Source organism: Noviherbaspirillum sp. FW303-A3 (genome assembly GCF_058788695.1).
This window is the reverse complement of record NZ_JBYTAZ010000001.1, coordinates 2,658,929-2,715,787: the sequence shown is the minus strand read 5'-3', so window position 1 is coordinate 2,715,787 and position 56,859 is coordinate 2,658,929. Positions and strand designations below refer to the sequence as shown.

50 protein-coding genes and 1 tRNA gene (2 of these 51 only partly in view) are annotated in these 56,859 nt (G+C 64.1%); 23 read left to right on the top strand and 28 right to left on the bottom strand.

Annotated features, from left to right (window positions below; translation table 11 throughout):
- The 3 genes from AC3WOY_RS13105 to AC3WOY_RS13095 all read right to left on the bottom strand — a co-directional run.
- Positions 1-282: the 5' portion of a TSUP family transporter gene (locus tag AC3WOY_RS13105; protein ID WP_492424417.1), read on the bottom strand. The gene continues 492 nt to the left of window position 1, outside the view; 282 of the gene's 774 nt are visible here — the first part of the coding sequence; its start codon is at positions 280-282; the stop codon falls past the left edge of the window.
- A 125-nt stretch (positions 283-407) separates the two neighbouring features.
- Positions 408-1,271, bottom strand: a complete 864-nt coding sequence (locus AC3WOY_RS13100) for an acyl-CoA thioesterase (protein WP_492424415.1) — start codon at positions 1,269-1,271, stop codon at positions 408-410.
- Between the two features lie 17 nt (positions 1,272-1,288).
- Positions 1,289-2,845 (bottom strand): class I adenylate-forming enzyme family protein, encoded by a 1,557-nt coding sequence (locus AC3WOY_RS13095; RefSeq protein WP_492424413.1) that lies wholly within the window; start codon positions 2,843-2,845, stop codon positions 1,289-1,291.
- 185 nt (positions 2,846-3,030) lie between these two features.
- Here AC3WOY_RS13095 and sorT point away from each other — a divergent pair, with 185 nt between their 5' ends.
- From sorT to AC3WOY_RS13070, 5 genes are all read left to right on the top strand, one after another.
- A complete protein-coding gene (gene sorT, locus AC3WOY_RS13090) occupies positions 3,031-4,263 on the top strand; it encodes a SorT family sulfite dehydrogenase catalytic subunit (RefSeq protein ID WP_492424411.1) in 1,233 nt (410 codons plus the stop codon).
- 145 nt (positions 4,264-4,408) lie between these two features.
- Positions 4,409-4,570, top strand: a complete 162-nt coding sequence (locus tag AC3WOY_RS13085; RefSeq protein ID WP_492424409.1) for a c-type cytochrome — start codon at positions 4,409-4,411, stop codon at positions 4,568-4,570.
- Between the two features lie 84 nt (positions 4,571-4,654).
- On the top strand, positions 4,655-5,284 hold the full coding sequence (locus tag AC3WOY_RS13080) for a carbonic anhydrase (RefSeq protein WP_492424407.1): 630 nt from the start codon (positions 4,655-4,657) through the stop codon (positions 5,282-5,284).
- Between the two features lie 7 nt (positions 5,285-5,291).
- On the top strand, positions 5,292-5,561 hold the full coding sequence (locus AC3WOY_RS13075; protein WP_492424405.1) for a MoaD/ThiS family protein: 270 nt from the start codon (positions 5,292-5,294) through the stop codon (positions 5,559-5,561).
- Between the two features lie 2 nt (positions 5,562-5,563).
- Positions 5,564-6,658 carry a WD40/YVTN/BNR-like repeat-containing protein gene (locus AC3WOY_RS13070; protein ID WP_492424403.1) on the top strand — a complete coding sequence of 365 codons (1,095 nt, stop codon included), beginning with the start codon at positions 5,564-5,566 and terminating at the stop codon, positions 6,656-6,658.
- Here the strand turns inward: AC3WOY_RS13070 and AC3WOY_RS13065 are convergent.
- Positions 6,652-7,089, bottom strand: a complete 438-nt coding sequence (locus AC3WOY_RS13065; protein ID WP_492424401.1) for a hypothetical protein — start codon at positions 7,087-7,089, stop codon at positions 6,652-6,654. The two genes, AC3WOY_RS13070 and AC3WOY_RS13065, sit on opposite strands and share 7 nt — an antisense overlap.
- Between AC3WOY_RS13065 and AC3WOY_RS13060 the strand changes: the two genes are divergently transcribed.
- A tRNA-OTHER gene (locus AC3WOY_RS13060) sits at positions 7,075-7,220 on the top strand. The genes AC3WOY_RS13065 and AC3WOY_RS13060 overlap by 15 nt on opposite strands.
- Before the next feature lie 305 nt (positions 7,221-7,525).
- On the opposite strand, the gene AC3WOY_RS13055 is transcribed toward AC3WOY_RS13060, so the two are convergent.
- The 5 genes from AC3WOY_RS13055 to AC3WOY_RS13035 form a co-directional block, all read right to left on the bottom strand.
- A complete protein-coding gene (locus tag AC3WOY_RS13055) occupies positions 7,526-8,170 on the bottom strand; it encodes an ANTAR domain-containing response regulator (RefSeq protein WP_492424399.1) in 645 nt (214 codons plus the stop codon).
- Between the two features lie 89 nt (positions 8,171-8,259).
- A complete protein-coding gene (locus AC3WOY_RS13050) occupies positions 8,260-9,936 on the bottom strand; it encodes a diguanylate cyclase (protein ID WP_492424397.1) in 1,677 nt (558 codons plus the stop codon).
- A 3-nt stretch (positions 9,937-9,939) separates the two neighbouring features.
- Positions 9,940-10,332: a response regulator gene (locus AC3WOY_RS13045; protein WP_492424395.1), complete on the bottom strand. Its 393-nt coding sequence runs from the start codon at positions 10,330-10,332 to the stop codon at positions 9,940-9,942.
- Positions 10,329-13,043: a PAS domain S-box protein gene (locus AC3WOY_RS13040; protein ID WP_492424393.1), complete on the bottom strand. Its 2,715-nt coding sequence runs from the start codon at positions 13,041-13,043 to the stop codon at positions 10,329-10,331. The genes AC3WOY_RS13045 and AC3WOY_RS13040 overlap by 4 nt, the downstream gene beginning before the upstream one ends.
- A gap of 182 nt (positions 13,044-13,225) precedes the next feature.
- Positions 13,226-15,430 (bottom strand): hybrid sensor histidine kinase/response regulator, encoded by a 2,205-nt coding sequence (locus AC3WOY_RS13035; RefSeq protein ID WP_492424391.1) that lies wholly within the window; start codon positions 15,428-15,430, stop codon positions 13,226-13,228.
- 272 nt (positions 15,431-15,702) lie between these two features.
- On the opposite strand from AC3WOY_RS13035, the gene AC3WOY_RS13030 reads away from it, so the two are divergent.
- Together AC3WOY_RS13030 and AC3WOY_RS13025 are read left to right on the top strand one after the other, a co-directional pair.
- Positions 15,703-17,823: a putative bifunctional diguanylate cyclase/phosphodiesterase gene (locus tag AC3WOY_RS13030; RefSeq protein WP_492424389.1), complete on the top strand. Its 2,121-nt coding sequence runs from the start codon at positions 15,703-15,705 to the stop codon at positions 17,821-17,823.
- 257 nt (positions 17,824-18,080) lie between these two features.
- The gene (locus tag AC3WOY_RS13025) at positions 18,081-19,220 is read left to right on the top strand and encodes a GNAT family N-acetyltransferase (protein WP_492424387.1); all 1,140 of its coding nucleotides are present in this window, start codon (positions 18,081-18,083) and stop codon (positions 19,218-19,220) included.
- Between the two features lie 7 nt (positions 19,221-19,227).
- Here the strand turns inward: AC3WOY_RS13025 and AC3WOY_RS13020 are convergent, their stop codons facing one another.
- The 3 genes from AC3WOY_RS13020 to AC3WOY_RS13010 all read right to left on the bottom strand — a co-directional run bounded on the left by AC3WOY_RS13020 (position 19,228) and on the right by AC3WOY_RS13010 (position 21,216).
- Positions 19,228-19,662, bottom strand: a complete 435-nt coding sequence (locus AC3WOY_RS13020; protein WP_492424385.1) for a PA2169 family four-helix-bundle protein — start codon at positions 19,660-19,662, stop codon at positions 19,228-19,230.
- Positions 19,646-20,563 (bottom strand): lipid kinase, encoded by a 918-nt coding sequence (locus AC3WOY_RS13015; RefSeq protein WP_492424383.1) that lies wholly within the window; start codon positions 20,561-20,563, stop codon positions 19,646-19,648. The genes AC3WOY_RS13020 and AC3WOY_RS13015 overlap by 17 nt, the downstream gene beginning before the upstream one ends.
- Before the next feature lie 86 nt (positions 20,564-20,649).
- The gene (locus tag AC3WOY_RS13010) at positions 20,650-21,216 is read right to left on the bottom strand and encodes an NnrU family protein (RefSeq protein WP_492424381.1); all 567 of its coding nucleotides are present in this window, start codon (positions 21,214-21,216) and stop codon (positions 20,650-20,652) included.
- Between the two features lie 339 nt (positions 21,217-21,555).
- Between AC3WOY_RS13010 and AC3WOY_RS13005 the strand changes: the two genes are divergently transcribed.
- Complete coding sequence (locus AC3WOY_RS13005; RefSeq protein ID WP_492424379.1) at positions 21,556-23,229, top strand: methyl-accepting chemotaxis protein; 1,674 nt, start codon at positions 21,556-21,558, stop codon at positions 23,227-23,229.
- On the opposite strand, the gene AC3WOY_RS13000 is transcribed toward AC3WOY_RS13005, so the two are convergent.
- Both AC3WOY_RS13000 and AC3WOY_RS12995 read right to left on the bottom strand, forming a co-directional pair.
- On the bottom strand, positions 23,192-24,235 hold the full coding sequence (locus AC3WOY_RS13000) for a threonine ammonia-lyase (protein WP_492424377.1): 1,044 nt from the start codon (positions 24,233-24,235) through the stop codon (positions 23,192-23,194). The genes AC3WOY_RS13005 and AC3WOY_RS13000 overlap by 38 nt on opposite strands.
- 94 nt (positions 24,236-24,329) lie before the next feature.
- Positions 24,330-24,473 carry a hypothetical protein gene (locus AC3WOY_RS12995; protein WP_492424375.1) on the bottom strand — a complete coding sequence of 48 codons (144 nt, stop codon included), beginning with the start codon at positions 24,471-24,473 and terminating at the stop codon, positions 24,330-24,332.
- Positions 24,474-24,702: 229 nt separating this feature from the next.
- On the opposite strand from AC3WOY_RS12995, the gene AC3WOY_RS12990 reads away from it, so the two are divergent.
- From AC3WOY_RS12990 to AC3WOY_RS12980, 3 genes are all read left to right on the top strand, one after another.
- On the top strand, positions 24,703-25,851 hold the full coding sequence (locus AC3WOY_RS12990; RefSeq protein ID WP_492424373.1) for a TRAP transporter substrate-binding protein: 1,149 nt from the start codon (positions 24,703-24,705) through the stop codon (positions 25,849-25,851).
- A gap of 105 nt (positions 25,852-25,956) precedes the next feature.
- Positions 25,957-26,583 (top strand): TRAP transporter small permease subunit, encoded by a 627-nt coding sequence (locus tag AC3WOY_RS12985; RefSeq protein WP_492424371.1) that lies wholly within the window; start codon positions 25,957-25,959, stop codon positions 26,581-26,583.
- Positions 26,580-28,520, top strand: a complete 1,941-nt coding sequence (locus AC3WOY_RS12980; RefSeq protein ID WP_492424369.1) for a TRAP transporter large permease — start codon at positions 26,580-26,582, stop codon at positions 28,518-28,520. The genes AC3WOY_RS12985 and AC3WOY_RS12980 overlap by 4 nt, the downstream gene beginning before the upstream one ends.
- A 7-nt stretch (positions 28,521-28,527) precedes the next feature.
- On the opposite strand, the gene AC3WOY_RS12975 is transcribed toward AC3WOY_RS12980, so the two are convergent.
- Positions 28,528-30,588: a sensor histidine kinase gene (locus tag AC3WOY_RS12975; RefSeq protein ID WP_492424367.1), complete on the bottom strand. Its 2,061-nt coding sequence runs from the start codon at positions 30,586-30,588 to the stop codon at positions 28,528-28,530.
- Between the two features lie 393 nt (positions 30,589-30,981).
- On the opposite strand from AC3WOY_RS12975, the gene AC3WOY_RS12970 reads away from it, so the two are divergent.
- Positions 30,982-31,566, top strand: a complete 585-nt coding sequence (locus tag AC3WOY_RS12970; RefSeq protein ID WP_492429291.1) for a phospholipase D family nuclease — start codon at positions 30,982-30,984, stop codon at positions 31,564-31,566.
- Positions 31,567-31,568: 2 nt separating this feature from the next.
- Here AC3WOY_RS12970 and AC3WOY_RS12965 read toward each other — a convergent pair whose 3' ends face one another.
- Positions 31,569-32,486 (bottom strand): DUF808 domain-containing protein, encoded by a 918-nt coding sequence (locus AC3WOY_RS12965; RefSeq protein ID WP_492424365.1) that lies wholly within the window; start codon positions 32,484-32,486, stop codon positions 31,569-31,571.
- Positions 32,487-32,619: 133 nt separating this feature from the next.
- On the opposite strand from AC3WOY_RS12965, the gene AC3WOY_RS12960 reads away from it, so the two are divergent.
- Positions 32,620-33,282: a 1-acyl-sn-glycerol-3-phosphate acyltransferase gene (locus tag AC3WOY_RS12960; protein ID WP_492424363.1), complete on the top strand. Its 663-nt coding sequence runs from the start codon at positions 32,620-32,622 to the stop codon at positions 33,280-33,282.
- On the opposite strand, the gene AC3WOY_RS12955 is transcribed toward AC3WOY_RS12960, so the two are convergent.
- The 5 genes from AC3WOY_RS12955 to AC3WOY_RS12935 form a co-directional block, all read right to left on the bottom strand.
- Entirely contained in the window at positions 33,256-33,621 is a 366-nt protein-coding gene (locus AC3WOY_RS12955; RefSeq protein WP_492424361.1) for a hypothetical protein, read from the bottom strand. The two genes, AC3WOY_RS12960 and AC3WOY_RS12955, sit on opposite strands and share 27 nt — an antisense overlap.
- Before the next feature lie 132 nt (positions 33,622-33,753).
- A complete protein-coding gene (locus tag AC3WOY_RS12950) occupies positions 33,754-34,662 on the bottom strand; it encodes an NHL repeat-containing protein (protein ID WP_492424359.1) in 909 nt (302 codons plus the stop codon).
- Between the two features lie 177 nt (positions 34,663-34,839).
- Complete coding sequence (locus tag AC3WOY_RS12945; RefSeq protein WP_492424357.1) at positions 34,840-37,035, bottom strand: DUF1631 family protein; 2,196 nt, start codon at positions 37,033-37,035, stop codon at positions 34,840-34,842.
- A gap of 490 nt (positions 37,036-37,525) precedes the next feature.
- A complete protein-coding gene (locus AC3WOY_RS12940; RefSeq protein ID WP_492424355.1) occupies positions 37,526-37,819 on the bottom strand; it encodes a GYD domain-containing protein in 294 nt (97 codons plus the stop codon).
- Positions 37,820-38,139: 320 nt separating this feature from the next.
- Complete coding sequence (locus tag AC3WOY_RS12935; protein WP_492424353.1) at positions 38,140-39,996, bottom strand: phosphoenolpyruvate carboxykinase (GTP); 1,857 nt, start codon at positions 39,994-39,996, stop codon at positions 38,140-38,142.
- Between the two features lie 355 nt (positions 39,997-40,351).
- Here AC3WOY_RS12935 and AC3WOY_RS12930 point away from each other — a divergent pair, with 355 nt between their 5' ends.
- Both AC3WOY_RS12930 and AC3WOY_RS12925 read left to right on the top strand, forming a co-directional pair.
- Positions 40,352-41,341 carry a D-2-hydroxyacid dehydrogenase family protein gene (locus AC3WOY_RS12930; protein WP_492424351.1) on the top strand — a complete coding sequence of 330 codons (990 nt, stop codon included), beginning with the start codon at positions 40,352-40,354 and terminating at the stop codon, positions 41,339-41,341.
- A gap of 6 nt (positions 41,342-41,347) precedes the next feature.
- Complete coding sequence (locus AC3WOY_RS12925; protein WP_492424349.1) at positions 41,348-44,098, top strand: M16 family metallopeptidase; 2,751 nt, start codon at positions 41,348-41,350, stop codon at positions 44,096-44,098.
- Here AC3WOY_RS12925 and cynS read toward each other — a convergent pair.
- A complete protein-coding gene (cynS, locus tag AC3WOY_RS12920; RefSeq protein ID WP_492424347.1) occupies positions 44,092-44,535 on the bottom strand; it encodes a cyanase in 444 nt (147 codons plus the stop codon). The genes AC3WOY_RS12925 and cynS overlap by 7 nt on opposite strands.
- 199 nt (positions 44,536-44,734) lie before the next feature.
- Between cynS and AC3WOY_RS12915 the strand changes: the two genes are divergently transcribed.
- The gene (locus AC3WOY_RS12915; RefSeq protein ID WP_492424345.1) at positions 44,735-45,898 is read left to right on the top strand and encodes an MFS transporter; all 1,164 of its coding nucleotides are present in this window, start codon (positions 44,735-44,737) and stop codon (positions 45,896-45,898) included.
- Positions 45,895-46,485: an MOSC domain-containing protein gene (locus tag AC3WOY_RS12910; protein WP_492424343.1), complete on the top strand. Its 591-nt coding sequence runs from the start codon at positions 45,895-45,897 to the stop codon at positions 46,483-46,485. Before AC3WOY_RS12915 ends, AC3WOY_RS12910 begins: the two co-directional genes overlap by 4 nt.
- On the opposite strand, the gene AC3WOY_RS12905 is transcribed toward AC3WOY_RS12910, so the two are convergent.
- From AC3WOY_RS12905 to AC3WOY_RS12895, 3 genes are all read right to left on the bottom strand, one after another.
- Positions 46,442-47,200 (bottom strand): L-asparaginase, encoded by a 759-nt coding sequence (locus tag AC3WOY_RS12905; RefSeq protein ID WP_492424341.1) that lies wholly within the window; start codon positions 47,198-47,200, stop codon positions 46,442-46,444. The two genes, AC3WOY_RS12910 and AC3WOY_RS12905, sit on opposite strands and share 44 nt — an antisense overlap.
- A 188-nt stretch (positions 47,201-47,388) precedes the next feature.
- A complete protein-coding gene (locus AC3WOY_RS12900; RefSeq protein WP_492424339.1) occupies positions 47,389-48,744 on the bottom strand; it encodes an ATP-binding protein in 1,356 nt (451 codons plus the stop codon).
- Entirely contained in the window at positions 48,741-49,406 is a 666-nt protein-coding gene (locus AC3WOY_RS12895; protein WP_492424337.1) for a response regulator, read from the bottom strand. The genes AC3WOY_RS12900 and AC3WOY_RS12895 overlap by 4 nt, the downstream gene beginning before the upstream one ends.
- A gap of 182 nt (positions 49,407-49,588) precedes the next feature.
- Here AC3WOY_RS12895 and AC3WOY_RS12890 point away from each other — a divergent pair, with 182 nt between their 5' ends.
- From AC3WOY_RS12890 to AC3WOY_RS12875, 4 genes are all read left to right on the top strand, one after another.
- The gene (locus AC3WOY_RS12890) at positions 49,589-49,870 is read left to right on the top strand and encodes a PepSY domain-containing protein (protein WP_492424335.1); all 282 of its coding nucleotides are present in this window, start codon (positions 49,589-49,591) and stop codon (positions 49,868-49,870) included.
- A complete protein-coding gene (locus tag AC3WOY_RS12885) occupies positions 49,867-50,412 on the top strand; it encodes a cytochrome b/b6 domain-containing protein (RefSeq protein ID WP_492424333.1) in 546 nt (181 codons plus the stop codon). The genes AC3WOY_RS12890 and AC3WOY_RS12885 overlap by 4 nt, the downstream gene beginning before the upstream one ends.
- A 259-nt stretch (positions 50,413-50,671) precedes the next feature.
- The gene (locus AC3WOY_RS12880) at positions 50,672-53,275 is read left to right on the top strand and encodes a chemotaxis protein CheW (RefSeq protein ID WP_492424331.1); all 2,604 of its coding nucleotides are present in this window, start codon (positions 50,672-50,674) and stop codon (positions 53,273-53,275) included.
- Positions 53,272-53,790, top strand: coding sequence for a hypothetical protein (locus AC3WOY_RS12875; RefSeq protein ID WP_492424329.1), 519 nt, complete (start codon positions 53,272-53,274; stop codon positions 53,788-53,790). Before AC3WOY_RS12880 ends, AC3WOY_RS12875 begins: the two co-directional genes overlap by 4 nt.
- Here the strand turns inward: AC3WOY_RS12875 and AC3WOY_RS12870 are convergent.
- On the bottom strand, positions 53,787-54,689 hold the full coding sequence (locus AC3WOY_RS12870; RefSeq protein WP_492424327.1) for a LysR family transcriptional regulator: 903 nt from the start codon (positions 54,687-54,689) through the stop codon (positions 53,787-53,789). The genes AC3WOY_RS12875 and AC3WOY_RS12870 overlap by 4 nt on opposite strands.
- A 109-nt stretch (positions 54,690-54,798) precedes the next feature.
- On the opposite strand from AC3WOY_RS12870, the gene AC3WOY_RS12865 reads away from it, so the two are divergent.
- Positions 54,799-55,437 carry an NAD(P)-dependent oxidoreductase gene (locus tag AC3WOY_RS12865; protein ID WP_492424325.1) on the top strand — a complete coding sequence of 213 codons (639 nt, stop codon included), beginning with the start codon at positions 54,799-54,801 and terminating at the stop codon, positions 55,435-55,437.
- A gap of 179 nt (positions 55,438-55,616) precedes the next feature.
- On the opposite strand, the gene AC3WOY_RS12860 is transcribed toward AC3WOY_RS12865, so the two are convergent.
- On the bottom strand, positions 55,617-56,675 hold the full coding sequence (locus AC3WOY_RS12860) for an AbrB family transcriptional regulator (RefSeq protein ID WP_492424323.1): 1,059 nt from the start codon (positions 56,673-56,675) through the stop codon (positions 55,617-55,619).
- A 95-nt stretch (positions 56,676-56,770) separates the two neighbouring features.
- Positions 56,771-56,859: the final stretch of a LysR family transcriptional regulator gene (locus tag AC3WOY_RS12855; protein ID WP_492424321.1), read on the bottom strand. Its footprint extends 811 nt past the window's final position; the window shows 89 of its 900 coding nt (coding positions 812-900); its start codon lies off the right edge, out of view; its stop codon occupies positions 56,771-56,773.

Sequence of the window (56,859 nt, the reverse complement as noted above, 5' to 3'; positions counted from 1 at the left end):
GAGCGTGCCGATCGCCGAACCGATCAGCGAGGCAATGAACAGCCTGCGTACATCGGGCACTTTCACTAGCCCGCGCCGGATCACCATCATGGACGCGGTGAAGGAACCGGAACAGGCCTGGAGCTTGTTGGTGGCGAGCGCCTGGATGGGAGGCACCTGCGCCAGCAGCAGCACGGGAATGGTGATCAGGCCGCCGCCGCCGGCGATGGCATCCACAAAACCGGCAATCGCCGCGGCGCCGAACAGCATCGCGAGGACTTCCGGCGACAGCACGAAATCCATTGTCTTCCTTGGGAGAGTATCGAGTGATGGATGCTAGCGGATTGAAGCGCGGCAATCCAATGCCGAATGTGCATGGGTGATTACTTGTCCCCCTCTCCCGCCTACGGGAGAAGGGAGTAGCTAAATCAGTCCTTCTTCTCGCGAATCCGGATCAACCCCTCCTGCGCCAGCGTCGCCACCAGCTCCCCCTTCTGGTTGTACACATGCGCAAAGCACAACCCGCGCCCTCCCGACGCATTCGGGCTCTCCATCGCAAACAGCAGCCATTCATCCATGCGGAACGGACGGTGGAACCAGATCGTGTGGTCGAGGCTGGCGATCTGCAGGCGGCGGTCGCCCATGAAAATGCCATGCGGCTGCAGCGCGGTCCACAGCAGGCCGTAGTCGGACACATAGGCGAACATCGTCTCGTGCGTGAGTGTGTCGTCCGGCAGGGCCATTGGTGCGCGCGTCCATACCTGCTTGTTCGGCTTGCCATTGTGACCGCTGTAGATGTCGCCCGGATGATCCGCGCGGAAGTCCACCGGCACCGGCATGAACGGGCGCTTGCCGGCTGCGCTCAGTTTCTTCCACTCGGCGATGCTCGAAGGCAGTGTTTCGGGATCGGGACTGGCGGGCGCGGGACGCTGGTGCGACAGGCCTTCCTCTTCCGTCTGGAACGAGGCCGACATCACGAAGATGCGGCGGCCTTCCTGATAGGCGACCACGCGCCGCGTGCTGAAGCTGCCGCCGTCGCGCACGCGCTCGACTTCATAGTCGATCGGCAGGCGATGGTTGCCGGGCAGGAGGAACATCGAATGCAGCGAATGCACGCGGCGCTCCGGCACCGTGACTGCCGCCGCATACAGCGACTGGCCGAGCACCTGCCCGCCGAATACGTTCGGGCTGCCCATGAAATGGCTCTGGCCGCGATAGCGGTCTTCGCCGGTCTGCTCCAGCTTGAGCAGGTCGAGGATTTCTTGCGTGTTGAAGAGTGTGTTGTCCAGCATGTTCGTCTTGCTTATGTTTAAAAATTCGTTTTCAGCGAGTCGCGCAGTTCGCGCTTGAGCACCTTGCCGATCGCACTGCGCGGCAGCTGTGTCGTGAGTTCGACCGCGGCAAGCCGCTGCGTCTTTCCAAGGCGCGCATTGGCCCAGTCGAGCATTTCCTGCGCCTGCAGCGCGGCGCCTTCGCGCGGCACGACGAAGGCCACCGGCGTTTCGCCCCAACGCTCCGACGGCACGCCGACCACGGCGGCTTCCGCCACGGACGGATGCTGCACCAGCACCGCTTCCAGGTCGCTCGGATAGATGTTGAAGCCGCCCGAAATGATCATGTCCTTCTTGCGGTCCATCAGCGTGAGAAAGCCGTCTTCATCGAAACGTCCGACGTCGCCGGTGCGGATGAAACGCTTGCCGCTGGGGTCGTGCCATTCCGCCTCGGCGGACTTCTGCGGCTGTTTGTGATAGCCCGCCATCATCGCCGGCGAATGGCCGACCACTTCACCGAGCGCGCCCGGCGGCACTTCGCGGCCTTCGTCGTCGATCAGGCGGATGTCGTGTCCCGGCGCGGGCTTTCCTACGGTGTGCAGCTTGTCCGGATGTTCATGCGCGGCAAGCACGCAGGTGCCGCCCCCTTCGGTCATGCCGTAATACTCGATCAACCCGCCCGGCCAGCGTTTGAGGATGTCCGCCTTCAGCGCCGCCGAGAACGGCGCGCTGGTGCAAAACTTCATGCGGAACGACGACAGGTCGTAGCGCCCGACATCCTCGCGCGCCATGATGCGCTGGTATTGCACCGGCACCAGCATGGTATGCGTGACGCGATGCTTTTCCGCCAGCGAGAGATAGGTCACGGCATCGAACTTCGCCATCATCACCACCGTGCCGCCCAGGCCGATGGTGGGGAAGAAGCACACCAGCGTGGTGTTGGAGTATAGCGGCGTGGAGATCAGCGAGATGGCATCGTCGTCATAGCCGTTGACGCGGCCGCGCTGCACATGCGTCCAGCGCATCGAATGCGGTTGCACGATGCCCTTGGGCGCGCCCGTGGTACCGGATGAATAGATGATGTTGAAGGGCCAGCCGGGCTGGATGTCGACCTGTGCCGGTTTTGCATCGGGTGCGGTCAGCCACGCGGAAAATGCCGTTCCCGCTGCCGAGCCGTCCAGCATCACCGCCGGCACGCCCATCGCTTCGCGCAGCGGCGCGAGCGCCTGTGCCACCGCGTCGTCAAGGAACAGCAGGCGCGCATCCGCATCCTGTGCCATCGATGCCAGGCTTTCCGGGGACGACGAGGGGGCAAGCGGCGCAACCGCGACACCCGCGCGCAGGCTGCCGAGGAATACCGCTGCATAGGCGATCGACGTCGACGCACAGATTGCTACCGACTCCCCCGGCTTGACGCCGTCGCGCTGCAGCGCCGCCGCCACGCGGTCCATCAGCACATCGAGCTGCGCGTAGCTGACCGTCTCGCCATCCTGCACCAGCGCGGGATGCGAAGGCCGTGCACGCGCATGCAGGCGGATCAGGTTCGGGATGGTGTTGAAGCTTTCTTCGAGGACGGCGTCGATGGTCGGATTCATGCGTGTCGGGCTTGGTCTGTCATCAGCCCTTAATACTAGTCCAGTTTCGGATTTTTCGCGAACGACCGTTCGCAAGAGTCCGTCCTACCCATGGGGGCTTACTTGACGACACTGGAGCCTTCAACGATATTGCTTGAACAGCATTGTCAAAATCAAAACAATCCACTCATCAGGAGGAGAAGGTCATGGCAAGACAAGCAGAACAAGGCAAGCCCGTCAGCAACCCGCAGCGCCGCCACTTGCTGGCCGGCAGCGCCGCAACCCTGGCCGCAGCCGGCCTCGGCGTATTCCACAGGACGGCGATTGCGCAGGCCGCATCCGCCGCCGCCAAGCCCCTGCCCCCCTACGCCGCATGGAAGGACCCGGCGGCGATGATCGTCCACACCAGCAACACGCTGGAGACGAAGCGCAGCGCATTCGGCACCAGCATCATCACGCCGGTCGAGCAGCTCTACGTCCGCAACAACCTGCCGGCGCCCGACGCATCCATCGTGGCCGACCGCGATGCCTGGGAAGTGATGGTCGAAGGCGTGAAGAATCCGCGCAAGCTGACCGTGCGCGAACTGAAGGGCATGGGACTGGAAACCCTCGCCATGGTGCTGCAATGTTCGGGCAACGGCCGCGGCTACTTCCCGAGCAAGCCGAGCGGTACGCCATGGCAGGTCGGCGCCGCCGGCTGCGTGATGTGGAGCGGCGTGCCGGTGAAGGCCATCGTCGATGCGCTAGGCGGATTGGCGGACGGCGCAGTGTTCATGACCAGCACCGGCGGCGAAAAACTGCCGGAAGGCATCGACCCGAAGAGCGTGATGGTCGAACGCTCGGTGCCGCTGAAGGCGATGGGCGACGCGCTGCTTGCCTGGGAACTGAACGGCGCGCCGATCCCGCTCGCGCATGGCGGGCCGCTGCGCATCATCGTGCCCGGTTATTCCGGGGTCAACAACGTCAAGTACATCAAGCGCCTCGCCTTCACCGCGCAGGAGAGCGATGCGGCCATCCAGAAGACCGGGTATCGCCTCTCGGCACCGGGGCAGAAGGGCGATCCGAGCCAGCCTTCGATCTGGGAGATGGGCGTCAAGTCGTGGATCAATTCCCCCGCGCCCGAAGGCGGTACGGTGCCGGCGGGCATGGTGCAGGTCAAGGGCGTTGCCTTCGGCGGCGCGCACACGGTCAAGGCGGTGGAAGTGTCGGTGGACGGCGGCAAGACCTGGAAGGAGGCACGCTTCGTCGGCCCTGACCTCGGACGCTATGCATGGCGTCAGTTTGCGCTGGCCGTCCAGTTGCCGCCGGGGACGCACACGATCGCCAGCCGCGCCATCGATGCACAGGGCAACCGGCAGCCGGAAGAGCGGGTGGAAAATGCCGGCGGCTACAACAACGCCAGCTGGCGCGACCACGCGCTCCAGGTGATGGTCGCATGAAGCGCGATGTCCTTGTTCTTGCCGCCTGCGCCCTGCTGGCCGGCAGCGCGCAGGCGCAGGACGCGATCGAGGAAGGCAAGCGTCTGTCACGCGCGAGGCGGTGCCGCTGTGCGCGGTGTGCCACACGCTGCGCCATGCCGGCGCGGTGGGACAGGTCGGGCCCGACCTCGACGAGCTCCGCCCCGACGCGGCGCGCGTGGAGAAAGCGATGCGCAACGGCATCGGGCAGATGCCCGCCAATACCAACCTGAAGGACGAGCAGATCCGGCTGCTGGCCAACTACGTCGCAGGCGTTGCCGGAAAGTAGCGGCAAGCATTTCGTCTTTGAGCAATTTCTCTGCCGGCAGTTCGTAGGATAATCCGGAGATTATCGACACAGGAAGACGCAGCAATGACCACCGCACTTGAAGCCCTTACCCGCCTGCGTGAAGGCAACAGCCGTTTCGTGAACGGCAGCGCCGGCAGCCACCTCAACCTGGACGAATCGCGGCGCAGCCAGCTCGTGGCCGGGCAGAAACCCTTTGCCATCATCCTCGGCTGCTCCGATTCGCGCGTGCCTGCCGAACTCGTGTTCGACCAGGGACTGGGCGATCTCTTCGTGATCCGCATTGCCGGCAATATCGTCGCGCCCTCCCAGGTCGGCAGCGTCGAATTCGCCGCCGAGCAGTTCGGCACGCCGCTCGTCGTCGTGCTCGGCCACTCGCGCTGCGGGGCGATCGCGGCGACCATCGAGCAGGTGCTGCGGCCGGCGCGGAATCCCTCGCACAACATCCATTCCATCGTCGAACGCATCCGTCCCTCGGTAGCGCCGCTGGTGGCCACCGAATTGCGGCACGACCACGACGCGCTGGTCGGGCATGCGGTGCGCGCCAACGTGCGCGCTTCCGCCAACCACCTGCGCCACGGTTCCGAGATTCTCGAGCAGATGATCCAGGACGGGCGGATGATGATCGTCGGCGCCGAGTACTCGCTGGAAACCGGCATCGTCGATTTCTTCGACGGCGTGCCCGAAGGCGAGTGATGCCATCATGGCGACGCTCCAGTTCACCCAGCAGCTGAGGCGCTTCACCGACACGCCGGACATCGAGACCGGCGCCGAGACACTGCGCGAGGCGCTGGAAGAGGCATTCGCCGCCAACGAACAATTGCGCGGCTACATCCTCGACGAGCAGGGCCATCTGCGCAAGAACGTCGCGATCTTCATCGACGGCCAACGCATCCACGACCGCATTTCCCTGAACGACCCGCTTGCGCCCGGCAGCAGCGTGCATGTGCTGCAGGCACTTTCCGGAGGTTGACCATGAACGACCGCGCATTGCTCGCCACCCGCAAGGGATTGTTCGAACTGTCCCTCAGCAGCGGCGGATGGTCGCTGCAGGACATCGGCTTCCTCGGCGAGCCGGTGTCGATGACGCTGCACGACCGCCGCGACGGTGCGGTGTATGCGGCGCTCAACCTCGGGCACTTCGGCGTCAAGCTGCATCGGCGCGACAAGGGCAAGACGGAGTGGACGGAAATCGCGGTGCCGGCCTATCCGCCGCAGGGCGAACGCGGCGACGACGTCGAATGGAAGCTGACGCTGCTGTGGTCGCTCGCAGCCGGCGGTAATGACGAACCCGGCGTGCTGTGGGCCGGCACCCTGCCCGGCGGCCTGTTCCGCTCGCCCGACAGGGGCGATTCCTGGGAGCTGGTGCAGTCGTTGTGGAACGAGCCGTCGCGCAAGGGGTGGTTCGGCGGCGGTTACGACGTGCCGGGCATCCACTCCCTCTGCGTCGATCCGCGCGACAGCAAGCGTGTCCTCGCCGGCGTTTCCTGCGCCGGCGCATGGCTGACCAAGGACGGCGGCGCAAGCTGGCAGGCGAGCGCCAAGGGCATGCGCGCCGTCTACATGCCGCCCGAGCGCATGGATGACCCGACGGTGCAGGATCCGCACATGATCTCGCAGTGCGCGGCGCAGCCCGACGTATTCTGGTGCCAGCACCACAACGGCATCTGGCGCTCCGCCGATGGCGCCGCGACCTGGCAGGAGATCGGGCCTGCGGTCAAGCCGCTGGTGTCCGACTTCGGCTTTGCCGTCGCCGCGCATCCACAGGACCCGCTGACCGCGTGGTTCGTGCCGGCGGAAGCGGACCAGCGCCGCATTCCGGTCGGCGCAGCGATGTGCGTGACGCGCACGCGCGACGGCGGGAAATCATTCGAGGTATTGCGCGAGGGACTGCCCCAGAAGAATTGCTATGACCTGGTGTACCGCCATGGGCTGGCGGTGGCCGACGATGGCGCCACGCTGCTGGTGGGATCGACGACCGGCGGGCTGTGGGTGTCGGAAAACGGCGGCGACAAGTGGCAGGAGATATCGACTACCCTGCCGCCGATTTACGCAGTACGCTTTTACTGACAGGTGCCGCAGGCGGTCGCGTCCTGCATCGCCGCGCGCGGGCATTCGCGTGCGAGCATCTCCTCCTCCGCGAGGAATTCGCGGCAGCAGACATTGCGCAGATGGAAGGGCAGCCAGTCCTCCAGCGCCCAGCGCGCAAAGCGGTCGCCCACGAACAGCATGGCGTTGGCCGGCGAATCGAAGCAGCGTTCCAGCGCCTCCCGGGTGGGGGCGAGGTCCTGGTTGTGCGGCTGCTCGAGGATGTAGAGGCGCTTCAGGTAACGCAGGTTCTGGTCGAGGAACAGCAGCAGGATGTCGCGCGCGCTGGACAGGTCGTGGCGCGTGGCGAAGAAGCTCTGGCCCCACACCTGGCAATAATCGTGGAAGTTCATTGCCGGCTGGTTGTCAAACTGGCTCTGCAGATAGAAATGCACGGCCGGGCTGTAGCGCAACTGGTCCTTCTTGCACAGCGCGCAGCTCCAGAACTCGGACTTGCTGATGCGCGCAAGGAAGCTGCCGTCCTTCGGCGGTCCGTCATGCAGGCCGAGGGTGTCGAATTCGAACAGACCTTCCAGCCGGGCCAGGTAGACCGACGCAATGTCGGCTTCCAGTCCGTTCAGGGCCGGTGGCAGGTCAATGGCGGTGTCGGCAGGCGCGATGGCGCGTGGCTGTGCAGACATGGGCTTCCTTTCGTGCTCGGTATATTCGTATCGGGTTTGCTTCGCGCGCGGCGTGCTGGATCGCCCGGACAATGCCGGGGCTGGCGGTATGGCGGGCTGCGGAGCGGGAACGGGGCTTGGTTCCGGCTCGCGGAAGAGCGTTCAAGCAGTTTCAGTCATTCAAGATAGTTCCTGACCGCAGCTGCCGCAAGCTCGGCGGCGGACGTCATCATCGTTTTGCGCGCACATTGGCGACCATGTCCTTGAACGTGCTGATCCTTTCCTCCGCCGCGAGTAATTCCTGCGCGATTTCATTCAGTTTGCAACGGTTCGAGCGCGCGTAATCGCGCAGCACTTCGAACGCGGTGTTGCGATCCGTCTGCAGCTTCGCCATCAGCAGGCCGACCGCCATGCTCGTTTCCCGTCCCGCTGCCAGCGCGGCTGTCAGGTTGGCTTCGGTGCGCCGCAGCTGGCGGATTTCGTCGGCACGGGCCAGCGCCGCTTCCACTGCCGGCACGATCTGCGCATGCTCGAAGGGCTTCACCAGAAAGCCGACAGCGCCCGATTCGGTCGCTTCGCGCACCAGTTTGATATCGTTATTGCTCGTGAGAAACATGAACGGTACGCTGGTTTCCACTTGCAGGCGCTTTGCCAGTTCGAGCCCTGACATGCCCGGCATGGAAATATCCAGCAGCGCCAGGTCCGGCTCCTGCTCGGAGACACTGGACAGCGCGGCTTCGGCGGAGGCCGCCTTGCTTGTCGCATATCCGGCATGGTGGAAAATGTGCGACAGCAGGTCCAGCGTGATGCTGTCGTCATCCACCAGCAGGATGCGCCTGCTTGGAGGCGGGGAAAGGCTGGTCGTTGCGGTCATCGTGTCAGCGGTTGCGCAGGGAACATGTGAATACTGGATGCTCTTTCAGCACGACATGGAAATCGTTGATCCAGGTCAATTGCGCCCGACTAAGGAGCATTCCGGATGCAGTTTCTGCCGTCATGCTTGGCCTTGTACAGTGCCAGGTCCGCGACCCGGAACAGTTCATCCGTGTCCGCGTCCGCCGTGATTTCGGCGACGCCGGCGGAAAAGGTGGCGGTGAAGTCGCGCGCCTCGGAATAGTGCCGGATCATCGAGAATGACTCGCGGATCTGGTCGAGGACGTGCGCCGCGGCTTGCGCCGGCGTGCCCGGCATGATGACCGCGAATTCCTCGCCGCCGTAGCGGCCGATGATGTCGCCGCGCCGCAGCCGCTGCTGCAGCAGGCGCGCCAGCGCGCGGATGACCTGGTCGCCGACCGGGTGGCCGTAGCTGTCGTTGATGCGCTTGAAATGGTCGATGTCGACCATCGCCAGCGACAAGGGGGTCAGCGAGCGGGTGGAGCGGGCGATCTCGCGCGACAGGTTTTCCTTGATCGCCGAGTGGTTGTACAAACCCGTCAGGCTGTCCCGCATGATCAGGCCGCGCAGGCCACGGTAGCGGAGTACGCGGCTAGTGAGCGCTGACACCAGGTGCGCGGGCAGGATGGGCTTGGTGAGGAAATCGTCGCCGCCGGACTCGATGGCGTCCAGCTGCTTTTCGAAATCCGACTCGCTGGACAAAAAGACAATCGGCACGTCGAGATACATGTTGTCCTGGCGGATCAGGCGCGCGAGGTCGATGCCGTTGCATTCCGGCATGTAGACATCCATCAGGATCAGCTCCGGCCGGTACTCGCCCAGCGTCTGCAGCATGGCCGGGATCTTGTCCAGCACGTGCACGTCCATGCCGGCGCCGCGCAGCACGGCGGCATAGTGGCGCGCCGTGTCGAGGTCGTCGTCGATGATCAGGATGCGGCAGGGCTGCTGTTCCTCCTGCACCGTCAGCGCATCGAGGCGGTCGATCAGGGCCACCATGTCCAGCGGCTTGGAGAAGTAGCCGTCCGCCCCCGCGCGCACCGTGGCGAGGCGGGCTTCGAAATTGCTGCGGGTGGAAATGAAGATGACGGCGAAACGATGCGCGTTGGCCTGCTTGATGCGCGCCACTTCCGCCGCGCCGGCAAGGATGCCCGCGGGGAAACCGAGATCCATCACGACCGCGGCTGGAATGCGCAGGTCGATGTATTCCTGCAGGCGCGCCAGCTCGGTGATGATCACGACTTCGTAGCCGAAGTATTGAAGCTGGCCGGCGATATCCCGGGCGACCAGTTGATTGTCGTGTACGAGGTAGATCAGGCGCTGCGAGCCGGCCTCTACCGGCGGACGCGGCGCCGGCGCCGGCGAAGGCGGTGCCGGAGGGATGACGCCCTTTGCCTTTGCATTGGCCACGGCCCAGCGCAGGAAGGCGCCGACGCCGGTGGCGATCGGCGTGAAGGAACCTGGCTCGTGCGCGGACTCCTTGATGAAGGCATTCATGCGCATCTCGAGGTCGGTCGCGCGGAACCCGAGTTCGGAAAAACCGAAGGTGCCCGCCGAGCCTGCCAGCGAGTGCAATTGCAGCACCAGGGCATCGTAATGCCCTGCGGTGTCCGGCTCCTCGAGGCAGCGTTGCAGGCAGTTTTCGATTTCGTTCAGGCGGCCGGGCAGGCCGGTCACATAGGCTTCCTCTATGGCGCGCAGCGACGCCTCGAAATCGGTCTCCCCCGGGTTGTCATTCTTCTTGTGCATTCCTCACTCCCCGTTTTCCCACAGCCCACATACCTGCGACGCCAGCTGCATCGGGTCGAACGGTTTTGCCAGCACGCCCATCGCGCCCAGCGACTTGTAATAAGCAATCTCCGATGCCTGCACCTTGGCGGTCATGAAGACGGCCGGCGTCTCCATCGTCAGCGGCAGCCGGCGCAGGCCGGACAGCGTGCCGGGGCCATCCAGGCCGGGCATCATGACATCGAGCAGGATCAGGTCGGGGCGGTAGCCGGCGGCCACCGTTTCCAGCGCCTCCTGCCCGGATGCGCAGACCTTCAGTGTATACCCGCCGACGGCTTCCAGCGCGAGTTGTGCGATGGTGCGGATGTCGGCGTCGTCCTCGACGTACAGGATATGTTGCAGCGGGCCGCGGTTCATGACAGTTCTTTCTGTTCGGGGTGCCGGCCGCCGATCAGGCCGTGCAGGATGGACAGCAGCTGGGCGTTGGAGGTGCGCGACTTCACCAGCGCCGCCTGCACGCTGTCGATCATCGGCTGGTTCGCTTCTTCCACCGAGAACACCACCACCGGTGTCGTCGCGTTGTGGCCGGAGAGGGATGCCATCAGCTCCGAACCGTGGCCGTCCGGCAGCTGCAGGTCGAGCAGGATCAGGCTGAACGGTTCGGCGGCCAGGCGCGCGCGCGCTTCCGCCAGCGTGCCGGCGTGGGTGAGGCGGAAGGCCGGCTGCAGCATGGCGGCCACCACTTCCACGACGTCGCTGTCGTCTTCGACATGGAGCACGCTCGGCACCTTGTCCTTGCAGCCGCGCAGCGCGCCCTGCAGGGCAGCGAGGAGGCGGACTTCATCGATCGGTTTCGGGATCCAGTCGAGGATGCCGACGGCGCCGCCGGTCAGCGTGCGCCGGCCTTCCTCGGCACGCGCCGACACCACCACCACCGGCAGGGCGCGCGTGCCTTCCTGTTCGCGCATCCAGCGCAGCAGCGACAGGCCGTCCTCGCGCGGAAGCGCCAGGTCGAGCGTCATCGCTTCGTAGCCGCCGGCCGCGAGCATCCGGCGGGCCTGGTCGGCGTCATGCGCGACGTCGCTCGACATGCCGGCCTGCGCCAGCATCATGCCGAGCAGGCGCGCGATGTCGTGGTCGTCCTCGACGACCAGCACACGGCCGTGCTTGTGCATCGCAGCGGGCATGCCGGATACCAGCGGCAATTCGACGAAGAATTCGGTGCGCACGCCGGGTTCGCTGCTGAAATCGATGCGTCCGTGATGGCGCTCGACGATCGCGCGGGAAATGCTCAGCCCGAGTCCTGAACCGCCCTTCTGCCGGGTATCCGAGGAATCCGCCTGCGCGAACTTCTGGAAGATGCGGTCGCGGAAACTGGGCGCGATGCCCCCGCCCTGGTCGATCACCGACAGGCGGACATATCCCGGGGTGGTCGCCACGCGGACCAGCACTTTTCCGTCCGGAGGAGAGAATTTTGCGGCATTCGACAGCAGGTTGACGATGACCTGGACCATGCGGTCGCCATCGACGGCCACCCACGCATCGCGGGCGTCGTCGGCCAGCTCGAAACGCACCTGGTACTGGGCGGCGAATTGCTGGGTCGACGCCAGCGCCTGTTCCGCCAGCGGAAGCAGGCGCTGCGTGACGATCTCGAAGCGCATGTTGCCGGTTTCGATCTTCTCGATATCGAGGATGTCGTTGATCAGGCGCACCAGGCGCTCGCAATTGTTGTTGGCGATCGTCAGCAGCGACTTGGCGCGCTCGGACATCTCGCCGGCCACCCCGCCGCTCAGCAGGCCGAGCGAACCGCGTATCGACGTCAGCGGCGTGCGCAGCTCGTGCGATACGGTGGAGATGAATTCGTTCTTGAACTGTTCCGCCTTCTTGCGCAGCGTGATGTCGGTGCCTACGCCGCACACGCCGTAGACCTCATCCTTTTCATTGCGCAGCGGCGCCCGCACCACGAGGAAGCTCTGCGCGCCGCCGTCGAGCTGCATTTCATCCTCGATGCGCGTCGCGGCGCCGCCCTGCAGCACCTGCCGGTCCATGGCACGGTTGTGGGCGGCGAGGTCGGGCGGGAACACGTCTTCCACCGTCTTGCCCAGCACCTCGCCCGGAGCGAAACCGAAAACGCGCTCGTATTCCTTGTTGGCGAAGAGGAAGCGGCCCTTCATGTCACGCACGTAAACGAAGGAGGACGTGCTGTCCATCAGGGCCTGCAGCAACGTGCTGCTCTCGCGCAGCTGGCGCTCGTTCTCGCGGCGGACGGTGATGTCGCGCACGATGCCGGCGAATCCGCGGCGGTCCTTGAGCCACATCTCGTTGACCTTCAGTTCCATGGGGAACAAGGAACCATCCTTGCGCCTTCCCGTGACTTCGCGGTCGACGCCGATGATGGCCGTGCGGCCGGTGTCGCGGAAGCGCTGCAGGTGGCTGTCGTGCGAGTGATGATAGGTCGCCGGCATCAGCACCTTGATGTCCTGTCCGATCAGCTCGTCCGGCCGGTAGCCGAAAATCTGCAGCGCCGCCGGGTTGATGCTGTCGATGACGCCGAATTCATCGAGCGTGATGATGCCGTCGGCGACGTTGTCGACCACGGCATGCATGCGCGATTCGCTCTCCCTGGCGGCGGCGAGCGCCTGCTGCAGGGTCTTGTTGTTGAGTTCGGATTCCGTCCATTGCGCCAGGTCGCGCAGCGCCTCCATGCCGTCGGCATCCAGGGCGCGCGGCCGCCGGTCCGCGATGGCGAAGGTGCCGATGCGGGTGCCGTCGTGCGCATGCAGCGACCAGCCGGCAAAGAAGCGCACCGGGGGCTGCGCCGACAGCAGCGTCTGGCCCGTCAGCCGGGCGTCGGCCAAGGCATCCTCGACGATGGCGGGAGCGCCGCGCGCCGCCAGCGAGGCGAAGGGAATCCAGTGCGGCAGGTCGCGGCTTTCGACGCCGTGCTTCGACTTGAACCAGCGGCCGTCCTTGCCGATCAGGGAGATGAAGGCGATCGGCACATCGAACAGTCGCACCGCAGTACGGGTGATGCGGTCGAAGCGTTCTTCCGGTGCGGGGTCGAGCACCTGCACGGCATGCGAGGCAGGGAGCTTGTGCGCTTGTATGGTGGGCGGTGGTTCCCGCATGGCCTTTTCCTGGCTGTGGCGCGCCGTTACTTTCCGGTAACGCCTTTGCGGTCAATTCTACGCGAGGCTATCGAAGTGCAAAAGCCGATTTGATGCCGTAGTGCATCATTGCTTTTCGATCCGCTGGAAGTATGCCGTCTCCAGCTTGTCCCTATTGCACTGGCGCAAGGCAAGGAAGGCGGTCACCGGGCGAGCCGTTTGATGGCCTCGAGCAGGCGTGCCGGATCCACCGGCTTGACGAGGTGGACATCGAAACCGGCTGCCAGCGCCCGGTCGTGATCTTCCTGCTGGCCGTATCCGGTCACGGCAACCAGGCGGATCCCGCGGGTAACCGCCGACGCACGCAGGCGCCGTGCGACTTCGTAGCCGTCGATGCCCGGCAGCCCGATGTCGATGACCGCCACGTCGGGTACGTCCTCCATGGCAGCCTGCAGTCCGCCGTTGCCGTCGGCGGCCGCGGATACCGTGTGGCCGTAGATGGACAGCACCGCGGCCAGCGTCTGGCGGTTGTCTTCATTGTCCTCGACCAGCAGCACACGGTAACCTTCGCCGGCCGGCGCGCGCGGCACTCCCAGGGTGCCGGCATTGCCCGTATCCGCGGCCAGCGGCAGCTGCACGGTGAACATGCTGCCCTTGCCGGCGCCATCGCTGTGCGCCGACACGGTGCCCCCGTGCAGCATCACGAGCCGCTGGACCAGCGCCAGCCCGATGCCGAGACCGCCTGGCGACCGGTCCAGTTGCGCCGGTCCCTGGACAAACACGTCGAAGATCTGCGGCATCAGTTGCGGCGGAATGCCGATGCCGTTGTCGCTCACCGTGAGCGTCGCCTTGCCGTCGGCTGCCCGCACGCGCACAGCGATGCGCCCTGCGCCGGGCGTGTATTTCGCTGCATTGAGCAGCAGGTTGCAAATGACCTGCTCGATGCGGGTGGAATCGGCATCCACCCATGCCGGCTCGACATCGATATCGAGCGTGTGCGCCCCGATGCGCTGCGTTCCGGAAAGCGAGGCGACGCAATTCCGGACGGCTTCAGCCAGATCGAAGTGCTGGCGGTTGAGGAAGGCCTTGCCCGACATCACGCGGCTGACGTCCAGCAGGTCGTCCACGATGCGGGCGAGGTGCTGGCTCTGGCGGCTGATGACCGCCTGTGCGCGATGGCTGCTTTCGGGGCTCAGTCCAGCGGTCTCCATGATGGCTACCGCGTTGGAAATGGCGCCCAGCGGGTTGCGCAGTTCGTGTCCCAGCATGGCGAGGAATTCATCCTTGGTCTTGTTCTGCTGTTCGGCCAGCCGGCGCGCTTCCTGCTCGCTGGCGAACAGAACCTCCCGCTCGGCCTCGGCGGCAGTGCGGGAGTCGTGCTCGCGCCGCAGGATTGTCCCTGCCTCCGCCAGCGCCGCATGGAGCCGGTCGACTTCGGCGACGCCGGACAGATGTTCGACGGGCTGCTCGCCGCGTCCAAGCGCCGTCGCGGAACGCACGGCGCCGCCGATCGCGCCGGCCAGGCGGCGGCCGAGCAGGTAGGCGACAACGATCGCTCCCGCGATGGCGGCCAGCAGGCCGATGCCCGACACCAGGACCGCCTTGCGGGCGGCGTGCTCGATGCGATCGACCGGTACGCCGACGGCGACAATCCACCCTGACAGCTTCGAGCGCGTATAGATGCCGTAGATTTCTGCGCCGTCGAGACTGCGCGTGCGCACCACGCCCTCGTCGGCGGCACGTGCGGCCGCGAACAGTTCCGGCACCGTCGGTTTGCCGACGAACTCTGCCGCGCCACGGCTCCGCGCGACGGTGATGCCGTCCCGGTCGAAGATGCCGATCACGCTGCCCGGCGACATGGTGGCCTGATCGAATACGCGGCTGAAATACTCGGCAACGAAGGCCTGGCTGAGAATGAACAGGGGACCGTCGGGATGCGGCACGGGGACTTCGACAGAGATCAGCGGGCGATTGGCGACATTCCCGTGCAACAGGTTGGACACGTAGACGGAGCCGGTACGCATGGTCTCGATGCCGATCTCCGGCCGGCTGCGCCGGGGAAGCGGGTCGCCGAAGGCGGTGCGGGTGTTGACGAGCTGCTGGCCGGAGCGGTCGAAGAGGACGATCCATGCGTCTTCGCTGCCCAGCACACCCCGGGACTGCGCGTAGAAGCTGGCCAGGTCCTGCCGTGAAAGATGCTGCGAAGTGGCAAGCGCCCGCAGCCTGGCTTCGGCGGCCGCCAGTTCGCTGTCCACGCTCAGCGCGGTTGCCCTGGCCGTCTCGTGCACCGCCCGCAGCGCCGCCTTGCGTTCCGCGTTGAGCAGCATGTTCAGCGCCGCTGCGGCAAAGACGATCACCGGCACCAGCACCGCGGCGGCTGTCAGCGTGAGGTAGGTGCGGATCTTCAAAGGGCGGCTTTCTGGGTCATCGCACGGGGGGCTGCGTGCCCCTATCATAATGAAAGAACCCCGCCTGCGGATACGCGCCTTGGATCGAACCCCGCACGCGTATCGAGTCCGATACATGTTTTGGCATGATGCGAGGACGCACTCCCGCAGTGCATCGGCAGCGTGCATCTCCCTCCTGCACGGCCCGGCCTGCCCGCTTCCCGCCTCATCCTGGGGCATAACTCCTTGGCATCGTTATTGCATTGCAGAAATGCTCAGCCAAAGGAAGAACCATGTCCCACGTTGCGATCGCCATGTTTTCGCGGCCGGAATGTCCGGCCGGCGGACCGGCCATGCTCAACGACCTGCTCGCCCACTTCGAAGGGATGATCTACCGTTGCCGTGTCGATGTCGCATGGAGCATCGAATTCGTCAGCGCCGGATGCAAGGCGCTGACCGGCCACGGCGTGCACGCGTTCATGGACGGCACGGTGCATTTCGGCGAACTGGTGCATCCGGACGAACGCATCATGGTGCGCAATGCGATCTACCGCGCCCTGCAGTACAACCGCCGCTACAGCATCGAATACCGCATCGTGCGCGCCGACGGAACCGAGCGCTGGGTATGGGAGCACGGCACCGGCATCCGCAACGCCAGCGGCGTGTGCATCGCGCTCGAAGGGTTCGTGCAGGACATCACACAGCGGCACGAAGCCGAGCAGGCGCTGCATGAGGCGGAGCGGCGTTACCGCAGCATTTTCGAGAACGCCGTCGAAGGCATCTTCCAGTCCACGCCCGACAAGGGCTACCTCGCCGTCAATCCGGCGCTGGCGCGCATGTACGGCTACGGCTCGCCCGTGGAGATGATCGAGACGCTGCGCGACATCGATCACCAGCTCTACGTCGATCCCGGCCGGCGCGCCGAATTCCTGCGCCTAATGAGCGAGAACGGCCAGGTCCTCAACTTCGAATCGCAGGTACGCCAGCGCAACGGCAACGTGATCTGGATTTCCGAGAATGCGCGCGCCGTGCGCGGGCCGGGCGGCAGCATCCTGTTCTATGAAGGCACCGTCGTCGAGATCACCGAGCGTAAGGTCTACGAGGCCAAGATCCGCCATCAGGCCACACACGACGCGCTGACCGGCCTGCCCAACCGCAACCTGCTGTCCGATCGCCTCGAGCAGGCGATCCGCCAGGCGCAACGCAATGGCGACATCGCCGCGGTGGCATTCATCGACCTCGACCATTTCAAGTTCATCAACGACAGCCTCGGCCACCAGGTCGGGGACGAACTGCTCAAGGTGGTCGCCACGCGGCTCAAGTCCTGCATGCGCGCCACCGATACCGTGGCGCGCCAGGGTGGCGACGAATTCGTGATCGTGCTCTCCAACCAGAAGAACCTGCAGGCGGTGACCGACACCATCCGTCGCATCATCGCCGTCGTCGCCGAACCGTCGCAGGTCAACGAACTCGCGCTGCACGTCACCTGCAGCATCGGCGTCAGCGTCTTCCCTTCCGACGGGCATGATGCCGAGACGCTATTGCGCAATGCGGATTCCGCCATGTACAAGGCCAAGGAACTCGGGCGCAACAACTTCGAATATTTTGCCGCCGAGATGAACATGCATGCGACGCAGCGGCTGGAGTTGCTTACCAGCCTGCGCCATGCGGTGGCCAACAATGAATTTGTGCTGCAGTACCAGCCGAAGATCCATCTCGCCACCGGAGAACTGGTCGGCGCCGAGGCACTCATCCGCTGGTGCAGTCCCGCGCGTGGCATGGTGCCACCGGGATCCTTCATTCCGCTGGCGGAAGAAAGCGGACTGATCATCGAGATCGGCGCGTGGGTGCTGCGCACCGCGTGCGCGCAGAACATCTCCTGGCAGCAGGCCGGCTACGCGCCGATCCCGATTTCCGTCAACCTGTCTCCGCGGCAGCTGATGCGCGAGGATATCGTCGACCTGGTCGCGGAAGTGTTGCGGGAGAGCGGCCTCGCGCCGCACTACCTGGAACTGGAGATCACCGAGACGGTCGTCATGCGCGACGTCGACAAGTCGCTTGTCATCTTGAAGAAGCTCAAGGAGCTGGGCGTGAAGATTTCGATCGACGATTTCGGCACCGGCTATTCGAGCCTGAACTACCTCAAGCGATTCCCGGTCGATACGCTCAAGATCGACCGCTCCTTCGTCAGCGACATCGTGACCAACCAGGACGATGCCGCCATCGTCAAGGCGGTGATCTCGCTGGCGCACATTCTCAATCTGCGTGTGGTGGCCGAAGGTGTGGAAGCGGAAGCGCAGCACCGTTTTCTTCTGGAGAACGGCTGCGACGAAGTGCAGGGTTTCCACTTCGGCAGGCCGATGCCCTTCGAGGCTTTTGCCCAGGCCTGGTTGCAGGCGAAAGAGGGAAGTTGATTTTTCCCTAGGATTGGAGCGTTTTCCTGCGCAGCGGGAAACATGCATCCAATGCGCGCGATCCCCCCATTCATTCCCAAGATAGCACGCGTCCGATCGACGGCATGGCGCCACGGCGCGTCCCGTTTGCGTTCACACAAAAAGCATGCGCAGTGGCGCATGCGCGCACTGAACTCTTGATGGCGTACCGATCAAAGCGAGGACAAGACACGCCAAGGAACGCGGCGCGAATCCGATCGATCAAGGGAATGAATGCGATGAGCAGAAAACAAGAACAATCTATCGAAAAGTCATCGAACAATACGGTGGCCATCCATATCGCACCGTGGTCGGATGTCACCATCCAGTGCTACGAAAACGATGTGCCGGCTTTCGTCGGCCCTGTGCTGGAAAGGTTGTACGGAAACCTGTTTTCATCACTGGCGTACTACCGCGCGTTCGGCGGCGCCGACAACGCCAGCACCTACGTGGTGCGAGACGGCAAGAACATCGTTTGCGCCTGGCTGTTCCGGCGGCATCGCAACACGGTGCGGGTGATCAATGAAGGCATCCGCGTGGACCAGGATGACCTGCTGCGCTTTGCCGGCACCATCTTCGGCAGGTATCCCAGGGTCGACGTCATATCCTTCCATGCGGTGCGGGCGAACCTGGTGGATGTTCCCATGCCCTGCCAGCGATTCAACTGCCTGGAAGACATGGTGCTCACGCTCCCCAGCAGCGCGGAGAACTACACGGCCAGCCTCGGCCGTTCCACGCGCAGCTACATTCATCGCTACACGAACAAGCTCAAGCGCGATTTTCCCTCGTATGAATTCCGCGTCCTCGGTCCGGGCGAGATCGAGGAGCAGCAGGTCCGGCACATCATCGACCTCAACCGCCTGCGCATGGCGATCAAGGGCAAGGAGTCGATCAACGACGAGGACGTCACGCGGCGTATCGTGCAGCTCGTGCAAGAGTGCGGCCTGGTCGGCGTCATCATGATCGACGGCCGCATCTGCGCCGGATCAATCAATTACCGCGCCGGCAGCAACTACTTCCTCGAAACGCTGGCGCACGACCCCGCCTATGACGACTACCGCCTCGGCACGTTGTGCTGCTACCTGACCATCTGCGAGTGCATCGCCCGCGGCGGCGGCGAGTATCACTTCCTGTGGGGACAGGATGCATACAAATCGCGCCTGCTCGGCGTGCAGCGCGACCTCGACGACATCGTGGCGTACCGCTCCTGGCTGCATATGGTGTTGTATGGAAAACTGGTGATGCAACATGTCTGGCATGCCGTGGTGCGGCGTACGCGCATCTGGGTGCGGCAGATGCGGCGGCGCGACAGCCTGGGCGGACGCCTGGTTACACGGCTGTGGCGCCTTGTACGCGGAACGGGCGTCGTCAAGCCCTAGTCAATCTTCAATGCGCGGCTGCCAGTTCCCGCTGCGCCCTTTCTGCATGCGCAAGGACGCGCTGCAGCACCCCCTGCATGTCGACCGGCAGGTCCTGCCGCAGCGCGGCATGGATGGCCGACACCAGCGCTTCCTCGCCGCGTTCGCAATCGGCCACCAGCGACGCACGCATGTCCCCGGACAGCAGCGCCTTGATCCCCGACAGCATGTGCGCGATGGCTTCCCGGTCGGGGTCGGGCTGTTGCGGCAGGTCGTCGATGGCGTGGATCTGCACGGCCAGTTCGGCGGCCAGGTGTTGCCGTTCGTCCGCCAGCGTCGTGAAGACCTCCGCCAGGCGATCGTCGCCCAGCTCCGACGCGGCGGCTTCGTAGTGGCCGGCGGTTTCGAAACAAAGCTTTTCCACGGCATTGACAGACATCTGCCGTTCATCCCTGAGCAACATGAACTTCCTCCTTCCTGCTTTCCAGATAGGCCGGCGGCACGACTACCTTGATGGCGCCGGCGATCATGTCGAACGTGACAGGCGTGCGCGATACAACCTCGCCGTCCGCGCTGACACGCATCGTCCTGCTGGTTGTGATGCGGATGCTGCGGCCCCGTTCGATATCGACCGGATGGTAGTTTTCGAACCTGCCGGCCCGGAACGCGGGCGCGTACTTCACCAGTTCCCAGACGCTGAGCGGCTCGATGCTGTAGAGGAAAAACAGCCGGTCGTCGATGCTCGCCTCCTCCGAAATCGTCATGCCGCCGCCGTAGTGCCTGCCGTTGCCCACCGAGATCTGGAGCGAACGTACCCGCTTGCGCCGTCCGTCGCACACGATATCGGCATGGAAGGGACGAAACGACGAGATCGCCTTGAACAGGCTGCGTGCATAGCCGAACACGCCCCAGCGGCGCTTCAGGTCGGGCGAGAGGTGTTCCTGCGCATGGACGCCGAGTCCGATGTGCGCGGCATTGAAAAAGTAGCGGTCGTTGACGCGGCCCAGGTCGATTCTGTGCAGCAGGCCGCCCGCGATGATGTCGCTGGCCTGGCCGATGTCGACGGGAATCTGCAGGGTGCGTGCGAGGTCGTTCGCGGTGCCCATCGGCAGCACGCCCAGCGGCAGGCGTGTCTCGATCAGCGCGGGCGCCGCCGCATTGAGCGAACCGTCGCCGCCGCCGATGACGGCAAGATCGACGTCCGCGGCATGGCGCCGGATCATTTCCGGAATCTGCTCAGGCCTGTCCAGCGCCCACGGCAGGACATCCACGCCGCCCTGCTTCAGGCGCTCGACGATGGTTTGGAGGTCAGAAGTCCCGTTGCGGCTTTTGCGGTTGATGATGAGTAACGCGCGCTTGGGCACAGCCTCTCCCGATCACAAACTTGCCACCTTCTAAGACCTTGCGAGGGAGGAGCGGTTCCTCTGTTCCGAAGCGCAATTGCCTCGGATCAAAGGCCCCAGTGCACCGCCGGCACGCCGAACAGGTAGCGGTGGAATGCCATGACCAGCAGCGCCAGCACGATCGCGGCGCCGATGGCCATCGCGTCCTGCCTGGCGACGGGCGCGAAGTTCTTCACGGCGTGCCGTTGCGTCGCGGAGACCAGATCGATGACGACATAGGCGAGGAAGGCGCCGAAGAGCAGCGTCGCCTTCGTTTCGCCATTGGCCAGCAGATGCACCGCCGCCCACAGGCCGACGCCGATCAGCATCGGGTGCTTCAGTGTGCGGCGGATATGCGTGCGCATGTTGGCCGACGCCAGCAGCACGAAACTGACAATCATCGCCAGCGGCGCAGCCAGGATGGCCGCGGGCACAGGATTGAACAGCCGCGGTTCGGAAGGCGCCCGCGCGTAGCCGATGACGATCAGCACCAGTCCCAGCGCCGACACGATGGAGAACATTCCCTTGTAGCCCTTTTCGCCCATTCGCGCGAAAAGCACATTGCGCATACCGGTCAGCACCGGCAGCAGATGAATGCCGAGGAACAGCACAAGTCCCAGAACCAGCAATTCCATAAACCCTCCCTGAGTGGACAGACTGCAGGCCACAGCGTAATCGGTATGGCCGAACCTTGTGTGACTTGGCGCAAGCAGGGCGGCTCGTGTAGGACAAACGCTGCATTTTGCCTAGGACGAAACCGCGACCTTGAATAATTTGATTTGGGTCAAATTCATTGAAAGATACCAAAAGTAGCATTCTGCCCGGCTCACAAGGCTCCTGCGATACGTTGCCGTCCTCACCCCGGCAGCGGGCGAAACAAGAAAAAGAATCCGGCGTTGCCCGTCACCTGCCGCATTTTTACGTCCAGCGGCGACTCACTCAGGCGGTGCGCGCCCTTTTAAAAAGGGCTCCTCATGCTGAAGAACATCACCATCAAGTCCCGTCTCATTTTTGTCCTTGGGTTCCTCTCTTTTCAACTGATTGTCGGCGCCGCCATCGGCATCGGCGCGCTCGGCCAGGCTAACAGCGCCATGCAGTCGCTGTATGAAGACCGGCTCGTTGCGCTCGGGCAGCTCGACCAGATCGTGCGCAAACTGATCCTGAACCAGCTCCTGGTCGCCAAGGCCGTCTCGGACGACCCGGATGAAGCGCGCATGCTGATGGATGAAGTCGATGCCAACATCCGCGACGTCAGCCAGACCTGGGATGCCTACATGAAAACGTATCTCATGCCTGAGGAACGCCGGCTTGCCGAGGAGTTCGCCGTCGCGCGCAAGCAATTCGTCGCCGACGGACTTGTGCCGGCCGTGCAGGCCCTGCGCGCGCGGGACACGCAGCAGGCGCAGGAACTGCTGCACGGCAAGATGGAGACATTGTTCGTGCCGGTGCGGGACCGGATCAACGCGCTCATCCGGTTCCAGCTGGATGTAGCAAAAAGCGACTTCGAGTCATCGCAGTCGACATACAACCTGGTGCGGGTGACCTGCGCCGCGGCCCTGCTCGGCGGTTTGCTGCTCGCAGCCTTCATCGGTGCCTGGCTGATCCGGTCCATCCTGGGGCCCCTGAACGAGGCCGTGAAGATAGCCGACGGCATTGCCGCCGGGGACCTCACGCAACGCGTGGAAGTGCATGCGCGCGACGAGACCGGACGGCTGATGCAGGCATTGAAAAACATGAAGGATGGCCTCGCCGACATCGTGACGCGTGTGCGCAGCGGCACCGATGCTATCCAGAGCGCCTCCAGCGAAATCGCGGCTGGCAATCGCGACCTGTCGACGCGCACCGAACGGCAGGCAGGATCGCTCCAGGAAACCGCGTCCTCGATGGAAGAACTGACCTCGACGGTCAAGCAGAATGCCGACAATGCGCGCCAGGCGGACCAGCTCGCGCTCTCCGCATCCGAAGTCGCCATGCGCGGCGGCCATGTCGTGGCCCAGGTAGTCGATACCATGGGCTCGATCAACGCATCCTCGAAGAAGATCGTCGATATCATCGGCGTGATCGACGGCATCGCCTTCCAGACCAATATTCTTGCGCTGAATGCCGCCGTGGAAGCGGCGCGGGCGGGCGAACAGGGACGCGGCTTTGCCGTGGTGGCGGCGGAGGTGCGCAGCCTCGCCCAGCGTTCCGCTGCCGCGGCGAAAGAGATCAAGGTGTTGATCGACGATTCCGTCGACAAGGTCGGCACCGGCGCGCGCCTGGTCGACGAGGCCGGCGCGACCATGAACGAGATCGTGGAGAGCGTCAAGCGCGTGACCGACATCATGGGCGAGATCACCGCGGCCACGCGGGAGCAGACCGCGGGCATCGAACAGATCAACCAGACCATCGCCCACATGGACCAGGCGACCCAGCAGAACGCGGCATTGGTCGAGCAGGCCGCAGCCGCCTCGCAAGCCATGCACGACCAGTCCATGCATCTCTCCGACTCCGTGACGACGTTCAAGCTCGATACGGCGCAAACTGTCGCCGCACAGCCTGCGCCTGCGAATGCCCCCCGCCTTGCCGTTGTCGGTTCGTCCGTTCCCGCTCCGCAGGCGAAGCGCCCGCTCAATGTTGCTGCGGGAGGGGAGTGGGAGGAGTTTTAGCCAGGCCGCGCAACAGCAGTTCCGAAAACCGTGGCAGGTCGATGTTCGATCCGCACACGATGAGCGCCACCCGCTTGCCGCGCAAGGACTCCCGCAGCGGCCCGAACAGGCCTGCCGCCGCCGTGGCGGCGGCAGGCTCGGCGACCAGTTTGACGTCGCGATAGAGATGGGCCATGGCGGCGCAGATATCGTCGTCCGCCACGCGCACCATGCCATCCGCGAAACGCCGGCAGACGCCAAAGCTGTAGTCCATCGCATACGGCGCCCCCAGGCTGTCGGCGACGCTGTCGACGTGCTCCAGCTGCTCCGGCCTGCCGGACTCGAAACTGCGGTTCATCGCATCCGCTCCTTCGGGCTCCACGCCATAGACTGCGCAGCCGGGCAGGCGTTGCTTCACCGCGGCGGCGATGCCGGCCAGCAAGCCGCCTCCGCCCACAGGCACCAGCACCGCATCGAGGTCCGGCACCTGCTCCACAAGCTCCAGCCCGACGGTGGCCGTTCCTTGCGCGACGAGCGGCCCGTCGTAGGGATGGACCATGGTGCGGCCTTCCGCTTCCTCGATTTCCAGTCCATGGCTGAACGCCTGGTGCACGTCGGGCATCAGGATTACTTCCGCGCCATATTCCCTGCAGGCCTCGACACGGGCCGGACTGGCATGGCGCGGCATTACCACCTTCGCATGCACGCCGTTTGATCTTGCCGCCCAGGCAACGGCAATCGCATGGTTGCCGGCGCTGACCGCGACGACACCGCGCCGCCGCGCGTCTTCGTCGAGCGCATCCATGCTGTTGAGCGCGCCGCGCACCTTGAAGGTGCCGGTCTTCTGGAACAGTTCGAGCTTGAGCCAGACTTCGGTGTCGTCGCCAAAGATTTCCTTGACGGCGCCGGTCTGCCAGCGCCATACCGGCGTGCGCAGGACCTTGCCTTTCAGGCGGTGAGCGGTGTCCACGACGTCATGCATGGACGGATAGGAGCCCGAGGCCGGGCTCGTCGTGAGGGTCGACATGTGTGTTCTCCAATGCGGATTCGAATGCGGTGCGTCAGCGGGCGACGCGCGAGATGGTTCGCAGGGGGGCGCCAGGCACCGGCAAAGCCGCAGCTCAGCGACCCTTGATAATTCGAATGATCGAAATGGAGAGGAGAGCGGGACGCACGCCGCCTGCCATGCCGCCGAACGCAACCGTGCCCGCGCCGGAGGCGGAGCGGGAGAAGCGTGTCGAAGCGAAGGGCTGTGGCGTGTGCATCCGGCGATCATGCCGAAAAAGGCTTGCGCTGGCAAGCATCCGGCATACAGTGAATCATGAGAGGGAACCGGTCATTTTAGCCCTATTTTCATGTTGCGTTGCGGCTTGCACTTCTGCGGCCCGACGGAGCATCCTTTGCGAGTTCGTCCTATTGCTCGTTCTCAAGTCCCGTTGAAATCCCCCGGACGACAATGATCAGGTATTACAAAACCTATACAGGAGACACACCATGAAAAAGACTGGCAAAACGCATCCCCAGGTCCAATCTTCCCGCCGCGGCTTCCTCGGCAAGGCGGCCGCCGGTACCGCGACTGCGCTCGCCTTTCCCGCGGTAGCGACCGCGCAGGCGCCGACCCAGTTCCGCTTCCAGAGCACCTGGCCCGCCAAGGACATCTTCCACGAATACGCGAACGATTTCGCCAAGAAGGTCAATGACATGTCCGGCGGCGAACTCAAGATCGAGGTGCTGCCGGCAGGCGCGGTGGTGCCGGCCTTCGGCCTGCTCGACGCAGTGTCCAAGGGCACGCTCGACGGCGGCCATGGCGTGATGGGCTACAACTACGGCAAGCAGGCGGCGATCGCGTTGTGGACCTCCGGTCCCGCCTTCGGCATGGATGCCAACATGGTGCTGGCATGGCACAAGTACGGCGGCGGCAAGGAGTTGCTGGCCAAGCTCTACGATTCGATCGGCGCCAACGTCGTCTCTTTCCTGTACGGCCCGATGCCGACGCAGCCGCTGGGCTGGTTCAAGAAGCCGATCACCAAGCCCGCCGATTTCAAGGGCCTGAAGTTCCGTACCAACGGCCTGGCGATCGACCTGTTCACCTCCATGGGCGCGGCGGTGAACGCCCTGCCCGGCGGCGAGATCGTGCCGGCGATGGACCGCGGCCTGCTCGACGGCGCCGAGTTCAACAACGCCACCTCCGACCGCATCCTCGGCTTTCCGGACGTGTCCAAGGTCTGCATGCTGCAGAGCTTCCACCAGAGTTCGGAACAATTCGAGATCACCTTCAACAAGACCAAGTTCAATGCCCTGCCGGCCAAGCTGAAGGCGATCATCGAAAATGCGGTCGAATCCGCCTCGGCCGACATGTCGTGGAAGGCGGTCGACCGCTATTCCACCGACTACCGCGAGCTGCAGACCAAGCACGGCGTGAAGTTCTACAAGACGCCGGACACCTTCCTGCAGGAGCAGCTGACCGTGTGGGACGAAGTGGTGGCGAAGAAGGGCGAGGGCAATCCGCTGTTCAAGGAAGTGGAAGCCTCGATGCGCGCTTTTGCGGAGCGCGCGGTGAAGTGGGACATGGATACCAACAATCCGCGGCGCATGGCTTACAACCACTACTTCGGCAAGAAACAGCCGGCGAAGAAAGGTTGATCGTAGCGCAATGTGAAGGAAACACCATCCCGCATCCGGATGGTGTTTTTTTTGAATGTCGCGGCGGCCTTTGTGCAAGGGCCGCCGCCCCACGAGGTTCCGACCATGCAAAAGCTCCTGTTCTTCGTCGACAGGGTGAGCACCTGGGTGGGGCAGGCCTTCGCCTGGCTCATCCTGGCCCTCACCTTGCAGGTTTCATGGGAAGTGTTCTCGCGTTACGCGCTCAACACACCGAACGCCTGGTCCTTCGACCTGATGATCATGATGTACGGCACCGTCTTCATGATGGCCGGCGCCTATACCCTGGCCAAGGATGGCCATGTGCGGGGCGACGTGCTGTACGGCTTCTTTCCGCCGCGCCTGCAGGCGGCGCTCGACCTGCTGCTCTACATCCTCTTCTTCATTCCCGGCATTGCCGCGCTGGTCTGGGCGGGTTACACCTATGCCGCCGAGTCGTGGGCCATCAATGAGCATTCCACGCTCACCGCCAACGGTCCGCCGCTCTATCCGTTCAAGACCGTGATCCCGATCGCCGGCGCCCTGTTGCTGGCGCAGGGCCTGGTCGAGATCGTGCGCTGCATCGCCTGCCTGCGTGCGGGCGAGTGGCCGGTACGCGAGCAGGACGTCGAGGAAGTCGATGTCGACAAGCTCAAGGAAATGGTACATGTGAAGGACGAGGACATCGCGAAGCTGGATGCCTTCGTCGCCCACGGGAAAGGGGACAAGCAATGAGGAAGGAAGTCTGGTTCGGCCTGACCATCATGGCCATGGTGGTCATCAGCGTCTTCGTCCTCATGCCATCGCCCGCCGAGATGACCAACGGCCACCTCGGCCTGCTGATGCTTGCGCTGGTGGTGGTCGCCATCATGCTCGGTTTTCCGACGGCGTTCACGTTGATGGGCATGGGTGTGTTCTTCGCCTGGCTCGCGTACAACAGCCGCAATCCCAATGAGGCGGTTGGATTGACGCTCGACCTGATGGTGCAGCGCGCCTATGCGGTGATGGCCAACGATGTGCTGATCTCGATCCCGCTGTTCGTGTTCATGGGCTACCTCGTGGAACGCGCCAACCTGATCGACCGGCTGTTCAAGAGCCTGCACCTGGCGATGGCGCGTTTGCCCGGCTCCCTGGCGGTCGCCACCATCGTCACCTGTGCGATCTTCGCCACCGCCACCGGTATCGTCGGCGCGGTGGTGACGCTGATGGGTCTGCTGGCGTTTCCGGCCATGCTCAAGGCCGGCTACAACGTGAGGCTGTCGGCTGGCGCAATTACCGCGGGCGGCTGCCTCGGCATCCTGATCCCGCCCTCGGTGCTGCTTATTGTCTATGGCGCAACGGCGGGAGTGTCGGTCGTCAAGCTCTATGCCGGCGCCTTCTTCCCGGGAATCATGCTTGCCACGCTGTATCTCGGCTACGTCATCCTGATTGCGAAACTGAAACCCGATTACGCGCCGCCGCTGCCCGAGGAGGACAGGAAGGTGCCCCTGCCACCATGGGCGGAGGCGATTTCGCGCAATGGCAGCAACAATGCGCTCGCAGGACTCCTCGGCGCACTGCGCGGCAATACTGGCGCCAGCACCGGTACTCTCCTTGGCCAGCTGTTTGTCACACTGTTGCCCGCACTGTTCTTTGCCGTGGCGATGGGCCTCGTGTACCAAGCGGTTACCACGGTGGAACAACAGGACACCGGCGGTGCGGTGCAGATGGGCGAAGGCATGGACGCGGCCGAGGAAGGCGGGCTGAGCGAACCTTCCGGCAACGACCTTGCCGAGCCGCCGTCGGAGGGGGGGCTGGAGGAGCCGCCGGCGGAAGAGCAGAAGGGCGCGACCGCCATCGTTCCGGCCCCTGCTGCTCCCGCGGACACCGCGCCGGCGGCCAAAACCGACGTCGGTGCGGAAGCGGCTCCGGAAACGAAGCCGGCGCCCATGTCCTACTGGATCGTGCTGGGCATCGGACTGGTCTCCGTGGTGGTGTTCTACGCCATCTTCAGCTTCGCGCGGCTGGAAATCTTCAAGATGCTGCTGGGCTCCTTCTTCCCGCTCGCAATGCTGATCCTGGCGGTGCTCGGCGCCATCGTGTTTGGACTGGCCACCCCCACCGAGGCGGCGGCCATGGGATCGCTCGGCGGCCTGATCCTCGCGGCGGCCTACAAGCGCCTGAACTTCGAGGTGCTCAAGGAATCGGTCTTCCTCACGGCGAAGACGAGCGCGATGGTGTGCTGGCTGTTCGTCGGATCGAGCATCTTCTCGGCGGCGTTCGCGCTGCTGGGCGGGCAGGAAATCATCAACAACTGGGTGCTGTCGCTCGACATGACGCCGCTGCAGTTCATGATCCTCGCGCAGGTCATCATCTTCCTGCTCGGCTGGCCGCTGGAGTGGACCGAGATCATCGTGATCTTCATGCCGATCTTCATCCCGCTGCTGGCGCACTTCAACGTCGATCCGCTGTTCTTCGGCCTGCTGGTCGCGCTCAACCTGCAGACGGCCTTCCTGTCGCCGCCGGTGGCGATGGCCGCGTTCTACCTCAAGGGGGTGTCGCCGCCGCACGTGACGCTGAACCAGATCTTCCTCGGCATGCTGCCCTTCATGGCGATCCAGGTGCTGGCGCTGATCCTGCTGTACATGTTCCCGGCGATCGGCCTGTGGCTGCCGGAGCTGCTGTACAAGTAGCGCGTACTCACGCGGCGGCGGCGGATGTGGCCGCCGCGGGAATCGTGATGGTGAGCGTGGTGCCCTTGCCGGGCGCGCTCGCCATGCGGAATTCGCCGCCGAGCGTGTAGACGCGTTCGCGGATGCCGATCAGGCCGAAGGAGCGCGACTTGCGCATGTTGCCGGGGAAGCCGCCCACGCCATCGTCCGAGATTTCGATCTCGATGCGGTCGTACTTGCGCTGCAGCCGGATATCGACATGCGTCGCGTAGGCGTGCCGGCTGACGTTGGTCAACGATTCCTGCAGGATGCGGAAGACCGATGTCGCCGCTTCCTCGTCCAGCACGCCGTCGAGGTCGCCGCCCTCGATCGCCAGCGTGCATGACACGCCGCTGCGCTGCCTGAACTGCTGCACCTGCCATTCGAAGGCGGACTGCAGCCCGAGGTCGAGCACCGGCGGGCGCAGGTCATTGACGATCGCGCGGACAGAGCGCACCACGTTGTCGACCTGGGACAGCAGGCCGTGGATGCTTTCATTGATCTCCGGATAGCGCCGCCGCGCTTCATTCTCCAGCAGCGAGACGTCGATGCGCAGGGCGAGCAGGTTCTGCCCGAGGTCGTCGTGGATTTCGCGGGCGATCCGCTTGCGCTCGTCTTCCTTGACGCGCGCCTGGTGCGCGGCCAGTTCGCGCAATTCCGTCTGCGATTGCCTGAGCGCCTGTTCCACCTCCTTGCGCGCGGTGATGTCCCTGCCCGTGCCCCGGTATCCGATGAATTCCCCGCTTGCGCCGAACAGCGGTTCGCCGCTGACCGACATCCAGTGCACGCGGCCCTGCTTGTCGCACACTCGGTATTCAAGATTGCTGAAGGGCTTGTGCGACTTGATCACACGTAAATGCTCCTCGAAGTCCTTCTCATCGACTTCCAGCGGCACGTCGTCTCGGGTCTTGCCTATGAGGTCTTGCGTCGGCGTGTCGCCGAAGATGGTTTCGCCGCTGATCATGGTAAAGCGGAATTCGGCATCCTGTTCCCAGTACCAGTCGGACGACATGCGCGTGAGACGCTCGAATCGCTCCTCGCTCGCGCGCAAGGCGCTTTCGATTCGCTTGTGCGTGTCGATATCCCTGGTCAGCCATGCATTGCTTCGTGCGAGATACCCGGCCTGGACGGCCAGGGACTGCAGGTAAAGCGCGAGCAGGATGCTGAACGACGCGCCCGTCGCCAGGACCATCCAGGCGGAAGAATAGGCTGTCTCCGATGCGTCCGGCGTGGGCGTGCTGACGATGCGCCAGCGTACGCCGGCTGCATCGACATGACGCGTGATGCCCGATGCTTGCCTTCCGGGCGCCACCTGCGCATCGGTCCGGACGGGCCCCTGCTTGCCGGAGCTGTACACGAGCTCTGCGTCCTTTCCGTTGTCCACGAAGATGCTGACATCGATATCGGGAGCATGCAGGGGCGCCGCGCGGCGCATGACGCTCTCCACGAACTCCTGTGCACGCAGGACGACGGCGGTATAGCCGATAATGGTGTCGTCCCGTTCGCCGTTCCGGTAGACCGGCATCATCACAGCGAACGCGCGTTTGCCACCTGCCTCCGGCCTGAGGTCGAACATGCGCGTGGCGCTTGGCAGCCCGATGCCCTGTGCGCGTTCTATCGCACCGTCTTTTTCCAGTAGTGAGGAAATATCCATTCCGCGCGCGTGCATGTTGCCGGGCGCGGGAGCGACCTGATCGATGACGTAGTAGCGGCGCTTGCCGCCGGCGAAGTCGATGCGTACGAAAGAAAATACCTGTACATAGGGATGCAGTCCGGCGAGTTGCGTGGCGACGTCAAGGAATTGACTCCGGTTGACCTCCTTGCCGCCGGAAAAGAGGCTGTTGACGATCGTCAGGCCATGCAGGGTATCGTCGAAATTCTGCTGGAAGGCTACCCGCCTTACGTCGGCGGCCTGTTCAAAGGCTTTGCGGCGCTGGTCCGCTTCGGATTTTGCAAGCCAGACAGACAGAATGCCTGTAAACGCGAGTCCCGCGCCCAGTACAAGCAGGGCTGCGAGTGAAACCGGTTTTCGCGAGAGTGAGCAGGACAAGTTGTTCCTCGAACTGTTGTTTTTATTGGCGCTGTCCGAAATCGTACGGTACATTTTTTGCTGCGATGCAGCGGGAGTTTGCGAATTCGCACTTCATTGAGGTGAGTCAATAAAATGTTGCGACGTTTGCGTTAAGAACTTTCCAATTAGAAATTATTGGTTGCAAATATTTGACACTATTGGTTTCTCTGCAGCCGGCTGAAGTCTTGCGCACACAGCGGATGTTTCCCATCATAACGGGCGGGCTGGCCTGCTTTTCATCGACTTCGGCACGGCGTCCCGCTGCGATGGCACCCGAAGGAGCCGTCACCACATCTCGACGGCACAGGCGTATGGAAATGATTGTTGTTGCCAGGGGGAACTCTATGGGCGGTAGCGACTCACATCGCCATGATGATGAAATTGCTTCCCGCGCTGGCCTTCCTCTGCGTACTCGATGTCCATGCACGCCAGCCCACGCTGGTCGATGAAATCTCGCGCGCCATCCAGGCGCGCACCGATACCGCACCGGCAAGCGCGCAGGTCGAAGCGGGCTATTCCCCCGAGGGCAGCGCCGAACGGCTGGTACTCAAGGTCATCCATACATCCGGAAAGAGCATCCGCCTGGCCGCCTATTCCTTCACCTCACCGAAGGTCGTGCGCGCGCTCGTGGATGCAGGCCGGCGCGGGGTCGATGTGCGCGTCGTCGTCGACGAGAAGGGCAATACGACGAAGTCGGGAACGGCTGCGCTCAACCTGCTGGTGAACGCAGGCATCCCGGTGCGCACCAACGGCGAATACGCGATCCACCACGACAAGTACATCGTGAGCGATGGCCTGCATGTGCAGACCGGCTCGTTCAACTACTCGCAGGCGGCCGCGCGGTCCAACAGCGAGAATGTGCTCGTGGTGTGGCACAACGCCGCGCTTGCGGCGTCCTACCTGCGGCACTGGCAAAGCCGCTACGACGAGGGGAAAGCCTACCGTTCCGGATATTGAATTCAGGAGCGCGCTGTCTTGCGGAAGACGCGCTGCACGGCGCTCACGACCGCGAGCACGATGCCGCCGGCAATCACGCCCGCAACGCCGTTGCCCAGCGCCGATGTGACCGGCTCCAGCGCGCCGGTCGCGTGCGCGGCGCCTTCGATGAGGTGATGCACGGCCGGGATGCCGTGCGCAAGGATGCCGCCGCCGACCATGAACATCGCCGCCGTACCCAGCACCGAGAGCGTCTTCATCAGCGCGGGCGCGATGCGCAGCAGCAGGCGTCCGGCCGCCTGGCGCAGCGCATTGCCGCCCTTGCTCAGGTACAGTCCGGCATCGTCGAGCTTGACGATGCCCGCGACCAGGCCATACACGCCGACGGTCATGATCGTGGCCACGCCCACGAGCACGGCCACGCGCTGCGCGAACGAGGCGTCGGCCACGGTGCCGAGCGCGATCACGATGATTTCCGCCGACAGGATGAAGTCGGTGCGCACCGCGCCCTGCACCTTTTCCTTTTCGAACGCGACCATGTCCACTGCCGGATTGGCAAGCGCGCCGACGAGTTCGGCGTGATGCGCGTCGTCCTCGTGTTTGCTGTGCAGGAACTTGTGTGCGAGTTTCTCGAATCCCTCGTAGCAGAGGAAGGCGCCGCCGAGCATCAACAGCGGCGTGACCGCCCACGGCGCGAAGGCGCTGATGGCCAGCGCGGCCGGCACCAGGATCGCCTTGTTCTTCACCGAGCCCTTGGCCACCGCCCACACCACGGGCAGTTCGCGATCGGCTTGCACGCCCGATACCTGCTGCGCATTGAGCGCAAGGTCGTCGCCCAGCACGCCGGCGGTTTTCTTGGCGGCGACCTTGGTCATCGCGGCCACGTCGTCCAGGATGGTGGCGATATCGTCAAGCAGGGCTAACAGGCTGGCTCCGGCCATGGGGATCCTCGATGGAAATATCAGAAGTTGCAGATTTAAACATGAATACACCCATGCAGTCATGACAACGACTGTGGCTTGCCGTTCACTGCGCCTTTCCGCCAAGTAACAAAAAGGCGGATAATGGGCCGTCATGGCCGATCATTACCTCACCTCATCCAACGTGAGCACGCGCTGGCAGCGTTTTGCCGTGCGCATGCTTGCCCTCTACGGCTGGCGCGTCAATTTCGCGCCGCTGCCCGGCCCGCGCGGCGTGGTCATCGTTTATCCGCATACCTCCAACTGGGATTTCATCATCGGCCTGCTCGCCAAATGGGCGATGGGCATCCGTTTCCGCTGGCTGGGAAAGGAAGCGCTGTTCAAGGGAGCGTGCGGCGCGCTGCTGGGCCCGCTGTTCCGTGCCTGGGGCGGCGAGCCGATCGAGCGCGGCACCAGCACCGGTGCAATCGACCGCCTGGCCGCGCAGATCCGGTCGGCCGATGAATACTGGCTGGCGCTGGCGCCGGAAGGCACGCGCAAGTACCGCGACGCATGGCGCAGCGGCTTCTACCACATTGCGCTGACCGCAGGGGTGCCGCTCGGCATGGCGACCTTCGATTACGCCGCCAAGGAAGTGCGGCTGGTCAGCTATGCGACGCTGAGCGGCGATGTCGATGCCGACCTGGCGCGCATCCGCGAAGCCTATCGCAGCTGCCGCGGACTGAAGCATGAATGCGCCGCGCCGATCGTCTTTTCTCAGGGATCACAACCGGTTGCGCCGGCACAGCAATCAGGAAGCGTCCGGCGCAATGCCTGACTGCGGAATGTGCGGCGCGGGATCGCCCGCGCCATGCCTCTGCTGGTATTCGCGCTCGATGTGCGAAAAGAAGGTCGACGCGCCATACCGCTCCTTGAACCAGCGGCACCACTCTGCATCCTCGCGCAGCGCGGCCTCGGTTTTCTCCAGCTCGTCGAGCTGGCGCGCCTTGCTCTCCGCATCCGCCGCGGCACGTTGCGCGGCAGTTTCCGCGTCGCGCATCTGTTGCATGAGCGACGCGTTCACCGCCTGCAGGCGCTCGATGGTGCGCGCCGCCGACTCTACGAGTCCCAGCAAGTCATCGAGCGTGATGTTCTTGTTGCCTTCTTCCTGCGCCAACTGATCTCTCCCAAAGAAACGGATTACGGTTTCCTTAGGTGCGCAAATGCCCTGCCAGTTCCGCGCGCCGCCGTGTAATGGCGGACTTATCGAAAAATGCGATCGGAATGCCGGAAAAGGCATGCAGAAGATTCAACGCGGCCGCAAGCCCCAGGAATTGACGAAGCGATGCACGCTGCCGCTGGCGCGTTCTGTCACGAGCAGATTGCCTGCACCGTAGGCAGGCGCCTGCAGCAGGTTCACCGAGGTCGGCTGGGAGAATCCGGCTCGGTGCAGCTCAGTGCCATGCTCGCTCACATGCGTAATGCGTCCGCCGAGGAATTCCGCCATCACCGCGCCGCCTTCCACCAGCGCGAAGTCGTCGAGGAAGGCGGCGGATTTGTACAGCGCGGTTTCGTTGTGCAGGCCGTCGGCGCGCAGGTCGTAGCGCAGCAGCTGCGACACGCCGATGTAACTGAACGGATTGACCGTGACGTACAGCTTGCCCTGCGCATGGCGCAGCCCGTTCGGCTTGAAGGCGAGGAAGCGATGGAAGGTGGCCTGCGTCGAAATCGTGTACGCGCTCGCCAGCGTGATCTTCTGGATCGTGCCCGGCAGCAGCGGCAATCCGCTGTCGGCGACATAGAGGTTTCCGGCGCCATCGACCGCCAGCCCGTTGGGCAGCGCAATGCCCTGCAGTTCGCCGACTTCCTGCAGCAGCGGTGCAGCCGCCAGCGTGTCCAGTGCCAGCAGGTACTTCTTCGCCAGCGGATTGAGGTTGTCGGTGGTGCAGACGGTATAGACGCGGCCGTTGGTTTCGGCGATGCCGAGGTAATAGCAGGAGCGGTTGACGCCGTCGCGAAACACGGCGGACACCTGCGCCTTGTCCCAGCCGGCGTTGCCGAACTTCAGTTCGTAAAAGGCGCCGTCGGAGGAAACGAAGAGGCGCTGGTTGCTGGTCTCGATCGCATTCTCCGCGGACGCGACCTGCGTGACGAGCGGCTCCGCGCGGGCGGCGAGCGCGGCGAGCAGCAGCACGGCGGTAGCGAGGGTCTTGCGCATGGAGTGCGTCTCCTTGGATGGAAACGCGATCTTATGGCTGCGCGGCGGTTGGGGAAATACCGGCGAAGAAAGCTTCTAAGACGCCGGAGGATTGATGCAGGCGTGGTTGTGGCCTGCAAGGACAAAAAAAGAGGCGCGACCAGTTATCTGTCGCGCCGTGGGGAAAGCAGCGCCACGCTATGCTGCTGACTTCGCTTCCATTGCGGGTTCGTTCGAACCGTCCGCGCCGAATACCGACGCGAGCGCCCGGCTCACCAGCCCGGTGAGGGACACCACGCGCGCGCGTTCTTCACGCAGCGCCTGTGCAAGCCCTTCGGCGGAGATCGAGAGCGCCTCCTGCCGGTCCTTGGTGGAGAAGATGTACAGGCTGCGTGTCGGGCTGACCCAGGCCAGCTTGATCTTCATCGTCGTGCCATCCTTGCGCGTGAATTCCATCCAGGTGCCGCGTTCAAGCGCGTCGACCATCTGGTCGAATTGATCCGGTTCGGGCTCCGGCTGTTGCATCGCCTGGCGCTGCGCACGGCGTTCCGCGGCCTGCTTGGCGACCGCCAGCGCGATCTGCATCTGGCGCTCGGGCGACAACTCCAGCGGCGCGCGCACGATGGACGCGTGGCATTCGGCCAGCTCCTTGAAGAAGCGTTCGCGGTCGTCGCCGTGCCACTTGATCAGGTCCAGCCATTTGTTGAGCATGGCTATCATCGGCGGCAGTTTGGCCAGCAGTTCCTTGCGCTCGGCGGCCGTGATCTTCGGCTTCACGCTCCAGCACAGGTCGTCCATGGTCCTGATCGCGCTGTCCGCGGCCTGCGGTTTTTCATCCTTCACGCCGTACGCAAGCGTGAGCACCCGCACCCATTTGTCTTCGAGGAAGGTCTCGACGAAGGCGACCACCTCGCCCGTGCCGACGCGCATGGCGACCTCGTTCTTCGCCGCCTTCAGGCACTGGTCATGCTTTTCCTGCTGCAGCGCGTTGCCGATGGAGTTCGCCAGCACCTGCTCGGTCGCAGTGTCGTCACGCTTGATGAAGGCCGTCAGTTCCGCCGCGACATCGGTGAAGACCGCCATGCGCTGCTCTGACTCCTGCTGGATGCGCTTGACGCTGCGCTGGATGACGACGTACAGCGGGTCGGCCTCGCCCTTGCGGGAGTCCCAGCCGACGGCAAGCCTGGCCATCAGGTCCACCACGCGGCGTGCCGGATGGCCTGCCTTGAAAAAGAAATCCTTGTCCTGCACGGCGGCCTTCAGCACGGGTACCTGCAGCGAACCGATCATCGCCTTCATCTCATCGGCGATATGTTCGTCGGCGAATACCATGCCGAAGATTTTCTTGAGCAGGTTGATGACGCTCGTGTCCGTCGCCGTCAGCGCGCCGGACGGCGCATCCTTGCGGATACGGTCGAGGATCTCGACATAGAACGGTGTAGCAGGCTTGCCGGCCGCCGGAGCGTGCGTCGAGACGCTGCGTTGCACCGCCGACAGGAAGCCCATCAGATCGTTGCGCGATGCTGTCGCCTGCAATGCATCCTCGGCAAACAGCGAAGGAAAATCCGTCGTCAGCGCCCGGTCGGACGTTCCTGCGGATTTCTTTTCATCCGAGGGGAACAGGCGGCGCAACTGACGTGTCACCGGGTCCATCGCCGCTTCGTCCTGGCCCGGCGAGGACTTTTTTTCCTCGTCCAGCGTCGCCACCAGTGCGGACGCTGGCAGGTGCGGCACGATGCCGCGTTTGATCAGCGACATGTTCAGCGCATGCAGCACGGGCGCCAGGTCGAGGCAGAGCGAGGGACCGAGCAGGCGGTACACCAGGTGGTGTGCGCTGGCATCCGGCTGGAATTCGCACCAGGACTCGTGGATCACTGACAGGAAGACCTGGGGGCGGAAAGGATTGTGCGCGGTTTGCAGCGCCTCGCGTCCGAGCAGCGAGGCCAGGCGGATGTTGAGCGCTGTCAGGCGGGTGCTGTTCTCGGCTTCGATCGCGCGCGCGGCCTTCACCAGGCACAGCTTCTTGTCCACTTCGAGTTCGGGCGGCAACGATGCCGGCACGGCGGCCGATTCCTGCACGGTGCCGGGATATTCGGCGGCCAGCACTTCGTTATGCAGCGCGGCGCCGAGCCTTTCGGACATCACATAATAGAAGGGATAGCGATTGCGCTTGAGAAGGGCGGCCGCGGCGTTGAGCAGCTTGGCCTGCTGGGCATCGCCGGACGACTTGGCCTCGGCGGCCATCGCATCGGCCAGCCGCGTGATGAATCCATCAATCTGCTTGTTGGCCAGGTTCGCCGCCGCGTCCGCGAGCTCCTGCAACACCTCAATCCGCAGGGACGGCGGGATCGGGTTTGCGCTGGGCGCATCGGGTGGTGAAGCTTCGGGGACCATGGCGTTGCCGCATCGAGTGATATAGGGAAAGTATGTCCAGTAAACCAAACTGCAGCTTCATTCTTGCACAATATTGCCGTACAGCAAGATCTCAATTGTAAGGAAACGTTACTTTCCGTAAAGAAACATTCCATCGAAAGGGTTGTGAAGTAAGTGCGTGCTATTTATTGAGACATCGATAATTCATGATTTTATGAATCGTGCCGATCCTTTTGGTAATTCGGATGCAAGCGGCTAAAGGCAACAATTGACATACGGTAACAAAATCGTTTCCGGGTTGCTGTGCTGCCACCCATGAGTCTGGCCGGTGCTCCGATGAGGTCGCAATAAGAAAGCGCGGCCAGGTTTTTCAGCCGCGCTTTATCCTGCTCGGGAAGTTTGGGCCGTCAGACGCTTCTCCAGCGTTGCCTTGGTCGATTCCGGCGCGGAATACAACATCATTCAGCTTCCCATGCCGCCTTGTCAATCGACGTGATTTGGTTGAACTGCATCAGCCCATCTTGCCGATGATCTGGTTCATCTCATCCCTGGAGAAGGCCCGCATGGTTTGTGTGCGGACATTGCCCGCGGCACCGATCGTCAAGCCGAAGGCCGCGAGCGCTGCGTCATCGGATGCCTCGAAAACCACCATCAGGTCGTATTGGCCTTGCGTCCAGAAAATATCCTTTACCTTCACGCCGAATTTGCTTGCCCCTTCTTTCACCGCATCCGCGCGCTTCACCGTATCCTTGACGGTGCGCATTCCTTGGTCAGTGAACGACGTCAGAGCTATGTAGGTAGCCATGGCCATTTCCTTTCAGAAGAAAGACGGTAGGCGGGGCCGGGAATCATGACGGGCAGGAGTAGGCCCCTTTTCTCCGGCCCGTTGCACACAACCGGGTGCGCGATTTCTCTTGATGGGTGTAGGCGGATCGGGCTGTTTTCGCCCGGCACCGCGCAGGGCATCTTCAGGGAGCGATGGGGGGAGGTGGATTTTAGTATAGGAAGCGAATATGGCAGTGTCCAGAAGACCTTGCCACCTGCTGTCCGAATAAAAAAGCGCGGCCAGGTTTCCCTGCCGCGCCGCTATCCATCACAATCGATGGTTTCCCATGTTCATGGGAGTCAAGCCGCCAGACGTTTCTCCAGCTGCGCCTTGGTCGATTCCAGCTCGCTCGGCAGATGGTACTTCAGCTTGTCGAACAGTTCGGCATGCAGCTTCAGCTCGGCTTCCCAGGCCGCCTTGTCGATCGACGTGATGCGGTCGAACTGCGCCTGGGTGAATTCCAGGCCGTCCCACTTCAGGTCTTCGTAACGCGGCGTGACGCCGAAGATGTTCTCGTTGCCGCCGGCGGTGCCTTCGATGCGGTCGAGCATCCACTTCAGCACGCGCATGTTGTCGCCGAATCCCGGCCACACGAACTTGCCGTTCTCGTCGGTGCGGAACCAGTTCACGCAGAAAATCTTCGGCAGTTCGGCTGGCGAGGCGGCGATCTTCTTGCCGATGTTCAGCCAGTGCTGGAAGTAGTCGCTCATGTTGTAACCCATGAACGGCAGCATCGCGAACGGGTCGCGGCGCACCACGCCCTGCTGGCCTGCGGCCGCAGCGGTGGTTTCGGAACCCATGGTCGCGGCCATGTAGACGCCTTCCACCCAGTTGCGGGCTTCGGTGACCAGCGGCACGGTGGTCGAACGGCGGCCGCCGAAGATGAAGGCCGAGATCGGCACGCCGGCCGGATCGTCCCATGCCGGGTCGATCACAGGGTTCTGGGTCGCGGCGACGGTGAAGCGCGCGTTCGGGTGCGCAGCCTTGCGGCCGGTTTCCTTGGCGATTTCCGGCGTCCAGTCCTTGCCCTGCCAGTCGATCAGGTGAGCCGGGGCTTCCTTGGTCAGGCCTTCCCACCACACATCGCCGTCGTCGGTCAGCGCGACGTTGGTGAAGATGGTGTTCGCGTTGAGCGAAGCCATGCAGTTGGAGTTGGTGACGGTATTGGTGCCCGGCGCCACGCCGAAGTAGCCGGCTTCCGGATTGATCGCATACAGGCGGCCATCCTTGCCCGGCTTGATCCAGGCGATGTCGTCGCCGATGGTGGTGACCTTCCAGCCGTTGAAAGCCTTCGGCGGGATCAGCATCGCGAAGTTGGTCTTGCCGCAGGCGGACGGGAAAGCGGCAGCCACGTAGTGCTTCTTGCCTTCCGGGGATTCCACGCCGAGGATCAGCATGTGTTCGGCCAGCCAGCCCTGATCGCGACCCATGGTGGATGCGATGCGCAGCGCGAAGCACTTCTTGCCCAGCAGCGCGTTGCCGCCGTAGCCGGAGCCGAAGGACCAGATTTCGCGGGTTTCCGGATAGTGGACGATGTACTTGGTCTGGTTGCACGGCCACGGCACATCCTTCTCGCCGGCGGCCAGCGGCTTGCCGACGGTGTGCACGCAGGGCACGAAGTCGCCGTCGGCGCCGAGCACGTCGTACACGGCCTTGCCCATGCGGGTCATGATGCGCATGTTGACGGCGACGTACGGGGAGTCGGACAGTTCGATGCCGATGTGGGCGATCGGGGAACCCAGCGGGCCCATGGAGAACGGCACGACGTACATCGTGCGGCCGCGCATGCAGCCGTCGAACAGCCCGTTCAGGGTCACGCGCATTTCAGCGGGCGCCATCCAGTTGTTGGTCGGGCCGGCGTCTTCCTCTTTTTCAGAGCAAATGAAGGTGCGGTCTTCGACACGCGCCACGTCGGACGGATCGGAGCAGGCCAGGTAGCTGTTCGGGCGCTTGGCGTCGTTCAGCTTCTTCATGGTGCCGGCGGCAACCATTTCCGCGCACAGCCGATCGTATTCTTCCTGGGAGCCGTCGCACCAGGTGATGCGTTCAGGCTTGGTGAGCGCCGCGATTTCGGCGACCCAGTTGATCAGCTTCTGGTTCTTGACGTAAGTTGGTGCATTCAAAGCTGCAATGCCTCCCATAACGGGTTGGTTCATAAAAAACTACCTCCAATGCCAATAAAGAAACCTGTCTTGTCCCGGTGCGGCAGGATCGTCGTCAGCTTTTGGCTCGGCTAGTGCAGTGGTCTAGCGGTACGGCGGTCATGTCGAAGGCGGTCATCATGTAGGACCGCGCTGCCCGAAAAATGGAATAATGGTCGGGCGGGTGGGGGCGTCCGCTCCAGAGGGAGTGACGATATATAAGTTACTGATTGTACACGGCGCAACACCTCGGCTCAATGATTTACAACAAAATTGTAGGAAAAATAGTCGAGTTTTGTAGTAGGTATTTCCCGTTTCTTCAAAGACTCGTATCTTTGCTACGGTTTTGTGACAAGCTCGGCAAGAACATATGAAAATAGCCATCCTAGACGATTATCAGGACAGCGTCCGCCACCTCGATTGCTTCCGCCTGTTAGAGGGGCATGATGTCAAAGTGTTCACGAGCAGCGCGAAAGGTGTAGTACAACTTGCGCTGCGTCTAAAGGACTTCGATGCGCTGGTCCTGATCCGCGAGCGCACCGTGTTCAACCGCCAGCTGCTTGGCAAGCTCCCCAACCTCAAGCTCATCTCGCAGACCGGCAAGGTGAGCGGTCACATCGACGTCGAAGCCGCTACTGCGAGCGGCATTGCCATCGCCGAGGGCGTAGGCGACCCGACCGCGCCTGCCGAACTGACCTGGGCCCTGATCATGGCTTCGTCACGGAAAATCCCCCAGTACGCCGCCAACCTGCGCGACGGCCAGTGGCAGATGGCCTCCATCAACCCGGAGCTCAACACATTGGGCACCGTGCTCAAGGGCAGGACGCTCGGCATCTGGGGCTTCGGCCGCATCGGACGGCTGGTGGCGGGTTACGGCAAGGCCTTCGGCATGAACGTGATGGTCTGGGGCAGCGAAGCCAGCCGCGATGCCGCGCGGCAGTTCGGCTGCCAGTCCGCCGGTTCGCGCGAAGATTTCTTCGCGCAGCCGGATGTCCTGTCGCTGCACCTCAGGCTGAACGACGCCACGCGCGGCCTGGTGACGGAGGACGACCTCGCCCGGATGAAACCGACCGCATTGTTCGTCAACACCAGCCGGGCCGAACTGCTTGCGGAAGGTGCGCTCGAAGCGGCGCTGCATCGCGGCCGTCCCGGCTTTGCCGCAGTCGATGTCTTCGAATCCGAACCCCTGCCGCCGAAGGCATCGCTGCTGTCCATTCCGACACTGCTGGCCACGCCCCACGTCGGCTATGTCGAGAAGGACAGCTACGAGCTGTACTTCCGCGCGGCATTCCAGAACGTGGTCGACTTTGCCGCCGGCACGCCGAAGAACATCCTCAATCCCGACGCCTTGAAACGGTAGACGCGCATGCGACGAATTGACCCGATGCGCGCACTGAAGGCGCTGGCCTTGTGCGCGTTCTGGCTTGGCGTCTTTGCGCCTGCACGTGCCGAGCCGCCTCCCGGAATCCGGCATGTCACGACAGTCGAAGGCGTGGCCGAATACCGCCTCGAGAATGGCCTGCGCGTCCTGCTGGCGGTTGACAATGCGAGGCCCGTCGTCACCGTCAACCTGGTCTACCTCGTCGGTTCCCGCCACGAGGGCGCAGGCGAAGCCGGCATGGCCCACCTGCTGGAGCACCTCGTCTTCAAGGGCACACCCTCCACGCCCGACCCCAAGGCACAGTTCGCGCAGCGCGGCATGCAGTGGAACGGCACCACGTCCTACGACCGCACGAACTACTTCGCCACCTTTAATGCCGAAGGCGACAACCTCGACTGGTATATCGGCTGGCTCGCCGATTCCATGGTCAATGCCTTCATCGTACGGCGCGACCTCGACAGCGAGATGACGGTGGTGCGCAACGAATTCGAACGCGCCGGGGTGCGCGCCGACATCGCGCTCTACCAGGCTGTGCTGGCAGCCGCCTACCAGTGGCATCCCTATGGCAGGGCGGTCATCGGCACCCTGTCCGATATCGAAAATGTGTCGATTACGCGCCTGCAGAATTTTTACCGCCACTTCTACCAGCCGGACAACGCCGTGCTGGTCGTCGCCGGGAAGGTCGACGCCGATGCCGTGCTTGCACGTGTCGCCGCGACCTTTGGCACGCAGCCCGCGCCGTTGCGCACGCTCGAACCGTTCTACACGCAGGAGCCGGTGCAACAGGGCGAGCGTCATGTCACCCTGCGCAGGACGGGCGCCTCGCCGATGGTGGCAGTGGCTTACCATGCCATGCCTTCCGGCAGCCGCGACTTCGCCACGCTCGCTGTCCTGCGCCAGGTGCTCACCGCCGTCCCGGGAGGGAGGCTGCACCAGGCGCTCGTGCAGCCCGGACTGGCAAGCGCACTATCCGACTGGACCCAGCCGACGCGCGACCCGGGCTTCCTGTACCTGGGCGCCTTGCTTGCCGATGGCACTGAATTCGATGCCGCGCAAAAGGCGATGCTCGATGCCATCGAAGCCATGCCGCCCGTCACCGACGATGAGGTGGCGCGCGCGAAAATCCTGATCGTCAACGCCATCAACCGCCGCCTGCTCGACGCGCAAGGTGTGGCGATGAGCCTGACCGATGCGATTGCCGCCGGCGACTGGCGGCTGGGCTTTGCCATGCGCGACTGGATCGGCGAGGTGACGCCTGCCGATGTCGACCGGCTTGCGCGTGCGATCTTCGTGCAGAGCAGCCGCACGACAGGGCGTTTCATTCCCACGGCCCAGGCGGTGCGCGCGCCGGCATACCAGCGTCCCGACCTTGATGCCTTGCTGAAGGACTATCGTGGACGTCCGCCTGTCGCCGGAATCGATGCCTTTCCGATGACGAACGCGGAAATCGACGCGCGCACGCAGGCGACCACCCTGCCGGGCGGCATGAAGCTCGCCATCCTGCCGCGTGCCACGAAGGGCGACCGCGTGACCGGTACGCTACGGCTGCGATGGGGGACGCTCGACACGCTGCGCAGCAGGCGTGCGGACAGCCTGCTGCTGGCGAGCATGATGCTCAAGGGAACTGCGAAACGCTCGCGGGCAGAGTTGAATCACCTGCTGTCCGCTTTGGACAGTTCCATCAACGTCAACCCGATCGCACCCGCAGGCGGGAGCCTTGTCGGTCTCGCGATCGACTTCAATGCGCCCAGGGAAAAGCTTGAGCGCGTGCTGGAACTGCTGGCCGAGGCCTTGCGCACACCGGTCTTTCCCGCGGATGAATTCGAGCAGGCGCGGCGCTCCTATATCGCGCAAGTCCTCGCCGTACAGAACGACCCGGCCGCCCATGCGGCGTCCACGCTTTCCCGCCACATGGTCCGCCATGACAGGGACGACCCGCGCAGCGTATGGACGCCGGAGGAAACGCAACAGGCCGTGCGTGAAGCGACGGTCGAGCGGATGCAGGCGTTCTACCAGGAATTCGCAGGGGCGACGCACGCCGAACTCGCGATGGTCGGGCCGGTCGACCCGGCACTGGCCGCTGAACAGCTGCGCACGCTCTTCGACGACTGGCGCAGCCCGCAATCCTATGCGCGTGTCGCACGGCCCTACCAGGACGTACCCGCGCTCACCATCGTGCTGGACATGCCCGGCAAGACCAATGCCGCCTATGCAGCCGTGCTGCCGATCGAACTCGAGGAAACGGACGCCGATACCCCCGCGCTCTTCACGGCGATCCAGCTGCTCGGCGGACGTGCCGGCACGCGACTGTGGAACCGCCTGCGCGAGAAGGAGGGCTTGAGTTACGGCGTGAATGCCTCCCTCGGCGTCGGAACGCGTGATCGTCACGGCCGCATATCGATCACCGGGACATTCGCCCCGCAGAACCGCGACCGTTTCGAAGCGGTACTGCGCGAGGAACTGGAAAAAGTGCTGGCCGACGGATACAGCGCACTGGAAGTGGATTTCGCAAAGAACGCGATCCTGCGCCTGCGGCGGCAGGCCATCACCGAGGAGCGCACCGTCGCCACTCTGCTGGCGGACAATCTCTTCTGGGGCAGGACGATGGCATGGCGGGAGCGGCGCGACAATGACTATGCCGCGCTCACCCCGGAACAGGTGAACGCGGCGCTGAAAAAGTATCTCGATCCGGCAAGGATGTCCGCCGCCCTCGCCGGCGACTTCCCCGCTCAGTAAGTCTTGTAGGGCAGGAACTTCCCCGACAGGACGACGTTGACGCGGTCCCCCTTGGGATCCGGTTCGCGCGTGATGTCCATCGAGAAGTCGATCGCGCTCATGATGCCGTCGCCGAATTCTTCATGGATCAGTTCCTTGATGGTCGTGCCGTATACGCTCACGATCTCGTACCAGCGGTAGATCAGCGGATCGGTCGGCACGGCCGTCGGCAGCGAACCCTTGTACGGCACGATCTGCAGCCATGCCGCCTCCTCGTCGGTGAGTCCGAACAGGTCCTGCGCGGCTTCGGCCTGCGCCTTGGTGAAGGTCATCTGGCCGAGGCAAGCGGCGGTCGTCCATTCCTTGCTGTGGCCGATGCGTTCGGCGATGTCCTTCCACTTCAGGCCCTTCCTGACTTTGGTTTCGATGATCTTGCGGGTCACTTCGTTGCGATCCATGGGTGTCCTCGTTGATGTGGTTGACGGTGAAAACCGGTTCAGCAAAAGGCGTGCCGTCGTTCAACCGTCAAAAAACATGGCCCATGCACCGCCTGTGCGCAGGCATGGCACTTCTTCTGCCCCGAATTTGTGCGACACGGCCGCTTTCAGCACGGTCGTTCATGTTTCGCTACACTGGAGCGTCATTCCTGGAGTACTCATGCAGACCAGACTGTGGTCCCTCACCCTCGGCAACTTCGCCATTGGCACCGGCGTGATGATCGTGCCGGGCATGCTCAATGAACTGAGTGCCGACCTCGCCATCTCGCCGGCGCAGGTCGGCATGCTGATTTCCACCTTCGCGATGACGATCTGCGTGACCGGCCCCTTCCTCGCAGGCTGGACCAGCGCCATCGAACGCCGCAAGCTGCTGACCGCGGCGCTGGCGCTGTACGCGGCCATGCACTGGCTGGCGGCGCTGTCGCCGGGCTATCACACCCTGCTCGCCGCGCGCATGCTGACTGCGCTCGGCGCTGCCGTGTTTACCGCGCAGGCGGCAGCCACGGCGGGACTCATGGTGCCGCCCGAAGTGCGCGGCAAGGCGATAGGACTGGTATTCCTCGGCTGGTCGATCGCGGCCGTGGTCGGCACGCCCATCGGCGCCTACCTCGGCGCGCATATCGGCTGGCGTCCCACTTTCGGACTGGTCGGCCTGCTCGCCGCGCTGTTCGCCGCCGGCGTATGGATGCAGATTCCGCCCAAGCTCTACGTCGCCCCCATGGACCGCGCGGCATGGAAGGCACTGTTCGCCAACACACCGCTGCTGCTGGCGATCTCGGTGACTGCGATCCAGGCGCTCGGCATGTTCACCGTCTTTTCCTACATGGCCCTGCTGCTGAAGGATTTCATCGGCGCCACGCCGACCGTCATCAGCGTGATGTTCCTGTGCTTCGGCATCACCGGGGTGCTCGGCAACGTGATCGGCGCCCGCGTGATGGACCGCATCGGTCCGATGCGCGTGGGCGTCGTCGCGATGGGCTGCATGCTGACCGCGATCACCTTGTGGCCGCTCACGCGCGGGTCGCTGCCGGTCACCGTGGCGCTGATCCTGCTTTGGGGGCTGGGCTGCTTTGCGATCAACGGTTCGCAGCAGGCGCGCCTCGTCGCGATGGCGCCGCCGCTGGCGTCGGCGTCGGTGTCCCTGAATTCTTCCGCGATCTATCTCGGGCAGGCGGCCGGCGCATTCATCGGTGGCCTGATCGTGTCGACGCAGGGCACGGCGCACCTGTCCTTCTACAGCGCGGCGCCGATGGCGACCGCGATCATTGTGTCGCTGTATGCGGCCAGCCTTGCGAATCGCCGGCGCATGATGGAGGTTGCATGAAGATCCTGAGCGTGAATGCCGGCACCGTCGCGGACCTGTTCGTGCTGCAGTCGGACCAGATGCGCCGTGTGGCGACCGGAATACACAAGAAACCGGTGCAAGGAAGGATTCAGGTCGGCAAGCTGGGACTCGACGGCGACGAGCAGGCGGACCTCACGGTGCACGGTGGACTCGCCAAGGCGGTGTATGCGTATCCCTCCGAACATTACGCATTCTGGAAAGCGCAACGCCTTGCCGCACTGAAGCGCGACGAACCGCTGCCGCCAGGATCGATGGGCGAGAACCTGACGCTGGAAGGAGTGCTGGAAAGCGACGTGTGGATCGGCGACCGCCTGCAGGCCGGTTCCGTGCTGTTCGAAGTCACCGACCCGCGCCAGCCCTGCTACAAGTTCAATGCGAAGATGGGTTTTTCGCACGCGGCGAAGATGATGCTGCAGGCGGGATGCAGCGGCTTCTACCTGCGCGTGATCGAAACCGGCGAGCTGGAGGCAGGCGATGCAGTGAGGCTCATCCCCGGCAAGCGGGAGACCTCGCTCGCGCAGGTCAACGAAAGACGTCTGAAGGGGCGGCAGCGCGATCTGTTCTGAAGCTGTGCTTCACCAGCGCGCGTCCGCCTGTCCAGATCTTCGTCCAGCCGGGCGGCCACGGCAGCGGCGGGCCGGCATAGGCGGGCACGCCGCGGCGCACCGGGATCACCGGCAGGTGGTCCGGCACGGGGCCGTCGCGCAAATCCCAGCCGAGTGTGTATGCGTAATTCGGCAGCAGCGCCTCGCACACCGCATCGAACCATTCCGTATGGTCTTCATCCCTGCGCAAGGCTTCGGCCAGTCCCTGCGGGTCGAAGCGCGCGAAGGAATGCACCAGTTCCTGCGCCGTCGCGCCGGGCTGGTCGCCCCAGCCGAGAACAGGATTGAAGTTGTAATCCGCGCCGGAACCGTACCAGCCTTCGCGCCAGGCGCGGTCGATCCAGTTGCGCTGTCCGGTAAACAGGTGCCAGCGCCAATGCAGTCCCGACGGCTTCGGCCAGGAGTACAGGTACAGGCGCTGATAGCCCGCGCGATGCAGTTCGCGCACCATGGCCATCAGGCGCGCATGCGGCATGCGGTCCGGCGCGTCGCGGCGGAAGCGGATCGGTTCGCCGTCGGCGTGCTGCAATTCATCGTGCGAAAGATTCAGGTCCAGCGTGCGCACCTCGTCGCCGAAGCGCGCAGACACCCAGCCGGTCAACAGGTTGACCGAGGTGATGACGCCATAGCCGCGATGGCGATGAAAGATGACGGTGCCGGGTGCAACGGGTTTCATGGGCAAAAAAACAATTAGGCAAGCCGATTGAAAACACAAAACGTAAGACGTCGTGCGGCTGTTCCATAGGCCGCGCTCCGAAGGACGTTCAACACACTGTAAACCATTCGCAAGGACAAATCACGTCTTGACAGCAGAGTCTTTGCGATTAAATTTTTCGGTCTTTTACAGACCGTGGGGATGGGATTTCAGCAGGGCAACCGGACCATCACGCCCAAGCCCGCGCCATTCAAGCCGTCACCGATGACCACCGTGCCCCGGTATCGCTTTGCAATCCGCTCCACGATCGCCAGTCCCAGTCCGCTGCCGGCTGCGCCGCTGCCCGGCACGCGAAAAAAGCGGCCGGTCAGTCGCGTCCGGTATTCAGGCGCCACGCCGGGGCCGTCATCCATCACGCTGATTGACACCTGTGCATCTTCCCGCATGACGCGCACGTTGATATGCCCGGACGCGTGGCCGTACTTGACAGCGTTGTCGAGCAGGTTGTCGATCATGACCGACATGGCCACCGGGTCTGCGTGCAGAACACAACCGGCGTCCGCGCCGAAGTCCAGCTCTATCCCTTTGCGTTCCGCCTCATCCGCATGGCGCGCGGCACTGTCCGCGGCAGCCTGTCCGAGATCGACCGGCTGCATGCCGGCCTCGTCGGTATGATCCAGGCGCGCGAGCAGCAACAGTTGCTGGACGAGGTGTACGGTGCGTTGAACCCCGGCAATGACTTGCGCAAGTGCATGACGCCGCTGCGCGTCGCTGTCCGCCGCCAGGGCGACTTCAGCTTGTACTTTGATGGCGGCGAGCGGCGTTCTCAGTTCGTGCGCGGCATCGGCGGTAAAGGAACGCTCCCTGTCGATGGATTCCGACAAGCGTTGAAGCAAATTGTTCAATGAATCCGCCAGTGGCCGTATCTCTGCAGGCACGCGGGCAAGGTCGAGCGGTTGCAGGTTGTCCGCGTGGCGCGAACCGATGGCCGACGAAATGGCCGCGAGCGGCCTGAGTCCGCGCGTGGTCGACATCCACACCAGCAAGGCAAGCGCAGGCAGCGCGAGCAGCAGCCATCGACCCATATCGCGCGCGAGTTCGTTGACCACGAAGCTGCGCGTCGCCTCCGCTTCAAAGACGCGCACCTGGTAACCGTGGCGCGCGTCGCGCAGCGCGAAGGCGTGCCAGCGCTGTCCGCCGATCGCCAGGTGCGCATGTCCATCACGCGCCTCATAGGCGGCATCCGGCGCACCGGCCGCCTGCAGCAGCAGCTTGCCTTCATCGGTCCATACCTGGAAGCCGAGCGGTCCGGCGTGTTCGTCTTCTTCGTGCGTGTCTTCATGCGCCTCTTCACGTTCCGGTCCGTTCGCGGAGGCCAGGCTGTACAGCCGCTTCAGGTCGAGCAGCATCAGGGTGCGCGCATTCTGTTCCAGGCGTGCGTCCGCGAGCTCGTCCACTTCATGGCTGAGCTCGCGATAGCCGTAGGCGAGCATCGCGCCCCATACGAGGGCCAGGCTGCCCAGCAACAAGGCCAGCAGGCGGCGGCGGATCGACGGCGACTTCACGGCGCCTCCTTCCGGATCAGGTAACCGACGCCGCGAATGGTCTTGATCAGGTCGGCGCCGAGCTTCTTGCGCAGATTATGGATATGCACTTCCACCGCATTGCTCTCGACTTCCTCGTTCCACCCGTACAGGCTTTCCTCCAGCCGGGAGCGCGAAAGTGCAATACCGCGGTGTTCCAGCAAGTCGGTCAGGATGGCGCACTCGCGCGCCGACAGCGCGATCCGTGCGTCGCCCCGCACCACGGTCAGGCCTTCCGGGTGCAGCACCAGGCCGTCGTAGCGGATCGCGGCGGTGCTGCGGCCATGGGCGCGGCGCAGCAGCGCGCGGATGCGGGCGACGAGTTCGGACAGGTCGAAGGGCTTGACCAGGTAATCGTCGGCACCCGCCTCCAGGCCAGCCACGCGGTCATGCACGGTGTCGCGTGCGGTCAGCACCAGCACCGGCAAGTCGCTTCCTTTTCGGCGCAACCGTCCCAGCAACTCCATCCCCGCCAGCTTGGGCAGGCCGAGGTCGAGCACGACCAGTTCGTAATCCGTCGCCTCCAGCGCAAGTTCCGCCTCCCGGCCATCCTTCGCCCAGTCGACCGTGAACCCGGCCTGCTTCAGACCGGCCTCGATGCCATTGCCGAGCAATGCGTCATCCTCTACGAGCAGCAAGCGCATATCTTCTCCCTTCGCACATGGCTTTATTGCAAACCGCGCTTAAGGCTTCCTTAAGGAAAAGCTTGCTGCAACGGGGGCCGAAAACCATCAGCCAGATCAAACTTCTTAAGATTCGCTTCAGCTTCGGTTCACATCCTTTCACCGTGCCGGAATGGTCCGGCAATTCAATGAAAGGAAATACCATGCGCACCATTCTCGAAAAATCCCTGGTTGCCCTGTCGATCTCTGCCCTGTCGCTGGCCGCATTCGCCTCGGAAAAGGATTGCACCACCGAACCGAAAGCCAAATGGCAGAAGGAAAAGGATGTGCAGGCCGGCCTCGAAAAGCAGGGCTACACCGTGCGCCGCGTGAAGACGGAAGGCAGCTGCTATGAAGCCTATGTCACTGGCAAGGACGGGAAGAAAGCCGAGCTGATCATCAATCCGGTCGACGGCAAGGTGGTCGGAGAGGAAGGCAAATCATGACGAAACCCGGGCAACACGACGCGCCCGGCGCCTCCGTCCTCGTGTGGGATCCGCTGGTGCGCATTTTCCACTGGTCGCTCGCCTCCTGCTTCCTCGCGGCGTATGCACTGGGAGACGACGGCGGGCAGTTGCACCGGGCTTTCGGTTATGCCGTGTTCGGCCTGGTTGCATTCCGCCTGCTGTGGGGCGTGGTCGGCGGACGCCATGCGCGCTTTGCCGGCTTCGTCCCGGGGCCGGCGCGTCTCGTCCGGTACCTGAGGGATGTGCTGGCCGGCCGGGAGGCACGGTATCTCGGGCATAACCCGGCGGGCGGGGCGATGATCGTCCTGCTGCTGATCGCCGTCACCGCCACCGGCGGGTCCGGCTGGTTGATGACGACCGATGCCTTCTGGGGCAGCGAATGGCTGGAGGAGGTGCATGAGGCACTGGCAGCCGGCACGCTGGCACTGGTCGGCCTGCATGTGGCCGGCGTCGTCTTCAGCAGCCTGCGTCACCGTGAAAACCTGGTGTGCGCCATGATCACCGGGCGCAAGCGCGCCTGACTCTTTCCGGGCGGCCGTAGCGCCGCCCGTTCATCGTTCTGCACGCATCCATATTGCTTGAAGGCACTAAAAAAGTGCACGCCCGCCCTATTTTTGTCGCAAAGCAGCAGAAATCTCCTCTAAATCCACTTCCCACACCGCTTTCCGGGGCTGGCCTGCAATTTGCAATATTGTTGCGACGCACGATTGCGTGCCGCCGTTTCACCTATCCGGGACGCGGCGTTCTCCACTCGCCACCCCTTTATCCAGGAGAGCAACCATGCGAGACATCGCACCCTTGGCCATCGATACCTTCCTGCCGTACATGCGCGACGTGGTGCGCTGCGAACAGTCGCTGCGCGAGCTCAACCTGATGTGGCGCATGATCGAAGCGTCCGCCAAGATGAACTGCCCGGCCGAGGCCAAGACCATCCTGCCCACGATGGCCGCCACGCGCGCCGGCTTCAACCGGCTCGAACAGGAGCTCGTCACCAGCCTGGTGCGCGAAAAGGTTGGCAATATCCTTGACGAGATCGGCACCAAGGCGCAGTACGTGATCGATATCGTGGTGCGCAACCTCTACGAGCGCACCGCCGACGTCGGCTTCCTCGCCACCGACCGCGAGCTGTGCGCCTTCGTCGCCGGCATGCACGACGACGCGGATGCAGTCCGCCTGCGCCTGCGCGCCTACCGCAGCAAGTACACCGTCTACGATGAAATCATCCTGCTCGACCCGCAGGGCAACGTGCTGGTGCAGATCGACGAAGCCACGCCGCTCGAAGGCAGCACCGACCCGCTGATCGCCGAGACGCTGGCATCGAACTCCTACGTCGAAACCTTCCGCGCCACCGACCTGCGGCCCGCCAAGAAGCAGGCGCTGGTTTACTCGCGCCGCATGCTGCATCCTGACACCGGCTCGCCGGTTGGCGTCCTCTGCCTCTGCTTCCATTTCGAGGAAGAGATGGCCGGCATCTTCCGTTCGCACCGCGACGGCGAAGAGCGTTCCAACATGCTGCTGCTCGACGGCGAGAACCGCGTGATCGCCAGCGCCGACGAACGCTGGATTCCGCCCGGCGCCGTCGTGCCGGTCAACCGCGATGCCGGCTCGCGCCTGATGGTGTACGGTGGCCGCGAATACCTCGTGCGTACCTTCGTCGCCGAGGGCTACCAGGGCTACATGGGCCCGCCGGGATGGCAGGGGCAGGTGATGGTTCCCGTCGACGTCGCCTTCCGCGGCGGCAGCACCGATGCCTTGTCGGCACTGGACGGCCATGTCGCCGACGGCCTGCTCTCCCATGCGCGCTCGTTCTGCCCGCCGCTGTTCGAGATCATGACCGCCGCCGACACCATCCGCCGCGTCGTCTGGAACGGCCAGGTGATGACCGCCGGCCAGCGCGGCGAACTGCTCAAGCTGAAGACCATCCTCGACCAGATCAGCGAGACGGGCAACCGCAGCAACGAACTGTTCTCGCAGTCGATCCGCGACCTTTATGAAACGGTGCTCGCGTCCAGCCTGCGCGACTCCGAATTCGTCACCCACCTTCTGGTCGACCTGCTCGACCGCAATCTCTACGAGCGCTCGGACGACTGCCGCTGGTGGGCGCTGACGCCGGAACTGCGCACCGCGCTCGCCGCCGACGAGAAGGACTTCGAAACCATCGAAGGCATCACTGCCATCCTCGAGTACATCAACCGCCTGTACACCGTGTACACGCGCATCTTCGTGTATGACGCCGACGGCCGCATCATCGCCAGCACCAATCCGCTGGAGGACGGCGTGTCCGTGGTCGGCACCCACATCGATCCGGCGACGCTGGCCGCCGTGCGCGCGCTGCGCAACGAGCAGCAATACCATGTGACGCCGTTCGTGCCGACGCCGCTCTACGGCAACCGCCCGACCTATGTGTACCACGCCGCCATCCGCGATCCCGGCAGCGAAACGACGGTGGTCGGCGGCATCGGCATCGTGTTCGACGCCGAACCGGAATTCGCCGCCATGCTGCGCGGCGCGCTGGGCGAAAAGGAAAATGTCAGCGCCCTCTTCATCGACCGCAGCGGCCGCATCATTGCGAGCACCGATCCGTCACGGCCCGTGGGCGGACAACTGGACATCGACCCCGCGCTGCTCAAGCTCGACAATGGCAGCAGCGCCTCGCGCATCGTGCTGCACGACGGCCATTACGCGATCATGGGCTGCACCGTCTCCAACGGTTACCGCGAATTCAAGGTGTCCGACGGCTACCGGGAAGACGTGATCGCGGTGGTCTACAACCTGTTCGGCGAGGTGCGCGAACAGGGCAGCGCCCGGCCTGCGGACGCGGTCATCGAGAGCGGACTCGGCACCGAAGGCGGACGCGAATACGCGACCTTCTTCATCGACGGCATGCTGTTCGCGATGCCGGCCGACGCGGTGCTCGAAGCCTTGCCCGCTTCCGAAATCTCGCCGGTCTCGATGGGCGGAAGGACGGAACGCATCGGCGTGCTCGCGCAGCAGCGGGTGGGCGAATCCAGCAGTTTCGTCTGGGTATTCGACCTGCGCCACCTGATGCGTGGCAAGGCATCGGAGATCGGCAGCGCCAGCCAGGTGGTCGTGGTGCGCCACCACGGCCAGGACATCGGCCTGCTGGTCGATGAGCTGCACGGCGTGCCGGAATTCCACGCCGCGCAGATCGTTCCGACCCCGTTCGCCGCCAGCCCCGACGGCCTGCTCGTCAAGCAGGTCATCCAGGCCAACGAAGGACGCCTGCTCATCCAGGCGCTCGACGTGGCGCAACTGTTTGACTGCCTGAAGGATCCGTCGCTGCCGACCGTGCTGAACCTCACCGATGTGCAGCGCCTGACCGGCTACCGCGACGCGGCAGCATTGATGGGAGAAGCAGCATGAGCGCGATCGAACAGGCCATCCTTGGCAGCGGCGTGCTTTACGACCGTCTGTGCCTGATTACCGAGGTGCTGGGGCGCTTCGTCTCCTGCGCGCCGCGCGCAGTCGATATCGCCCAGCTAGAAAAACACACCGGCAGGCCGGCGAAGGAATTGCTCCGGCTGTGCGCGATGCTCTGCCGCGAGGAATTGCTGCGCCCGCATCCGGAACAGCCGCGCTGCTGGATGCTCGCGCGGGAGGCGAGCCAGGTGACGCTGGAAGACGCCTTCCGCTGCGCGATGAACGAGCAGGCGGCCCGCGCCCGGCCCGCGCGCGCCCGCGCCGAGGTGCCGGACGGCACGCCGCGGCGCGAAGTCGACATGCTGGTCATGCAGGCGACGATGGGGATCAACCAGAGCATCTTCCAGCACCTGCGCCAGTTCTCGCTGGACCGGCTGAAGGTGTCGGCGGCCGGCATGTTCGGCGGTCGGCGTACGGTGCCCGATCCCTGGTCGCATTCGCGACTGTCCTTCAGTTAGGCCGGCTTCAGCCACGTTCGATAGAAATCGATGAACTGGCGCACGCGCGGCGGCACATGCCGGCCCTGCGGATACACGGCATGGATGCCGCCGCGCGGCAGCGACCAGTCGGGCAGCAGCCGCACCAGCGTGCCTGCCTTCAGGTCGTCGCGGACGCTGTAGGCGTCCAGCACCGAGATTCCCGCGCCTTGCCGCAGCATCGCGCGCAGCGCGCCGGGCGAATCGACGCGCAGGCGCGACTTCACCTGCAGCGTCTGCGTTTCGCCGCGCCGGGTGAATTTCCAGGTGAATGGCGTCGGCAGCAGCATGAGCGCGACCCAGTCATGCTGCGCCAGGTCCTGCACGCGCCTCGGCTGGCCCGCGCGCTTGAGGTAGGCCGGCGACGCCACCACGTACTGGTCGAACTCTCCCAGCTTGACCGCCCGCAGCGACGAGTCGCGCAGCCAGCCGAGGCGGATCGCGAGGTCGATGCCTTCCTCCACCAGGTCCACCACGCGGTCGCCGGTGCGCAGGTCGACCTGCAGCGCGGGATGGCGCGCGGCGAATTCCGCCGTCGCCTGCGCCAGCGACTGCACCGCATGATCGACGCTCGTCGTCAGGCGCAGCGTGCCCGTCAATTCCCCCTGCTCATGCCCGACCTGGTCGATCGCATCCTGGATGCCGGCCAGCAGCGGCTTGCATTCTTCATGCAGCCTGCGCCCGGCATCGGTCAGGCTCACCTTGCGCGTGGTGCGCACGAACAGCGTCGTCCCGAGCTTCTCTTCGAGCCGGCTGATCTGGATGCTGACTTTCGCCTTCGCCACGCCGAGCCGCTCCGCCGCCGCCGTGAAGCCGCCCGCCTCGACGACGGCATCGAAGACCACCAGGCTGTTGAGGTCGATCTGGTTCAGGAGGGACATGATGGATTGTATCTATTTCTGTAACAATCAATTATCGACTTGCCTGTTTATCTGATCAATCGATTTCGCGAAGATGATGCCTGCATTCTGACAACATGGAGAACACATCATGCATATCGCACTCATCGGCGCCTCCGGCTTCATCGGCTCGGCCATCCTGAAGGAAGTCCTGTCCCGCGGCCACGAAGTCACCGCACTTGTCGCCCACCCGGAAAAGCTCGCGTCGGCGCCCGGCCTGACGAAGGCGGGTACGGACGTGCTCGACCAGGCCAGGCTCGCCGCCCAGCTCAAGGGCCATGACGCCGTCATCAGCGCCTTCAGCGGCCATGCGCAGGGCGACGTCTACGGGTATTACGTGAAAGGCATCCGCGCCATCATCGGCGCGGTGAAGGACGCCGACGTGCAGCGCCTGCTGGTGGTCGGCGGCGCGGGCAGCCTCGAAGTCGCACCCGGCGTGCAACTGCTCGACACGCCCGGCTTCCCCGATATCTACCGTCCGAGCGCGGAAGGTGCGCGCCAGGCACTGAAACTGCTGCGCGAAGAGCCGCACCTGAACTGGACCCTGCTGAGCCCGTCGGCCGTGATCGCCCCGGGCGAGCGCACCGGCAAGTTCCGTCTCGGCGCCGACCAGCTGCTGTCCAATGCGCAGGGCGACAGCCGCATTTCCGTCGAGGATTACGCGGTTGCCATGGTGGATGAACTCGAGCGCCCGGCGCACGCGCGCAAGCGATTCACTGTCGGCTATTGAGCCGAACGCCTGTTCCGTTATGCATGGCCTGCATGGGCCGATGCATACACGGCATTGGATTGACAGACAGGCATCGCCTACGATGCGCATCGGTGTCAGCCGGGGGACGTTGCCAGCGTCTTTCACCCCGGCTGTCTCCTGGGGTTCGGAGTGACGTCGACACGGCGTCACTCCATTTTTTATCCCCGGCGCCGCCGTGCCCAGTGCCGCGCAAGGCGGAACAACGGCCCGATGGTCAGCACCAGCGCCGCCATGCGCGTGACATGAAAAGCGGTGACGATGGGCACTCCCAGCTGCAGGGTCTTTGCAGTCAGGCTCATCTCTGCAATGCCGCCTGGCGAGGTGGCAAGAATCGCCGTCGCCGGATGAATGCCGCTGGCCGCGGCCAGTCCGAAGGCGAAACCGGCTGCGATCGCCATGGCCGCCAAAGCGCAGACCGCCACGCTACCAAGAAAGCGCGGCGCGGTATGCAGGAATTCCGGGGTAAAGCGCGTGCCGAGCGAGATGCCGATGAACAGCTGCCCAAGGTGGACCATCCATTCGGGCAGCGCGGACAGGTGGTTTCCGGTGGCTGTCAGCGCAATCGTTACCGCCAGCGGGCCGATCACCCATGCGTTGGGTATTTTCAGCCGCTTCAGCAGCAGGGCGGCAAGGGATGTGATTGATGCAAGCGCGATCAGGCCGCCATAGCGGACTTCGCGCGCGCCCGGCACAAAATTATCGCCGCCATGCACGTCCGCCAACTGGAAGCAGAGCGGAATGATGGCGACCACCATCATGATGCGCAGGCTGTGCGCCGCTGCGACCCGATCCACTTTCGCGCCATGGCCCTCTCCCTGGCTGGCCATTTCCGATGCACCTCCGACTGCCATTGCAAAGAAGGCGGTGGTGCGGTCCACGCCCGACAACTTGTGCAGCAGCCAGCCGCAAAGCGCGCCGAGGATCATCGCGAAGAGCACGCCAAGCACGATAAATGCAGAATAAGACTGCAGCACCCTCAGCACCGGAAGCGTGAAGTACAGACCCAGAGCCGTGCCGATGGCCCACTGTCCTGCTTCCCTGACCTGGACCGGCGCATGCAGGCGCAGGCCGGACATGCGAGTGACGGCGGTAACGACGAGAGGCCCGAGCATCCAGGGCAGCGGTGCGCGAATTTGCTCGAAGAGCAGGGCTGAAGCGAGGCCTACCGACAGCGCGACGAGGAAGGGTTTCAGAGTGGGGGAAGTGATGAAGGGCATGCGAGTCTCGGATCGCTCCCGGGCGCGGGAGGCTTTGCAAGCCTATCGCAAGTCGTCATTTTTTGCAGCGCGGCACGCGTCCAGAGCTGTCTGGCTCAGGTCCGCATCGCTGTCTGGGCACGGCGTATCAAATCGTACAAGGTTTCCGCGGCCGGTGAGAAGATGGCGGTTTTCCTTGAGAGCA

Bases quoted from the DNA above. Each gene is read 5' to 3' on its own strand.
- AC3WOY_RS13100 (WP_492424415.1), bottom strand. From the start codon at position 1,271: ATGCTGGACAACACACTCTTCAACACGCAAGAAATCCTCGACCTGCTC.
- AC3WOY_RS13095 (WP_492424413.1), bottom strand. From the start codon at position 2,845: ATGAATCCGACCATCGACGCCGTCCTCGAAGAAAGCTTCAACACCATC.
- sorT (WP_492424411.1), top strand. From the start codon at position 3,031: ATGGCAAGACAAGCAGAACAAGGCAAGCCCGTCAGCAACCCGCAGCGC.
- AC3WOY_RS13080 (WP_492424407.1), top strand. From the start codon at position 4,655: ATGACCACCGCACTTGAAGCCCTTACCCGCCTGCGTGAAGGCAACAGC.
- AC3WOY_RS13075 (WP_492424405.1), top strand. From the start codon at position 5,292: ATGGCGACGCTCCAGTTCACCCAGCAGCTGAGGCGCTTCACCGACACG.
- AC3WOY_RS13070 (WP_492424403.1), top strand. From the start codon at position 5,564: ATGAACGACCGCGCATTGCTCGCCACCCGCAAGGGATTGTTCGAACTG.
- AC3WOY_RS13055 (WP_492424399.1), bottom strand. From the start codon at position 8,170: ATGACCGCAACGACCAGCCTTTCCCCGCCTCCAAGCAGGCGCATCCTG.
- AC3WOY_RS13050 (WP_492424397.1), bottom strand. From the start codon at position 9,936: ATGCACAAGAAGAATGACAACCCGGGGGAGACCGATTTCGAGGCGTCG.
- AC3WOY_RS13045 (WP_492424395.1), bottom strand. From the start codon at position 10,332: ATGAACCGCGGCCCGCTGCAACATATCCTGTACGTCGAGGACGACGCC.
- AC3WOY_RS13040 (WP_492424393.1), bottom strand. From the start codon at position 13,043: ATGCGGGAACCACCGCCCACCATACAAGCGCACAAGCTCCCTGCCTCG.
- AC3WOY_RS13030 (WP_492424389.1), top strand. From the start codon at position 15,703: ATGTCCCACGTTGCGATCGCCATGTTTTCGCGGCCGGAATGTCCGGCC.
- AC3WOY_RS13025 (WP_492424387.1), top strand. From the start codon at position 18,081: ATGAGCAGAAAACAAGAACAATCTATCGAAAAGTCATCGAACAATACG.
- AC3WOY_RS13020 (WP_492424385.1), bottom strand. From the start codon at position 19,662: ATGTTGCTCAGGGATGAACGGCAGATGTCTGTCAATGCCGTGGAAAAG.
- AC3WOY_RS13010 (WP_492424381.1), bottom strand. From the start codon at position 21,216: ATGGAATTGCTGGTTCTGGGACTTGTGCTGTTCCTCGGCATTCATCTG.
- AC3WOY_RS13005 (WP_492424379.1), top strand. From the start codon at position 21,556: ATGCTGAAGAACATCACCATCAAGTCCCGTCTCATTTTTGTCCTTGGG.
- AC3WOY_RS13000 (WP_492424377.1), bottom strand. From the start codon at position 24,235: ATGTCGACCCTCACGACGAGCCCGGCCTCGGGCTCCTATCCGTCCATG.
- AC3WOY_RS12995 (WP_492424375.1), bottom strand. From the start codon at position 24,473: ATGCACACGCCACAGCCCTTCGCTTCGACACGCTTCTCCCGCTCCGCC.
- AC3WOY_RS12990 (WP_492424373.1), top strand. From the start codon at position 24,703: ATGAAAAAGACTGGCAAAACGCATCCCCAGGTCCAATCTTCCCGCCGC.
- AC3WOY_RS12985 (WP_492424371.1), top strand. From the start codon at position 25,957: ATGCAAAAGCTCCTGTTCTTCGTCGACAGGGTGAGCACCTGGGTGGGG.
- AC3WOY_RS12980 (WP_492424369.1), top strand. From the start codon at position 26,580: ATGAGGAAGGAAGTCTGGTTCGGCCTGACCATCATGGCCATGGTGGTC.
- AC3WOY_RS12970 (WP_492429291.1), top strand. From the start codon at position 30,982: ATGATGAAATTGCTTCCCGCGCTGGCCTTCCTCTGCGTACTCGATGTC.
- AC3WOY_RS12965 (WP_492424365.1), bottom strand. From the start codon at position 32,486: ATGGCCGGAGCCAGCCTGTTAGCCCTGCTTGACGATATCGCCACCATC.
- AC3WOY_RS12960 (WP_492424363.1), top strand. From the start codon at position 32,620: ATGGCCGATCATTACCTCACCTCATCCAACGTGAGCACGCGCTGGCAG.
- AC3WOY_RS12950 (WP_492424359.1), bottom strand. From the start codon at position 34,662: ATGCGCAAGACCCTCGCTACCGCCGTGCTGCTGCTCGCCGCGCTCGCC.
- AC3WOY_RS12945 (WP_492424357.1), bottom strand. From the start codon at position 37,035: ATGGTCCCCGAAGCTTCACCACCCGATGCGCCCAGCGCAAACCCGATC.
- AC3WOY_RS12940 (WP_492424355.1), bottom strand. From the start codon at position 37,819: ATGGCTACCTACATAGCTCTGACGTCGTTCACTGACCAAGGAATGCGC.
- AC3WOY_RS12935 (WP_492424353.1), bottom strand. From the start codon at position 39,996: ATGAACCAACCCGTTATGGGAGGCATTGCAGCTTTGAATGCACCAACT.
- AC3WOY_RS12930 (WP_492424351.1), top strand. From the start codon at position 40,352: ATGAAAATAGCCATCCTAGACGATTATCAGGACAGCGTCCGCCACCTC.
- AC3WOY_RS12925 (WP_492424349.1), top strand. From the start codon at position 41,348: ATGCGACGAATTGACCCGATGCGCGCACTGAAGGCGCTGGCCTTGTGC.
- cynS (WP_492424347.1), bottom strand. From the start codon at position 44,535: ATGGATCGCAACGAAGTGACCCGCAAGATCATCGAAACCAAAGTCAGG.
- AC3WOY_RS12915 (WP_492424345.1), top strand. From the start codon at position 44,735: ATGCAGACCAGACTGTGGTCCCTCACCCTCGGCAACTTCGCCATTGGC.
- AC3WOY_RS12910 (WP_492424343.1), top strand. From the start codon at position 45,895: ATGAAGATCCTGAGCGTGAATGCCGGCACCGTCGCGGACCTGTTCGTG.
- AC3WOY_RS12905 (WP_492424341.1), bottom strand. From the start codon at position 47,200: ATGAAACCCGTTGCACCCGGCACCGTCATCTTTCATCGCCATCGCGGC.
- AC3WOY_RS12895 (WP_492424337.1), bottom strand. From the start codon at position 49,406: ATGCGCTTGCTGCTCGTAGAGGATGACGCATTGCTCGGCAATGGCATC.
- AC3WOY_RS12890 (WP_492424335.1), top strand. From the start codon at position 49,589: ATGCGCACCATTCTCGAAAAATCCCTGGTTGCCCTGTCGATCTCTGCC.
- AC3WOY_RS12885 (WP_492424333.1), top strand. From the start codon at position 49,867: ATGACGAAACCCGGGCAACACGACGCGCCCGGCGCCTCCGTCCTCGTG.
- AC3WOY_RS12880 (WP_492424331.1), top strand. From the start codon at position 50,672: ATGCGAGACATCGCACCCTTGGCCATCGATACCTTCCTGCCGTACATG.
- AC3WOY_RS12875 (WP_492424329.1), top strand. From the start codon at position 53,272: ATGAGCGCGATCGAACAGGCCATCCTTGGCAGCGGCGTGCTTTACGAC.
- AC3WOY_RS12870 (WP_492424327.1), bottom strand. From the start codon at position 54,689: ATGTCCCTCCTGAACCAGATCGACCTCAACAGCCTGGTGGTCTTCGAT.
- AC3WOY_RS12865 (WP_492424325.1), top strand. From the start codon at position 54,799: ATGCATATCGCACTCATCGGCGCCTCCGGCTTCATCGGCTCGGCCATC.
- AC3WOY_RS12860 (WP_492424323.1), bottom strand. From the start codon at position 56,675: ATGCCCTTCATCACTTCCCCCACTCTGAAACCCTTCCTCGTCGCGCTG.